The 57,671-nt window shown below is 42.2% G+C and carries 42 protein-coding genes and 1 other RNA gene (1 of these 43 running past the window's edge); 21 read left to right on the forward strand and 22 right to left on the reverse strand.

Going from position 1 to position 57,671, the window contains the following annotated elements; all coding sequences use genetic code 11:
* The first annotated feature begins 81 nt into the window (after window positions 1–81).
* Window positions 82–405, forward strand: coding sequence for a hypothetical protein (locus G508_RS0107340; protein WP_157485901.1), 324 nt, complete (start codon window positions 82–84; stop codon window positions 403–405).
* A 318-nt stretch (window positions 406–723) separates the two neighbouring features.
* Here G508_RS0107340 and G508_RS20010 read toward each other — a convergent pair whose 3' ends face one another.
* A complete protein-coding gene (locus G508_RS20010) occupies window positions 724–2,406 on the reverse strand; it encodes a helix-turn-helix domain-containing protein (RefSeq protein WP_157485902.1) in 1,683 nt (560 codons plus the stop codon).
* Between the two features lie 444 nt (window positions 2,407–2,850).
* Here G508_RS20010 and G508_RS0107360 point away from each other — a divergent pair, with 444 nt between their 5' ends.
* Complete coding sequence (locus G508_RS0107360) at window positions 2,851–3,591, forward strand: hypothetical protein (RefSeq protein WP_026704713.1); 741 nt, start codon at window positions 2,851–2,853, stop codon at window positions 3,589–3,591.
* A gap of 85 nt (window positions 3,592–3,676) precedes the next feature.
* Here the strand turns inward: G508_RS0107360 and G508_RS19780 are convergent, their stop codons facing one another.
* On the reverse strand, window positions 3,677–4,498 hold the full coding sequence (locus tag G508_RS19780) for an RteC domain-containing protein (RefSeq protein WP_084625935.1): 822 nt from the start codon (window positions 4,496–4,498) through the stop codon (window positions 3,677–3,679).
* 117 nt (window positions 4,499–4,615) lie between these two features.
* The gene (locus G508_RS0107370; protein WP_211223377.1) at window positions 4,616–4,816 is read right to left on the reverse strand and encodes a hypothetical protein; all 201 of its coding nucleotides are present in this window, start codon (window positions 4,814–4,816) and stop codon (window positions 4,616–4,618) included.
* Between the two features lie 62 nt (window positions 4,817–4,878).
* On the opposite strand from G508_RS0107370, the gene G508_RS19785 reads away from it, so the two are divergent.
* Window positions 4,879–5,772: a helix-turn-helix transcriptional regulator gene (locus G508_RS19785; protein ID WP_084625936.1), complete on the forward strand. Its 894-nt coding sequence runs from the start codon at window positions 4,879–4,881 to the stop codon at window positions 5,770–5,772.
* Between the two features lie 524 nt (window positions 5,773–6,296).
* Window positions 6,297–7,058: a PmeII family type II restriction endonuclease gene (locus G508_RS0107390; RefSeq protein WP_026704718.1), complete on the forward strand. Its 762-nt coding sequence runs from the start codon at window positions 6,297–6,299 to the stop codon at window positions 7,056–7,058.
* Here the strand turns inward: G508_RS0107390 and G508_RS0107395 are convergent, their stop codons facing one another.
* From G508_RS0107395 to G508_RS18710, 6 genes are all read right to left on the reverse strand, one after another.
* Complete coding sequence (locus G508_RS0107395; RefSeq protein WP_026704719.1) at window positions 7,059–8,474, reverse strand: DNA cytosine methyltransferase; 1,416 nt, start codon at window positions 8,472–8,474, stop codon at window positions 7,059–7,061. It lies immediately after the preceding gene.
* A 501-nt stretch (window positions 8,475–8,975) separates the two neighbouring features.
* Entirely contained in the window at window positions 8,976–9,860 is an 885-nt protein-coding gene (locus G508_RS0107405; RefSeq protein WP_026704720.1) for a ComEC/Rec2 family competence protein, read from the reverse strand.
* Window positions 9,847–11,166: a patatin-like phospholipase family protein gene (locus G508_RS0107410; protein ID WP_026704721.1), complete on the reverse strand. Its 1,320-nt coding sequence runs from the start codon at window positions 11,164–11,166 to the stop codon at window positions 9,847–9,849. The genes G508_RS0107405 and G508_RS0107410 overlap by 14 nt, the downstream gene beginning before the upstream one ends.
* Window positions 11,159–13,423 (reverse strand): ThiF family adenylyltransferase, encoded by a 2,265-nt coding sequence (locus G508_RS0107415; RefSeq protein WP_026704722.1) that lies wholly within the window; start codon window positions 13,421–13,423, stop codon window positions 11,159–11,161. The genes G508_RS0107410 and G508_RS0107415 overlap by 8 nt, the downstream gene beginning before the upstream one ends.
* Entirely contained in the window at window positions 13,423–14,592 is a 1,170-nt protein-coding gene (locus G508_RS0107420) for a ComEC/Rec2 family competence protein (protein WP_026704723.1), read from the reverse strand. The genes G508_RS0107415 and G508_RS0107420 overlap by 1 nt, the downstream gene beginning before the upstream one ends.
* 755 nt (window positions 14,593–15,347) lie before the next feature.
* Complete coding sequence (locus G508_RS18710) at window positions 15,348–15,773, reverse strand: helix-turn-helix domain-containing protein (protein WP_035694386.1); 426 nt, start codon at window positions 15,771–15,773, stop codon at window positions 15,348–15,350.
* 1,271 nt (window positions 15,774–17,044) lie between these two features.
* Between G508_RS18710 and G508_RS18715 the strand changes: the two genes are divergently transcribed.
* Genes G508_RS18715 through G508_RS0107450 form a run of 3 tightly spaced genes read left to right on the forward strand, consistent with a single transcriptional unit; the run spans window position 17,045 to window position 24,112 of the window.
* Window positions 17,045–20,089, forward strand: a complete 3,045-nt coding sequence (locus G508_RS18715; RefSeq protein ID WP_245569854.1) for a SusC/RagA family TonB-linked outer membrane protein — start codon at window positions 17,045–17,047, stop codon at window positions 20,087–20,089.
* A gap of 10 nt (window positions 20,090–20,099) precedes the next feature.
* Window positions 20,100–21,485: a RagB/SusD family nutrient uptake outer membrane protein gene (locus tag G508_RS0107445; protein WP_026704725.1), complete on the forward strand. Its 1,386-nt coding sequence runs from the start codon at window positions 20,100–20,102 to the stop codon at window positions 21,483–21,485.
* Entirely contained in the window at window positions 21,485–24,112 is a 2,628-nt protein-coding gene (locus G508_RS0107450) for a S9 family peptidase (RefSeq protein ID WP_169628021.1), read from the forward strand. Before G508_RS0107445 ends, G508_RS0107450 begins: the two co-directional genes overlap by 1 nt.
* Window positions 24,113–24,178: 66 nt before the next feature.
* Here the strand turns inward: G508_RS0107450 and G508_RS20015 are convergent, their stop codons facing one another.
* Both G508_RS20015 and G508_RS0107460 read right to left on the reverse strand, forming a co-directional pair.
* On the reverse strand, window positions 24,179–24,448 hold the full coding sequence (locus G508_RS20015; RefSeq protein ID WP_157485904.1) for a DUF6520 family protein: 270 nt from the start codon (window positions 24,446–24,448) through the stop codon (window positions 24,179–24,181).
* Window positions 24,449–24,542: 94 nt separating this feature from the next.
* Window positions 24,543–26,063 (reverse strand): MauE/DoxX family redox-associated membrane protein, encoded by a 1,521-nt coding sequence (locus G508_RS0107460; protein ID WP_026704728.1) that lies wholly within the window; start codon window positions 26,061–26,063, stop codon window positions 24,543–24,545.
* 386 nt (window positions 26,064–26,449) lie between these two features.
* Between G508_RS0107460 and G508_RS18720 the strand changes: the two genes are divergently transcribed.
* From G508_RS18720 to G508_RS20385, 3 genes are all read left to right on the forward strand, one after another.
* On the forward strand, window positions 26,450–27,004 hold the full coding sequence (locus G508_RS18720; protein ID WP_035694388.1) for a GNAT family N-acetyltransferase: 555 nt from the start codon (window positions 26,450–26,452) through the stop codon (window positions 27,002–27,004).
* Window positions 27,005–27,875: 871 nt separating this feature from the next.
* Window positions 27,876–28,634: a hypothetical protein gene (locus G508_RS0107480; protein WP_026704730.1), complete on the forward strand. Its 759-nt coding sequence runs from the start codon at window positions 27,876–27,878 to the stop codon at window positions 28,632–28,634.
* A 31-nt stretch (window positions 28,635–28,665) separates the two neighbouring features.
* Window positions 28,666–29,067 carry a DUF5675 family protein gene (locus tag G508_RS20385; RefSeq protein WP_026704731.1) on the forward strand — a complete coding sequence of 134 codons (402 nt, stop codon included), beginning with the start codon at window positions 28,666–28,668 and terminating at the stop codon, window positions 29,065–29,067.
* A 120-nt stretch (window positions 29,068–29,187) separates the two neighbouring features.
* On the opposite strand, the gene G508_RS20535 is transcribed toward G508_RS20385, so the two are convergent.
* The 7 genes from G508_RS20535 to G508_RS0107515 form a co-directional block, all read right to left on the reverse strand.
* Window positions 29,188–29,550 carry a hypothetical protein gene (locus G508_RS20535; protein ID WP_157485905.1) on the reverse strand — a complete coding sequence of 121 codons (363 nt, stop codon included), beginning with the start codon at window positions 29,548–29,550 and terminating at the stop codon, window positions 29,188–29,190.
* Between the two features lie 211 nt (window positions 29,551–29,761).
* A complete protein-coding gene (locus tag G508_RS0107495) occupies window positions 29,762–30,700 on the reverse strand; it encodes a ring-cleaving dioxygenase (protein WP_026704733.1) in 939 nt (312 codons plus the stop codon).
* A 258-nt stretch (window positions 30,701–30,958) separates the two neighbouring features.
* Window positions 30,959–31,309 carry a cupin domain-containing protein gene (locus G508_RS0107500; protein WP_035694390.1) on the reverse strand — a complete coding sequence of 117 codons (351 nt, stop codon included), beginning with the start codon at window positions 31,307–31,309 and terminating at the stop codon, window positions 30,959–30,961.
* A complete protein-coding gene (locus tag G508_RS0107505; RefSeq protein WP_026704735.1) occupies window positions 31,309–31,929 on the reverse strand; it encodes an alpha/beta hydrolase in 621 nt (206 codons plus the stop codon). The genes G508_RS0107500 and G508_RS0107505 overlap by 1 nt, the downstream gene beginning before the upstream one ends.
* A 16-nt stretch (window positions 31,930–31,945) precedes the next feature.
* Window positions 31,946–32,236 (reverse strand): GNAT family N-acetyltransferase, encoded by a 291-nt coding sequence (locus G508_RS0107510; protein ID WP_026704736.1) that lies wholly within the window; start codon window positions 32,234–32,236, stop codon window positions 31,946–31,948.
* A 494-nt stretch (window positions 32,237–32,730) separates the two neighbouring features.
* Window positions 32,731–33,128: a transfer-messenger RNA gene (gene ssrA, locus G508_RS19795) on the reverse strand.
* Between the two features lie 86 nt (window positions 33,129–33,214).
* Window positions 33,215–34,420 (reverse strand): serine hydrolase domain-containing protein, encoded by a 1,206-nt coding sequence (locus G508_RS0107515; RefSeq protein WP_026704737.1) that lies wholly within the window; start codon window positions 34,418–34,420, stop codon window positions 33,215–33,217.
* Window positions 34,421–34,714: 294 nt separating this feature from the next.
* On the opposite strand from G508_RS0107515, the gene G508_RS0107520 reads away from it, so the two are divergent.
* The 9 genes from G508_RS0107520 (at window position 34,715) to G508_RS0107560 (ending at window position 51,697) form a co-directional block, all read left to right on the forward strand.
* Window positions 34,715–35,938 carry an NAD(P)-dependent oxidoreductase gene (locus tag G508_RS0107520; protein WP_026704738.1) on the forward strand — a complete coding sequence of 408 codons (1,224 nt, stop codon included), beginning with the start codon at window positions 34,715–34,717 and terminating at the stop codon, window positions 35,936–35,938.
* A gap of 77 nt (window positions 35,939–36,015) precedes the next feature.
* The gene (locus G508_RS0107525; RefSeq protein WP_026704739.1) at window positions 36,016–38,757 is read left to right on the forward strand and encodes a helix-turn-helix and ligand-binding sensor domain-containing protein; all 2,742 of its coding nucleotides are present in this window, start codon (window positions 36,016–36,018) and stop codon (window positions 38,755–38,757) included.
* Between the two features lie 218 nt (window positions 38,758–38,975).
* On the forward strand, window positions 38,976–41,939 hold the full coding sequence (locus G508_RS0107530) for a SusC/RagA family TonB-linked outer membrane protein (protein ID WP_026704740.1): 2,964 nt from the start codon (window positions 38,976–38,978) through the stop codon (window positions 41,937–41,939).
* A 12-nt stretch (window positions 41,940–41,951) separates the two neighbouring features.
* Window positions 41,952–43,409, forward strand: coding sequence for a RagB/SusD family nutrient uptake outer membrane protein (locus G508_RS0107535; protein WP_026704741.1), 1,458 nt, complete (start codon window positions 41,952–41,954; stop codon window positions 43,407–43,409).
* Window positions 43,410–43,437: 28 nt separating this feature from the next.
* A complete protein-coding gene (locus G508_RS0107540) occupies window positions 43,438–44,349 on the forward strand; it encodes a LamG-like jellyroll fold domain-containing protein (protein ID WP_026704742.1) in 912 nt (303 codons plus the stop codon).
* Between the two features lie 91 nt (window positions 44,350–44,440).
* Window positions 44,441–45,817 (forward strand): glucoamylase family protein, encoded by a 1,377-nt coding sequence (locus tag G508_RS0107545; RefSeq protein WP_035694392.1) that lies wholly within the window; start codon window positions 44,441–44,443, stop codon window positions 45,815–45,817.
* 102 nt (window positions 45,818–45,919) lie between these two features.
* Complete coding sequence (locus tag G508_RS0107550; RefSeq protein ID WP_026704744.1) at window positions 45,920–48,163, forward strand: glycoside hydrolase family 3 N-terminal domain-containing protein; 2,244 nt, start codon at window positions 45,920–45,922, stop codon at window positions 48,161–48,163.
* Window positions 48,164–48,248: 85 nt separating this feature from the next.
* The gene (locus G508_RS0107555; protein ID WP_026704745.1) at window positions 48,249–50,006 is read left to right on the forward strand and encodes a discoidin domain-containing protein; all 1,758 of its coding nucleotides are present in this window, start codon (window positions 48,249–48,251) and stop codon (window positions 50,004–50,006) included.
* Between the two features lie 254 nt (window positions 50,007–50,260).
* The gene (locus tag G508_RS0107560; RefSeq protein ID WP_026704746.1) at window positions 50,261–51,697 is read left to right on the forward strand and encodes an MFS transporter; all 1,437 of its coding nucleotides are present in this window, start codon (window positions 50,261–50,263) and stop codon (window positions 51,695–51,697) included.
* Between the two features lie 74 nt (window positions 51,698–51,771).
* Here G508_RS0107560 and G508_RS0107565 read toward each other — a convergent pair whose 3' ends face one another.
* Window positions 51,772–52,956, reverse strand: a complete 1,185-nt coding sequence (locus G508_RS0107565) for an aspartyl protease family protein (protein ID WP_026704747.1) — start codon at window positions 52,954–52,956, stop codon at window positions 51,772–51,774.
* 148 nt (window positions 52,957–53,104) lie between these two features.
* Window positions 53,105–54,106, reverse strand: coding sequence for a UDP-3-O-(3-hydroxymyristoyl)glucosamine N-acyltransferase (gene lpxD, locus G508_RS0107570; RefSeq protein WP_026704748.1), 1,002 nt, complete (start codon window positions 54,104–54,106; stop codon window positions 53,105–53,107).
* Window positions 54,107–54,269: 163 nt separating this feature from the next.
* On the opposite strand from lpxD, the gene G508_RS0107575 reads away from it, so the two are divergent.
* Entirely contained in the window at window positions 54,270–55,172 is a 903-nt protein-coding gene (locus tag G508_RS0107575) for a phospholipase A (RefSeq protein ID WP_157485906.1), read from the forward strand.
* A gap of 4 nt (window positions 55,173–55,176) precedes the next feature.
* On the opposite strand, the gene G508_RS0107580 is transcribed toward G508_RS0107575, so the two are convergent.
* Entirely contained in the window at window positions 55,177–56,010 is an 834-nt protein-coding gene (locus tag G508_RS0107580; protein WP_026704750.1) for an endonuclease/exonuclease/phosphatase family protein, read from the reverse strand.
* Between the two features lie 234 nt (window positions 56,011–56,244).
* A protein-coding gene (gene prfB / locus G508_RS0107585; protein WP_157485907.1) for a peptide chain release factor 2 occupies window positions 56,245–57,343 on the reverse strand; the annotation gives its coding sequence in 2 pieces (ribosomal slippage) (window positions 56,245–57,279 and window positions 57,281–57,343; 1,098 coding nt in all).
* 243 nt (window positions 57,344–57,586) lie between these two features.
* On the opposite strand from prfB, the gene G508_RS0107590 reads away from it, so the two are divergent.
* Window positions 57,587–57,671, forward strand: partial view of a threonine aldolase family protein gene (locus G508_RS0107590; RefSeq protein ID WP_026704752.1) — the 5' portion only. 938 nt of this gene lie beyond the right edge of the window; 85 of the gene's 1,023 nt are visible here — the first part of the coding sequence; the start codon lies at window positions 57,587–57,589; its stop codon lies off the right edge, out of view.

Here is a 57,671-nt window from a genome sequence, read left to right on the forward strand (position 1 = left end):
CCTATGGGACCACAGGGTCCAGCCGGTGTGGCGGGTCCGCAAGGTCCTGCAGGGGCTCCGGCAACGTTGGCATACAGTTTTATGTCAAGGACATCCGATTATACCATCACGGCAATGGATGCGACAAACAACCTGATCGTGAAAAATAGCAGTAACTCGGTGGTTACGTTTACATTGCCAAGTGCCAGCGCAGCTGGAGTGGGCAAGATGATTTATATAACGTCGACCTCGACTTCTTCACCGCAATCGATCAATGTGCTGACGGACGGTAGCGATCTGCTCTTCGGGTTCTACACGACGCCTTCCGGAACAACTGATATTTCTGCAACTACATTGTCAAACATCAGTTGGGTACAGTTGATCAGCGATGGGTCAAGTTGGAATATCTTAGGAATGTATTGGTAGTAGCCCCAATTTCTGCCATGATAGGCAAGGCCCCGACAGTAATGTCGGGGCTTTGTCGTTCTATCCCGATCCGTAGAAGCTGTCCCCCACGGAGATGTGTGCAGGAAATGCGACATTTTGCGGCTCCAGTGGTAAGGGGCAGCTTGAGGGATAGGGTAGCGGAAGTAGCCGCATGGGGAGCGACGGTGTTCTTTGCCGGCCGGATCTGGCCCGCTGTCGGAATGGTGGAAGGGGCAGTGGTTGGGGAAGCTGTATCACGCCGCTTTTCGGTTGCGGAGCGCGATGGTGCCGGTACTTGTCGCTCTTGGGGGACGCGGTCTAGCTTTCCTCGTTTTCCATCCCCGCTTCCGCTTCCCTCAGCTGCTGGATAAAGGCAATCGGCGCCATCCCGATCCTCTTCTTGAAGCTCAGCGTGAAGATCTGTGTGGAGCCGAAGCCCGCCTCCTCGGCCAGGGCATTGTGCGTGTAGTTCCGGTACTTGTGGTGCTCGATCAGCAGCGCCACGATATGGTCCGCCTTCAGGTCGTTCAGGTAGGCCGTGACCTTCTTCCCCCTGTGGTGCGCAATGAGCAGCGAGACATATTTGGTGTTGGTGTTGAACAGTGCCGCAAGCTTGGCAAGGTTCACGTCCCTCTCAAGGTATTTCTGCTGCGATTCGAATCGCTCAAGCCGCTTGAGCAGTTTCTGCGAAAGCTCGGGTGACAGCTCCGCAGGTGGGCTTTTCACCTTTTGCAGGGGCATTTTTTCCTTTTCGGCAAACTCTGCCAGCACTTGGCGGAACCGCCGCTTCTCCCTTCTCTTGGTATGCAGGTGCCAGGCGGTCACCGCCATCAGGGTGGCGCCCAGCGTGCCCACCACCGCAAGATAGGTATGCCAGTCAGTGGCCAGTTTCCGCTCGATGGCCTGCTCCCTCTCCAGCAGTGCCCTCGTGTCATATTCCTTGTGCACCTTGTAGGACAGGTGCTTGAACTCCCTGGTGTTGTGCTGGTCAAACGCCAGCAGCTCGCGGATAAAGAAGAGCTGTTGCTCCGGATTTCCAAGCTCGGTATAGTGGGCAATCAGCCTTTCATAGTTCTCCCGCAGGTCGGGTCGCGTGTAGTGGTGCCGGCGGATGCCCTCATGCACCCTCAGGCCATATTCCAGTCCCTTCTGGGGCGCTTCCAGTTCCCAGTAGCATTTCGCAAGGTAGGCCCAGGTCGTGATCTGGTTCGCATGGTCCCTCGTTTTGGCCAGCTCCGTTTCGGACGCATGCAGCAGCGGCAGGGCCGTCCTGTACGCCTGCTGCATGCAATGGTTGATGCCTTCCGAGTTCTTGAAATACGGCACCATCGACGGGATTCCATACGCCGTTGCCAGTTCCATTCCCAGGACATTGTAGTACGAGGAAAGGTCATGCCGTCCCGTCTGCGTATGGCAGAGCCCGATGGCGTGGAGCGTCTTGAGGTAGGCCATGTCGTTCTCCTCCCTGAAATACGCAAGGCACTGCGTCAGCAGGGCAATCGCCTCATCATTGTACCCCAGGAAATACTTCGTCAGGGCAATCGTGTACTTTACCTTGTGGATCAGGTAGGCGTCGTTCGTGGCGGCGACGTGCTGGTTGGCGGTAAGGTACGCATGCAGCGCTTTCGTGTAGGACTTGTTGTCATAGTGGGCGGCGCCGATCGTGAGGTAGGCACTGCCTATCGTGGCATCGTCACGGCTGGCGTTCGCCTTTTCCAGCAGGCTGTCGGCATAGATCATCCGGAACCTGCCTTCCGCCAGGTGCATCATCGCCCTGTACGCATTCGCCTCCTCCTTGGGCTGCCGTTCCCTGGACGCCTTGCTGAGCCAGTACTGGGCAATATGGCGTGCCTTGACGGTATCGCGGCGGTATTCGATCACCATCCGGTTGAGTTCAGGGTAATCCATCGTGGCGAGGCTGTCCGCTTCGGGTGGGTGCCGGGCATAGGCAATTGTTAAGGGGAATAGGGCAAGGTGGGCGGTGAGGAGTAGGCGTTTCATGGTTTCGGTTGGGTTTAGGTATTCATTTTGGCAGAGGAAAGGGAGGCTGATGTAAAAAAAGTGTAGTAAAAATATTAAATTTTCTGATGTGCGGCTATAAAATTCTTAACAATTTGATAACCTGTTACGGCAGGAAAGGCTTTTTCTGCCCTCAGGCTGTTGCGTCGCGGATGCCTCGGGAATGCAGCTTGTATTTTTTCATTTGGTGAGCCCTAAGGGCTGTATTTTATGGGCTTCGGCCCTTTTTTTTATGCTGCTGGATTCTGGAATCCGGCAGTGGATTTGGAGAATACCAGCAGCGGTGGCGTTGCGGGGTTGCCCCGGTGCAGGTAGTTTTGTCCCGAATTCAACCGGCCTTGCCTCGGCACGGCCACACCACACTGTTCAGATTGCCCGGGCCAGATGGACTGATCATTTAATCAGTAACCCATAAAACTAATCCAGATGAAAAAAGATGTTTTTAAGAGAGAAGTACTTGTCGTACTATGTTCCCTGGTGCTTGTGTCCTGTGAGACAGGCGAACCGTCCGAAACACCGGAGCGTGGCGGGACGCCTGCCGGAGTTGTACCAAAGTCAGCCAATGCGGCACGGGGCGATAGTGCCAGCGCCTTCGACCATGCCGGCAGCATGCATACCGAGCTGCTGCTGGGCTATTATGCCGACACGCTGTTGCCCGCCACGGCGGACGGCTGCATCGCCCGGCTGGACGCCGTGGCGGCCGTGCATCCCTATTTTGCAGGCTTTTCGCCGGCCGACTATGGTCTCGTGCCGGAAGGCAGGATCCTCGCCATTGCAGATAATGGCCCTGCCGAGCTGGCCGTACTGATGGACGAACTGCCACTGTCCCTGCAGGCATGGGAAGACTTTTACCTCTTTGTCACGGAGGTACTCGAAAGGGAAGTGCAGGGGGAAGCGGAGGCAGAACTCCATGCCTTTATGGTCGGCTATGAAGGCAATGTGCTGTCCTCGAACACCTATACCGATACCGAAAAGGAATACCTGCTCACCGTGGCCTCCATTTTCCGCCATTCCATACAGGCAAAGCGCAAGCGGCCGAAGAAGAACACCGATATAGATTGGGACTGGCTCACGGCCAATGTGGCCGGTGCGGCCCTGGGTGCCCAGTATGGGCCACGGCAGGCAATCCTCACCGCCGCAAGGGCGGGGATCCTCGAGAACCGTTGAGGGTTTGGATGGCCCCACATGGGGGTGTGGGGCAACGGGGCGCCGCTTCGGCGCCAAAGGAAAGGCTACCCTTCGGGGTGGCCTTTTAGGTTGCATCTGCCTCCTCCATCCGACGCAGCAGGTGCTCCTGCAGGGCCATCAGGAACTTCGTCCGGTCGGTCTTGCGGTTGCAGATCTCATGGAACGTCCGGTGGAACTGCCCGACCTCCACCCCGAATGCCCTGCCAAGGAACGCCACGATTTCGCCGATGTCGGTCGCACCGTGCCGGAACACCCCTTCGGTGTGCAGGGCATAGGCCAGCTCGATAAGCCCCACCTTCGGTCCCGTCCACTGCAGCTGCGGCACCACATGGGAGGCCTGCGCCTTTCCTTCCAGCTTGCCGGCAAGGTAGTCCTGCAGCCGGGCATAGGCCGCAAACTGTGCCACCTTGTAGTCATGGGAGGTCGCAAAGAGCGGATCCAGCTGGAAATGGAAGCTTTCGCCATCCGCCGTGCACTCCTGCCGCCGCAGGAAGAACCGCCCGTCAAGGTAGGTGTCGCCCCTGCGGCAGTAGCGGTGGAACGCCGCATGCCGCTCAAAGAACCGCTCCTTCTTGCGCAGGGCCTGGCGGTAGTAGTGGCGCACGGTCTTCTCGGATCCCAGCGGCCGGTGGTCCTCCAGCCGGTACAGTTCCTGGAAATAGAGCAGGCGGCCGCTCAGCAGCGGCTTGCCGTGCCGGAAGAATTCGATCTCCTCTGCCTGGCTGGGCTCTTGCTTCAGGAAGGCGGTCCGGAGCTGGCCAAGGGCGTCAAGGCAAAGGCGGATCGCCTGCTCGCAGTGGCGGGGCAGGTCCTCCTCCGGTGAGGGGACAAGTGCCGCAAGCTGCCGCTCAAGCTGTTCCGCAAGGGCTATGCTATAGTCTTTCATACGCGTCGGGGATACGGTTGGTGAAGGCAAAGCTAGGGCATGGGGGCATGTGGGGCAAGTCCGGCTGTGCTGGATTTCGGAATTGTATACTGTTGTAAAAAAAATGTATAGTAATTTTCATCCCAAAGGAAAACGCACTTTATTTTTTTCAACAAGGCCGGATGCCTTGCCATTGTAGGGTTTTTTAGGCTTTGGATTTCCTCTTGCCACGGTGTTTGGCAGGAAGGACTGTATAGTTTTTTTCAGGGCATCCGGAGGCCAGCTGGAGTGATGGATTCTGGAATCCAGCACCCAAGTGGTGGCAAGGGTGATCCGCATTTGATAGGTTTGTGATGGCTTTCTGAAGCTTTTGCAAGCCATAACCTCTAAGATTGAAACGTATGGAACAGCCCAGTCACATTTCCAAGATAAGGATACTCTACAGCCTGCTGTTCGAGCTGCTGGCAGGCCGCAGCCCGGTCTTTCCCCAAGCGGGAGAGGCGGCAGGCCCCTATGATGGGCTGCTGGCTTCCTTCTCCGGCCTCGCCCGGCAGCTGCAGGAACTCCTCCGGGAGCAGCGACTGCTCCCGCCACTCTACCAGCCGCAGCCGGTCGCCCCCTTCGTGCTGGTGCTCGATGCCGCCGGCAGGATCACGCTGTGCACCCCCGTCGTCGGACGGCGTCTGGGCTACCCGAAAGCAGAACTGGTCGGCCGTGTGTTTGCGGAGCTGCTCGTGGACACCTCACCTCGGCAATGGTCGGATATCCTTGCCGGTGCGGGACAGGAGGAGCAGCGGCTCCTGCCCGTGGAGCTGCTGATGCGGACGGCGTCCGACCTCAGGCTGCCGCTGTCCTGCTGGATCGTGCCGGATCTGGGAGGGGAGCAATATTTTGTAGTGGCCGTTGGGCTCACCCTTCACCTGGGACCGCCGCTCAGGGGAGGATCCGATGCCCAGGCGAGCCCGCAGGAGGCCGCCGTCAACCTGGCACGGGACCTGCACGGCTATATCATCCGGCACCTCGACACCCCGCTGCCCCCCGCAAGGGAACTGGCCCGGCGGTTCGGGACCGACGAGTTCTGCCTCAGGAAGGCCTTCCGCCAATCCTACGGGATGAGCCCCTACCAGTGCTACCAGGAGGCAAGGCTCGACAAGGCATTGCAGCTCATCAGGGACACCGGGCTCTCGCTCCAGGAGGTCGCCTTCAGCTGCGGATTCGACCTCTACGGCAATTTTTACAGGGCCTTCCGGAAAAGGTACGGGTGTCCGCCCAGCAGTGTCAGCAGGGAGGGATGATGCAGTTTTTGAATCGCTTGTGGCAGGAAGTTGTCTGCCGGCCGACGATTCGGGATGGATTACGGGGGAGAAGATCACCGTGACGGGTGGGCTTTACGGGTTGTAAGGAACTATCTTGCATCAGATTTTGAATGCCCGAAAGGGAAGAAAGCCAGATCGGAAGATTTGGCTTTTTTGGTTTTGGATTGGTGGGGTTACGGCAAAAGCTGAAGCTTCGGAAGTAGGAGGGTGTGGGCTTGTCATTTTTTGGGCGGTCGGTAGCCAAATGGGCTCTCGTAAAGGTGTTAAAGATGCATTCTTATAATTTACTAAACCTTTTAATTGCAGCCTCAAAATTATGTTTTGGATGTTCTTCAAAGTCCATCGGGAATTTTAATAATTTTAATCATCTATTTGTAAATATTTTCAATCATAAAAAATGTATATTTGTTAGTTTAATTCATAAAACATTTGGTTAGTGTAGTATCCAACATATTTTTCTTTTATTATCTAACTGTACTTTATCTTAAATCACAATATTGAAAATGAATAAATTAAACCTTGCAGATGTTACTTCCTACGTAGAGCAAAATATAAAGGATTTTCATGATAAGCGATTGGCTAAAGTGAATAGTTTGCGACTTTCAGACGTTTTGAAAGCTAAAAATCCTTATCTGTTTAAAGCCAAAAATGTTAATACTGCTAATGAGATTATTGAAGGGATTTTATCTGCATTCTTATCATCAAGCGAGGAGGGGATTTTTGGAAATTGGTTAGAACGTCTTGCTGTATTCATAAATAATTCTGTATACGGTGGTCAGAAAGCAGTCGTTGATGGAATTGATTTAGATTTTATAAAAGATAGTAAGCGTTATCTCGTTGCGATCAAATCCGGACCTAATTGGGGTAATGACAGTCAATATAAGAAGATGGTTGATCATTTTAACACTGCGAAGAAAAGGGCAGCAACTTCAGGAGGTAAAGAAGAGATAATTTTTGTAAACGGATGCTGTTATGGTCGTTCGAACGCTAAGAGTGAGTTTAAGAAGCTGGGATACTATAAGATGTGTGGGCAGAGATTTTGGGAGCTGATATCCAATGAACCTAATTTGTATACAGACATAATTGAGCCTCTCGGTTATAAAGCCGCAGAGCGTAACCTTGAATTTAAGGAATCTTATGAGAAGGTACAGAATCGAATGGAAAGGGAGTTTCTCATTGATTTTGTTAACGAGGATGGATCCATTAACTGGGAAAAGCTGCTTAAGTTCAATTCCTACGTCGAACCAGTAAAACAAAAATCGTAGTTAGTCTACCTTACTTTCTGCCTTCTCAACCTGTTTCTGAAATTCTTTCAACCAATCTAGATTTGAAGTATTATTGTATCTCGAATATTTGAAATCCCTAATAGGTTCAACAGGCTCATTTCGTAGTGCATCATATATTAATTTGCCAACTGCATTTCCTAGGCTTACCGGAACAGCATTTCCAATTTGTCTATAGCGCTCTAAAATTGAGCCTTCAATGCACCAGGTGTCTGGGAATTCTTGTATTCGCTTGTATTCTTGTACCGATAACGGCCTGTCATGCAATGGATGAGCGAGATCAGTTGCTGGCATGGCAGGATGTGTAACGACAGTCGGTGCTGGTCGATCCCAAGAAATTCTCCTGAAAAAGCCTGTTTTCCCTCCTCCAAGGAAATAAGACTTCCCCAATGCTTCCTTCTGCTGTTCGATAGGTAGGTTTTTCCAATTTTGCCCTGCCTTTAAAAGACGATAAAACTTTAATCTCTTTTCAGGAAATTTGATGAAATCGCATGCTTCTTCCAAATTAGTAGTTGCCTGCTTGAAAGTTTTCCATTTTTTTAAACCGAACTCTCCGTTTTCACTGTGGGTAGGGTTTAAGAAAGGAAGTGGAGTTCCGTCAAGCGTTCCGACAATTATTACCCTCTCGCGAATTTGAGGGGAACCAAAGTTTGCAGAATTATATAGATTAAAACTTAATGAATATCCGGCTAGTTCAAGCCGTTTCATGATGTAATAAAGAGCAGAACCAGGAGTATCTTTTAGCTTCTGACTAAAAGATTCAGAAATCTCGTCGTTGGATTCTAATGAGAATTTTGTAGACAGTATTCCGCGAACATTTTCAAGCACAATGAAGCGGGGCCTTAGTTCCTCAATTATGCTCAGGTATTTTAAGAAAACATTGCCCCGTTCATCTTCAAACCCTTTTCTATTGCCAGCAGTACTAAATGCTTGGCAGGGAGGGCCACCGGCTATAAGATCTATGGTGTCATTATCAGTAAGTCCAGCAAAACTTAGAATTTGTTCAGAAGTATAATTTCTGATATCACCTATTAAACCAATCTTGGGATTGTTGGCGATAATTGTTTTTCTGCTCGATTTGTCTATTTCACATGCCAGCAATGTTTGAAATCCTGACTTTTCCAATCCTAGATCAAGCCCCATAGCTCCTGAAAAGAATGAAAGTACTTTTGGAACATTCGTTTTTATTCTCAAAGTATTTCTTCTATCTAATTCAGTATTCTGCAGCTGATGGTTACTTTTATCAAATGAATCCACATTCTCTTTTGGAATTACCCAAGTCTTGCCTATTTGCATGCCTGGAAGTTTTCCGTCGCGTAGTAATTTTCTAACATATTGTGGGGAAAAATCTATTGCCTCCGCGGCATCTTCAACTGAATAAAAATTTTCTTGGCTCATTTTCTAATGCGAAACTAAATTTATATACCAAAAGTATAAAAAAATTGGGTATTAGATTGAATAAGGAAGTAAATCTTTTAGCTACAATCGTATGACGTTGAATTATAGCACATCAAATATTTTATAATGGTATAATTCTATAGAACTGTTCCCTTTTTTCATATCAGTAAAATAAGAAACTCCTTGATATCTTTGCTTTTGTTCATTACTTATTCGCTCATAATTTTTCCTTTTCAGAATTTGCAGAAATCTTCTAGCATTTATTTTATTTCTGGAAACTTATAGTTGCAAATATTGTGGATGCACAAAATCAAATGCTCTATATTGATATAAAAAAGTGTCGAAATTCATTTCTGCCGATTTGATCAAACGTTCAGGCATTACAAACAATAGAAAATAGGCGTTTTGGGGTTGGAGCAATTATGTTTATGTTGTGAGTTTCAGGAGAGGCTTTGAAGAATGGACTATAAATCCGCACCATCGGGGTTGTTATAACAATATTTAAATGTATAACGTTCCAAGATAAGTTCCAATTGAATCATCCTTTATCTTTTCATCCTGTAAAAAGTTTACTGTATAACTAGTACTTGACACAAAGAAATGTACTTTACCTTCGCGTAAATCCATGGTTATATCTCTCGCAGAATTTTGAGTAATCGTGTTATAACCACTATAGTAATTAAGATCGTCACTCGAAGCTTCACCGATGATAATAACTTTCGGTTTAATTTGCTCCAAGAATTTTTTTGGTACTTTTCCTGAGTCCCTACCATGATGAGGTGCAATAAGTATATCAGAGGCAGGCATAACAATATCATCTATTATTAAATCCATGAATGGTTTTTCTAGATCACCCATCCAAATTACGGAAGCACTATGTTTTAATTCATAACGAAATATAGGTGAAATATTATTGGGGCTAATTCCATTTTCGGCATCTACTAAAGCCTTTATAAAATGCCTATTAGTAGTAACGGGCCATAAAATATTAATTCCCGATGATCCCCGTACTTCATCACTTTCATTCATCCATTTTCTAGATACACCCCGACTAATTATAAATGATTTAGATGAGTCCCTTAATTCACGGTATTTTTTAAAATCTTCATTATCCAAATTTTTCAAAGCATTATTCTTTACAACATAAAAATTTTGAATACCCATCTTCTCATCAAGTTCCTTAAGACCTCTTATATGATCATAGTCGGGAGATGTTGATATAAATCTTGTAATGTTCTTTCCTTTTGATTCTTTTATAAGCTCATTAATAATTACAATCTTGTCATCTGCCCTCAAATTGCAGTCAATAATCGTAAAATTATCAGAATCATGTTTAATGTAAAACATATCACCATGTCCTACAGATATTGATTTAACTATGCTCATTGGATTTATTTAAAGTTGTACAATATAATTTTATTTGTAAATCAGTCAGTATTTCACCATGTTTTGAAAGCAACGCAATTTTCTCTTTTGTCAAAGCAGTTAAGTTTGTTCCTATACGACTAATTTTTTCGATTTGTTGTTCATTGAGAGCATTTTCGACTATGCTATCAAAATTTATTTTTTTACGAATAAATTCATTTATTTCTGCAAATGGCTTTTCAAGAACTTCTTCTGTAAGTCCGTGGTGAACTAAAACATGCTCGGGCACTTGATCTTTTTTAGCTGCAGCAACAAACTCTACGACACATCTTGAATATTCCCAATCTAACGAGAAGTAAGCGATTTCTTTTGACTTTCCGTAGACATCCCTAATAAATTGTAAATTTTTAATTTTGCGCATCATCACATCAATACCACGATAGAGTATAAAAGGCGTATTGTTTGCAAAGAACTTGTTACTAAATGGTTGAGAACCATCACTCACAATAATGACATCACAAGCATATGAAGAGTTCCTTTGAGTTAACTTATGTAAGCCCTGATTATCATATAATCCTCCATCTATTAATCTTGGTTTAATCCTTTTAAAGTCGTTAGCATTTTTGAAATAGCTGATTGGAATTTTAACTGGGTCAAATGGTACGGGTACACTAGAACTACTTGCGACTGCTACAGCAATTGAAAAATCATTACCATTGAATTTAATTGAATCACCACCATCCTTTGGAAATTCATAACTTGAATCAGACATCTTGTTTTTGGAAAAAGTCCAAAGCGTCCCTGTGGATAAATTGGTTGAATTAATTGCTAAAATAGGGTGATCTGGAAGGTCGGCCAATTTCTTGTTGCCAAAGAATATTTTACGATAAGCCTTTATTTTTAATGCAGTAAATGAAACAATCCGAAATTGTATTAATACTGGTGAAAGAACAATGGCACAGATGATTGAGACAACTAGCCATGTTGGAAAGTTAATACTAAAAGGATCATTAAGTAAAAAATAGGCTATTGCTGCAAATATAAATATGGGCAGTAAAAACCGATAGCTAAATATAATGCGTCGAATACAGCTTTTTTGTAGATTAGCAGTAAATGATTTTTCAAATTCTTCAAAATTATCTTTATTCAGAACATAGTAAGCACCTGCAATAGAACCACCAGAAATACATGATATAACATCAATTTTTTCAAGAATATTCAATTTGTTCAATTTACGGAAAACGCCTAAATGAAATGCTGCAGCCCTATAGCCTCCACCTGACAATGCCAATCCTAACTTAGCTTTTTTTTCTTCTTTATTATTCATGTACAAAAGGTATTACTTTGTCTGGCGTTACTATTACCGCGCAAGTAGGGATAGGTGTTTTTTTATTAATAACCTGAAGTTGTGCAATAGTTTTCATATCCTGACCGCTTAAACTTTCAAGATTCATAGGATGTGTATGCCATTCGCCAATGTAACCTATGATTTCCCCTGTGTTATATTTAACATCGTTTACATATTCAGGTAGTCCAGTAATTCCCCTCGTAAAGGCAACAGGAGTACCGGAGCTGCCTTTGGGCTCTGTAACTATTTCAAAAACATATATTACTTTGGTTTTGTAATTGGCAACGCCTATTAGAATACCACCAGTTTCTCTTTTACCAAATTTTTTGCATTGGTTTAAAAGTTGTTCTGTAATGCCGGGAAATAGCCTAAGTGTCCATTTACTGCCTGCTTGACAAGTCAAAATCTCGAATGCATCTATCGCATAATATCTGTTTGAAATTTGAGGAATTCCTGCTGACCTTCTAAAAATATTTAGATATAATAATCCAGAGTCACCTGCCAGTTTTTCTTTGTCAGCTGACAATATTTGAGAAAAGGCGGCTGCATGAAAACTTATCAAGTCGTCGGGCATTACAGTTGTGATTGAATTACATCCTAATCCTATATTCAAAACGGTTGGCTCTTTTTCTGCATCATTTCTACGCCAGATATGTAAGTCACTATCTGTATTAGCCAAATAACAAGCTGTATATACTAGATCGTCAATTCTTGGATTTCGTTGTTTGCCCTCTTTATATAATAGGCCTATCTGCCCATCATCGACCAGTTCACAACGATTATATTCTAAATCAGGAGAAATGTTCCTTAAAGCAAAATGTTGCATTACCTGTTGACTGGCAGTTGTATCTACAATTGTATCGTACTTTTTAAGCTCATCATCCTGTATGTCTGAAATATTTTGTTCGTATGCAATTAAACCGGAAGTAATGTCCAGCTCGTAAAATTCTTTAACTTCTTCTATTATTGCTGTGGCTTTGTTTTGACCAATTGAGTTTGAAAATAATATGTGACGAGCTAAATTATGTTGTTCGAAATTATCGTCATCAATTGCACCGATATTTGTTTTTCCAATTCTTGCATCGTGCATAAGTATTTTGGAACCCAGTGAGCCAACACCTACAAATAATGATTTTTGTTGCCTTTCCTCATTACTAAGAATATTTGCAAGAGCAGAAGTATGAGGTTCAGTATGTGATGTAATATAAACCTCTGTTTCGTCTGACAAAGCTGTAAGACCTCCTTCAGGAAGCATAAGTGTGTAAGTGAAAAACTCGTAATTACCAGTATAACCTATTAATTTTTTTGGACGTAGTACAGCATGTATAATTGGAATTATACGAGAAAAAATTACATCTGCTTGCTGAACGCTAGCTATCATAGAAACAATATCAATATTTCTTAAATTCAAAAAAAATTTTAACTCTCCAAAATTGGTCGGTAAGTTAGTATTATACTCGCTTTCAACAGACCCATCAGAATTCCAAACAAGAAGTGAAAACAGTGACATAACTTTAGCAGAATCGTTTGCGCTGAAAATAAATCGTAAAGCTTTTTGAACTGTTTTTTTTATATCGTTTAAACCTAAAAGAGGTATTCCAGCTATTGATTTATAGGTATAACTTCTTTTTTCATTTAGTTTATAAAGACAACTCAAGATTAGAGCCATTGGAAACTTTGGCACTAGTCTTTCATCATTTTTTACAATTTGCTCAAACATATCATATTTATATATGTGTTTGCCTCCAGACTTTTTTTCTAATCGTACAGGATCAAATTCATTGTTATCTTCCAAAAGTGTACCTGTACCCGCTTTAAAAAACCATTGCGAACCAACCAATAAAAAATCGGCAATTGTAATTGTAGCAAACCATTGGTTTAGACTATCCCTAACCAGACATAAAACAGCTGGTTCGGTGTCTGGAGTATAGTATAAATGTGGTAATCGCCTTTTGGGAAAATCTTTTCTATCAGAAAGTACCGCAGGTGATTCTTCGGGATATCTTGATAAGGAGATCCGAATGAGAACAGGCTCTTCTTGTTGGATTAGATTATCTTTAGAACCACGACTTGGTAATGAAACAGAATATGAAGCCTTGACAACAATGTATCCTGGACGCCAAGAGAATACTTTAAGATTGTCGCACCGAAAATATCTCTTGATTTCTAAGATTGCATCATTTACCTCTGAAGATAGACTACCTTCATAGGCACTTAAATCATCACTATGCAGCATTATCCCTGAGAAATTATTGTTCCAGCTGCACCGCTACCACCCGCAGATGTTGCTGCACCGCTTATGCTTTTATTTGATGCTCTTGCCGGGCCGTTTGATGTAATATCGAAAATGATCGGTTTCGGCTCTTCTTCACTGGGTTCAATATCAGTGTTTAAGAACTTTTCCTTTGAATCAACATATTTTAAGTATTCTTTCTTAGCGTCATAATGTGGCGGATTGTCATCATCATTAACAATTTTTTTGCAGGAAGCTATAATAAAACTGCCGTCTTTCCCATACTCCAATGCTTCTAAAGATGAGTCAACAATGTCGTCTTTATCTGTATCGTTGAAATATGTCCAGGAGCAATGATGAGGAGCCATAAATAAATCCCAATCGAGCGCCCTCTCGCTTTCATCTTTTCCAAATCGTTTTGTTCGCTCAAGTATCTGTTTCCATGTTGTATGATCAGAATCACCACCAAAAATTGCCTGACACGAAAAATCTCTACTCCAGCTGTATTCTTTAAATCGTACCTGAAACACAATACTTGCGGAATTTTTATCTTTTTCAGGTGACTCTAAATGAATCTTGAAGGGAGCATGGATAAAAATAGAGAAGGTATTCTGGTCACGATCATTAAATCTTGAAACTACGTCGCCTGGCTTAGAACGTAAGTGATCTAAGTCCTCATATTCGCCATTAATATCATATCCTATAATTCGAATACGGTTTCCCGGTAAATCTTTATCTGCACTCTCGTCACGGTGGAGTTTCAAACGTCTTTCGGCTTCCTGTTGATGCGCGTCTTCATTTGGGTTTGTAAATTGTTCTGCAATCATTGGGGAAAACCACATTGCATCAATAATAATAAGACCGGCTTCCTTATCTTCTTTTTTATATTTTTTTGGGTCGCCTTGATAAAAATTGTCTTTAAAACCTAAGCAATGATCTTTATCACCGTGAGTGAGTATAAATACATCCAAATAAGGATTATTATCACGAGTTTGAATAGAATCCAAAAGGTCTTTTTTTGCATCATAACGTGATTTATTTGCTTCATCCTGAGATACCACTGTTATGTTACAATCTATTAAAATTGTAGTTTTATCTGCTAAAGTTATTAGCGACATATCGCCATTTTTTACAGGATAGTACTTGATTTGAGGATTGTTAGCTACTGGCATTTAGTGTCTACCCCCATAGTTATTAAACCATTAAAGGCAATTGATATTGTAATTGTAAAGTTTTGCATAATTTGTTTTATTTTAGGGTTAGATTTAATTTTTTTATATCTTTTAGGTATTGCTCTTAAATTTTTTATAAATTATTTGTAACATTTATATTAAAAATTAAATCATAAAATATGCCAAGCTATTATGATGTTTATATTGTCGTAGAAAAATATGATATAAACTGCGAATTTGACAAAAAAAATGACAGACTGTCAGTTGGTTAAAAATATGAAATGAGTTTCCTGAATCATAATATAACAATCTAAAACTGTTATATCAAAGAAATGATGCTCATTCATCTTTCTAAATTTCTTCTATCGCTTGTTATCATCTTTAGTAGATGTATTGAAATAATCATAGTGAATTAAATCATATCTTAGTTTTTCACATTACTTATAAGTTTAAATTTTCTCAAAGTTAGGTTTTGAGAAACGTTCTATTTTACGGTTTTACGTAATTCAAAAAAAAAATATTTAATAATAACTAAATTAACTATTAAAAGCGAGGTTCATCTACGTATAAATGAGCGTTTTTTAGTTTTTCATTTAAATAAAAAAAGATGCCTCAGCATCTTTCATTTATTTGTATTTTTCCTACTATCAATAAAATGTCTATTCTTGAAAAATTCATATACTTTAATAAACCATAAAACAACTATTCCTATAATTTCATACTACACCATCAAATCTAATTTATCCACTCCATAACTACTTTTTTATTATTGTTCGATACTTAATAATATTTTTTTTATAATCTTCAATTTCTTTTTCTGATAAAGGATTTATAGAAATAATTTTGAATCTCTCTACCGGTTCGCCATTTATTTTAGACTGATTTTCAAGAGTTTTTTTGTCAAAAAAATCAATCACTATTCTAACTAGATCGTATTCTGTCACTCCATCTGGATAAATTTCTGAGTACGACTTCACGCTGCAAGCATTCGCAATTCTTGACATTAGTCTGATATTTAGTTTCGTTGGTTGTTTATGATTTTCAATATTACCAATAAACCCTTCAGAAACTCCAATTTTATGTGCAAGAGCTGTTTGAGATAATCCCGCTTTTAAACGTACTAAACGTAATTTTTCTATTAGTAAAAAGTCTAAATGCGATATAATAATTTCAATAATCATCTTTTTTCTTTTTTTGTCAATTACTGAATTATTAAAATATTCTACACATACTTATAGGTATGTGAAATTAATTTGTTATGTTTGTGGTATTCATTTATGAATATCTTATTTTTGCGATTCTTCATATAAAATATTTGAAGCATTCGCTTTGAATCTCGCGTTAGAAAACTGGTAATTTTTGCAACGAGATGATAAGTAGGAGGCTCACGTCCTTTGGCGTGGGCTCACTTATTGTTGCTCGGTATACCAGTGCCTCTAACGCAATAAGCTGAGTTCCACGCTTTTTTTATTCCTTCAGTTAAGGGCGTTCAGTTTTTTTCAAGGCAACTTCTTTTTTTTATTCCGCTTCGCAAACGTTTTCGGCTGTCGGTCGTAGGGTATATACGGTAAATTCGGCTGTAAGGTCTAGGTGATGTAGTGGTTTACGGTTCGGTAGGGCAGTGCCACAGTAGCAACAGTATGAGAGGAGGGCTGCCTGTTCGGCCACCACTTCGCCGCGGCGAACACCCCTCCAAGCGAAGGGAATCCTCAGATGGCGGTAAAAAAAATAGGAGAAGGAAATGAAAATAATAGATAATGGCCAATAGCAATAAAGGATAAGAAATAGGAATAAATAATGACCAATAGCAATAAAAAATAATAATGAAGAATAAGAAATAGCGATGGCGAAGAGACATCCTGCCCTGAATGAAGTTGAGGTTTTAAGATAGTTGAAGTGGGTTAGTTAATCAGGAAGAAGGGGCAGGTTTTTTTAAGGTAGGACATGGGCAAATAAAGCGCAAAGGAACGGCAAGTTTACAGTAGCTCTAAGGTAGGTCTAAGGTAGGTTTTCAGGTAGGCCATACCGTAGATACTGTATGGATACAGCGTGGCTAAAGCGTGGTCACAGCGTTACATAAGTATCGGCATGATACCGCTACTCGCTTCCAGGGACATCACAGCCAGATGAGTACCCAAAGGCACCTCAAGTACAAGTGCAAATAAAAAATAAACAATAGTAATGATAAATAACGAACGCCAATCAGTAAGTAAAACGTCCAGCAATAACCCAAAACCCAAAACCCAAAACCCAAAACCCAAAACCCTTAACCCATAACCCAGAACCCATAAAAAAAGAGCCTATGTAGTAAACAGTACAAAACCTTAGAGTCGCAATCCCGAGACTTCGGGAGAGAGGCAAGACAAAAAAATGGCCCTCTAACTCTTCTTGGCGGTTGAATAGAGGACCGGAGCTAACAAAACACGAATGTTTCATTTAACGGATCAAAATTATGAAAAACAATCTACTGTTCCTATCCTGTATGGGAATAAGTCTGTGTGGCTTCCCTGCAGCAGCAGGAGAACGTACACACGGCAGGGCAGGGCTGGAGTGCCCCAAAGGGCTCACCGCGCTTCTGGACACCTTTCCCCTGCAAACAATAACCATCACCGGAACCGTCCGCGATGCGGCAGGGCCCCTGCCCGGCGTCACCGTAAGGGTAAAGGGCAACAGGACCGTAACCCTCACCGATAGCGAGGGAAGATACGCCATCATGGCAGAAACGGGCGATGTACTGCTGTTCAGCTACGTCGGCTACAGGGAATACGAAGTGACCGTAACAACGGCCAATATAATCGATGCCATATTGCAGGAGGATGCAACCTCCCTGCAGGAAGTCACCGTCAATGCGGGCTACTACAGGGTAACGGACAGGGAACGTACGGGAAGCATCGCAAAGATTACGAGCAAGGAAATCGGGACACAGCCGGTCACCAACGTCCTAGCTACCATGCAGGGACGCATGGCAGGGGTAAACATCACCCAGACAACGGGCGTGCCGGGTGGCAGCTTTGACATCCAGATCCGCGGACTCAACAGCGTCAGGACGGGAGGCAACAGCCCCCTCTATATCGTCGATGGCGTACCGTATGCCGCCGATGCGATCGGGACGGGCATCAACTCGGCCGTCCTGCCCTATGCACCCAGCCCCCTGAACAGCCTCAACCCCGAACAGGTGGAAAGCATAGAGGTACTCAAGGATGCCGACGCCACCGCCATATACGGATCACGGGGGGCAAATGGGGTGGTTCTGATTACCACCAAGAAGGGGAAGGCAGGTGCTACGAGGTATAATGTGGACGTCTCGACAGGGATGGGAAGCATCACCCGCAGGATCGACCTGCTCGATACCGCACAGTACCTCGCCATGAGGGAAGAGGCCTTCCGAAACGATGGCATCGGGGAGTTTCCCGCACAGGCCTATGATGTGAACGGCACCTGGGACCGCAACCGCAACACCGACTGGCAGCGGGAACTGCTCGGGCAGACCGCCCATATTACGAACGCACAGCTGTCGATGTCGGGCGGGACCGCACAGACACAGTTTCTCGTGGGGGGCAGTTTCAACCGGCAGGGTACCGTCTATGACGGCGACTTTGCCTACAGGAAAAGTAACCTCCACCTGCAGTTGGGGCATGCCTCGGCCGACCAGCGGTTCAAGGCAAGCTTCTCGGCAGGTTATACGTTGCAGGACAACAACCAGCCACGGGTGGACCTGATGGTCGAGGCCCTGAGGCTGGCGCCAAATGCTCCCGACCTGTATGATGCCGACGGGGAACTGAACTGGGAAGGCAGCACTTGGGAAAATCCCCTGCGCCACTATGAGGGGCAGTACGGGGCGACGACAAGGGACCTTATGGCCAATTCCACGCTTAGTTACCTGCTGCTGCCCGGTCTCGAACTGCGTTCTGGCTTCGGATACACCACGCTTCGCAACGCGGAACGCACCGCCGCACCTTCGACAATGTTCGACCCCGCCTTTGGCGTGACCAGTGCGGCGTCTTCCCTGATCGTGAGTGCTGCCGACCGCAGCTCGTGGATCGCGGAACCGCAACTGCATTGGAAGGGACGGCTCGGCAAGGCAAGGCTGGAACTGCTGGTAGGAGCCACCTTCCAGTCCCAAGGCGGGAGCCAGCTGGCCCAATATGCCGAAGGCTTTTCCAGCAACAGCCTGATCCGGAATATAGGGGCGGCATCCAACCTGTTTACGGTGACGAGTGACAACACCGAATACCGCTACCAGGCCTTCTTCGGCCGTGCCAACCTGATTTGGGACGACAGGTACATCCTGAACCTCACGGGAAGGCGTGACGGCTCAAGCCGCTTCGGCCCCGGCAAGCAGTTTGCCAACTTTGGTGCCGCAGGCGTGGCGTGGCTTTTCTCAAGGGAAGCACTGCTGAAGGACAGTAACGTGCTGAGCCACGGCAAGCTGAGGGGCAGCTATGGCGTGACGGGCAGTGACCAGATCGGCGACTACCAGTACCTCGATACCTACGCCCCAAGCGGGGTGCTATATGGGGGCGTCATGGGATTGCGTCCGACCCGCCTGTTCAATCCCGACTTCGGATGGGAAACCAATCGCAAGATGGAGGCCGCACTCGAACTGGGATTCCTCAGGGACCGCATCATGCTGACAGCCGGATGGTACCGCAACACCTCGGGCAACCAGCTCGCGGGGATACCGCTGCCGGGCACCACGGGATTCAACATCATTCAGGCCAATCTGGAAGCCACGGTGCAGAACAGGGGCCTCGAGCTGACCCTGCAGGCGGTGAACATGCAGGGCAGGGATTTCAAGTGGACCAGCAGCCTCAATTTTACGCAGGAACGCAACAAGCTGGTGGAGTTTCCGGGACTCGAGACTTCAACCTACCGCAATACCTACGCCATAGGCCAGCCGCTGAACATCCGAAAGATGTACCATTTTACGGGCGTCGATCCGGAAACGGGACTCTACACCTTCGAGGATGTAAACGGCGATGGCCGACTCACCGCGGCGGAAGACAAGAAACAGGTGGTGGATTTCACGCCTGCTTATTATGGCGGCCTCCACAACGACCTCCGGTACGGCAACTGGCAACTCGGCTTCCTGTTCCAGTTCGTACGGCAGCAGAATTTCAATTCGGCCGTCAACTTTGGGGCGCCGGGAACATCCAACCAGCCCGTCACGGCACTCGACCGCTGGCAGGAGCCGGGCGACGTGAGCGACCACCAGCGGTTTACTTCGGGCAGCAACGGTGCGGCCATGTCGGCCTACAACCGTTACCGTGACAGTGATGCCGCTGTAAGCGATGCCTCCTACGTCCGGCTAAGGAACCTTTCCATTTCCTATACCTTGCCCGCAACCGCCCTTAAAGGGGTGCAGTGCAGGATGTTTGTGGAAGGGCAGAACCTGCTGACGTTTACGAAATTCGAAGGGGCAGACCCCGAATTCAAGGCAGCGGGCTACCTGCCACCGCTGAAAGTCATCAGCGCGGGCATGCAATTTAACTTTTAATACTTATACCATGAAAAATATGATCCGACGATGGAGCGGCACCCTTGGCGGGCTGTTCCTCTTGCTTTCCGTATCCTGTACGGAGTTTATCGAAGTGCCGCTGCCCGATGGGCAATTGACGGCCGAAGGAATTTTCGAGGAACCGGCCACGGCACATGCCGCAATGGCTTCGGTCTATGCGCAGTTGCGCGATGGCGGACTCCTGACGGGGAACCCGCAGGGGCTCTCCTGCCTGTTGGGGACCTATACCGACGAACTGGACTACTACGGCAGCACCCAGGGCGCTCCATGGGCCTTCTACAGCAATGCATTGCTGCCCACCAGCAGTGAGGTCGCCGTGTTGTGGAACAGCAGTTACCAGCAAATCTATGCGGCCAACGCCGTGCTGGAAGGGGTCGAAGCTTCGGCATCCTTGCCCGTAGCCGACCGCCGGCAGCTGACAGGTGAGGCCCTGTTTGTTCGGGCCTTCCTGCATGCCTATCTGGCACAGCTGTATAATGGTGTGCCCTATGTCACGACCACGGATTATAGGGAAAATGCGGTGGCACGGAGGCTGGGTGCAACGGAGGTATTGGAGGAGGCCAAGGCCGACCTGCTACTGGCAGCGGAACTGCTGCCCGAGGCGTACGTCACGTCGGATCGTGTGCGTCCGAACCGCTATGCCGCACGTGCCGTGCTGGCACGCATCTGCCTTTACCTCGGACAATGGGACGGGGCGGGCAACCATGCATCGGCCGTTCTGAACCGTACGGAACTGTACCCGTTTCAGGAAGACCTCGACGGGGAGTTCCTGGCGGACAGCCCTTCCACCATCTGGCAGTTCAGCCCCGCATCGGGAGAGGCCAACACCCGGGAAGGCGCAACGTTTATATTCGGCAGTGGCCCGCCCCCGCTGGTGGCCCTGAAGCCTGAGCTGGTGGCCGCCTTTGGGGACGGCGACCTGCGGAAGGAGAAGTGGATCAGGGCCGTAACGGACGGTACCGACACCTGGTACCATGCCTTTAAATACAGGCAGCACCAGAATGGTGGTGCACGGGAGCACTCCGTACTGCTCAGGCAGGCGGAAATGTACCTGATCCGGGCAGAGGCAAGGGCCCGTGGAGGCGACCTGATCGGGGCAAGGGAAGACCTGGACAGGATACGGAACCGGGCAGGGCTGGGGCCGACAACGGCGCTGACGGCGGAGGAAATGGTAGCCGCGATCTTTGCGGAACGCCAACTGGAACTGTTTACGGAACTGGGACACCGCTATTTTGACCTCCGCCGATCGGGTACGATCGACACGGTACTGCAGCAGTTGAAGCCGGGATGGGAGTCCGAGGATGCCCTGTTTCCGATACCGGAAACGGAACTCGGCCTGAACCCCAACCTGGTACCCCAAAATCCGGGCTACTGATGGGGAGGCTATTTTCATTTGGGAAGGTGTTCCTGCTTTGGCTGCTCATGGCCTGCCCCCTGATGGGGCAGGTCGACACCTTGGAGGCGGTAACGGAGGAAGACCACGGCTTGTGGTCCACCCTCGTGCTGGAAGCCGTATCGGACGATGGCCAATGGACGAGCTATTCGGTGCGCTACCCTTCCAAGGAGGATACGCTTTTTGTACAGTCCACCGCTACAGGGAAACGCTATGCGATGGCAGGTGGCCGTTCGGGCAGCTTTGCGGGGGGTGCCTATTTTGGATACCTTGATCCGTCGGGCTTTGGATTGCTTCGTATGGAAACGGGGAAGGTGTGGAAGGAAGAAGGGGTAAGCCGCTTTGCCTTTGCAGGAACGGACGCCTTGGCACTCTATGCGCGCCACGGTAACGGAATGGGCGAGTTGCTGTTGCGCGATCTGCAGGGCAGGACGGTACGGAACCTGAGTAGCGTGGAGGAGTATGCCGTAAGTGCTGATGGTAAGTCCGTGGCCTATGTGCTGGCCGAGGACGGTGCTGCTGCGGTATATGCAATTGCATTCAGTGGAGCGGCGCTGCCGCGGCGGCTCGCCGTGGCAGCCGGTGCTGCATTTCACACGCTGGTATGGCAGGAAAACGGCCAGGCTATAGCGTTCGCTTCCCGCAAGTTGGACGCTCCGGTGGCCAGTGCGGATGCCCTTTGGTACTATGACTTCGGGCAGAAGCGGCTGCTTTCGTATGAACTTAAAGGTGCTGCCTCCTGGCCGCAGGAATTGGTGGCCGCTCCCGTGGATGGGGCCAATATGGTGATGTCCCCCGATGGGCAGCGGGTCTATGTGTCCGCAAGGGTAAGGCAACAGCCGGAGGTGTTCGGCCCTGCCACGGTGCAGGTCTGGAACACGGCAGACTACCGCCTGCCAACCTACCGTGAAAAGTACGGCGAGCCGGGTAGGGGATATCTGGCAGAGTGGACACCCCGTACCAATGGAATGGTGGTAGTGGGTGACACCATACAGGCAGTCGGTCACCTGAACCGTGAAAGGCGTTTCGTACTGCTCTTCGACAGCTCGCCCTACAGGACCGAGCGGAAGAATGTGCCCGACCGGGACTGCTATCGGCAGGACGTCGCAACGGGCAGGAGGACGTTGGTGGCCGGAGGGCTCACCATGGACAGCCATCACTTGGCAGTACAGGCCAATGGCGAAAGGATCTGCTATTTCAGGGAGGGGCACTGGTATGCGTATGATACCCGCACCGGGGTAACCCGCTGCATCAGCAAGGGGGCTGGCGTATCGTTTGCGGCGGAAGAACACGACAAGCCCGAGGCACCAAGGGCGTATGGCAGTGCGGGATGGACGCCTGATGGCAGGACGTTCCTGCTGTACGACAGGTTTGACCTGTGGGCATACCGGCACGGCGATGGCAAGCTCCAACGGCTGACCCATGGAAGGGAAGCCGGGCTTCGGTTTCGGAGGGCTAAAGTGGGAGGCCAGCGGCACGGTACTTCATGGATGCTGGAGCACGGTGATAGCGTGGATCTGGAAGGGGGAATAGTACTCGACGCCACTGCGGCAGACCATAGCCAATCCGGCTTGTATGTGCTGAGGCAGGGAAAGCGGGAGCGCCAGCTGCTCCTGCACCCGAAGCGGATGGTCAGGGTGTTGAAAGCCGGAAGGAAGCCGCTGTATGTCTACCAGGAAGAGGATTTTGCACAGCCGCCCCGCCTGCATGTCTTGGAGGGGGATGCGGCAAAGGGACGGTTGCTGTACGGCAGCAGTCCGCACCACGATCGGTACCAATGGGGCCGCTCGGAACTGGTGGCCTATAAAAATTCGAAAGGGCAGCCCTTGAAGGGCGTACTGTTCTATCCCGCAGGCTATGACAGGACGAAAAGCTATCCGATGGTGGTGAGCGTCTACGAGCGGCAGAACGGCACCTTGCACACCTTTGTACCGCCATCAATTTACGACCATACGGGATTCAACCGGACGCTCTACACACTAGAGGGCTATTTTGTGTTCCTTCCCGATATAGTCTATGAAGTGGGGAATCCGGGCTTTTCAGCTGTTGATTGTGTGGTGGCGGGTACGGACGCCGCCGTGGCCGCCGCCAATATTGATCCCGATCGGATCGGCCTGTACGGCACCTCGTTTGGCGGGTACCAGGTCAATTTTATCATCACCCAGTCCGACAGGTTCAGGGCGGCAGTGGCAGGGGCCGCTGTCAATGACTTGGCGAGTGCCTACCTGTCCATGGGCTGGAATTACGGCATTACCGATAGCTGGCGGTTTGAGAGCCAGCAGATGCGGATGGGAAAGCCGCTGTTTCAGGACTTTGAGGGCTACGCTGACAATTCGCCGATCCGTCACGCGGCGGCGGTACGGACCCCCTTGCTGTCGTTTGCAGGCGGCAAGGATTACCAGGTAAACCCGTTCCAGTCGATGGAATTCTTTGTGGCCTTGCGGAGGTTGCAGAAGCCCCATGTGATGCTGCTCTATCCCGAGGAGGAGCACGTGATCCATGGCAGGGAGAACCGCAAGGACCTGACAACGAAGATGCTGCAATGGTTTGGCCATTACCTGAAAGGGACCGCCCCTGCTTCATGGATGCGGCACGATACGACGCCCTGACAGTTAAAAATGACAATGCAGTCCAAAAAGGTTGGACTGCATTGCGTTTACCATGGGGCAGTTCTTTTACTGCTCGATATGGTAGAGGGGTACGGTACAGGTAGTCGCACCCAATGAAGGTTTCCCCCATAGGGTGATGTCACCCGACTTGCACACATCGCCAAATTCCGTCTGGCACATGAACCCCTGGTCCACACAGGTGCCGGAAATTTGCTGGTAGGCCTGGCGGTTATCCAGCACCTTGTTCCCTGCCATGGACATGGTGGTGAAGGCACCACCGATTCCCAGTACTGCGACTGCCAAAGGCATCATCAGTTTTTTGAAACGTGTTTTCATAATAGAAGTATGTATTGGTTATGATCTACTTTTTTCTACAGGTGTTCGATCTTCTTCCTGACACATTGCGCATGTATATCCTCAGTGTTCACTTTTATTTTTGGTGTTCGCTTTTCCTTTTTCCCATCAGGTGCTCCATGAGACGGTAGGCTACGATTTTGTCATCGATCAGGGCATACACGGTACCATCCGATACGATAAGGCTCCTGAGCCGCTTTCCGTTGATGTGGTAGAGGTAGAAGCTGGCTTCATACCGCTGCCTTCCCATATCATATACATCGATGATGCTGGCGATGCTCCATAGTTCCTTAGGTTCAAGGCGGCCCATCAGTGCCGAATTGACATAGAGGTAGGGGCCGTCAACGGCACTCCGCCTGTTGACCACCAGCGGGGGCCTTTCATGGGTAGTGATGCCGTGCCGATCGACATGTGTCAGGGCAAGCTGGGCTTGGCTGATGGTATCGATAGTATTGCCGCGGAACCTTAGCTGCAAGCTGCTGTCGGCCACCGTGTATTGGTTGCGGTAGCGGTAGACATAGGCCATGCTGTTGAGGCTTGCCGAATAGTGGAGATCGCCGTCGGTATCGAATATCCCATCGATTTGCTTTTCAAGCAGCAGCCTGTTGTACCGGACACCTGTAGTATCGGTGGTAGCGAAGGCACCCAAAACGTGTTCGCCCTGGGGAGGTTCGAGATACCTTAGGAAAAGGGTGCCGTCTGGGCCGGGTTGCAGCTGTGAGAAATACCGGCCCAAACGGAGCAGGAGCTTCCCTTTCCAATCATCCGTACTTCCTTTATAGATATAGGGTGCCGTACCTTCATACACATAGAAATCGGTACCGCTTACTTTGATTTGGGGCCGCCGGAAAGGCAGGTCGGTCCTGTCAAGCGTAATGCGGAATTGCCCCACTCTTGTAAGCGTTGTGTCGAGTACCGTCATGGTGAGCGGTGCCGTTACATTGCCCAGATAGATTTTGCTCCCCTGTGCCCCTGCGAAATAGTAGGAGTTGACGCCGAGTTCGGCCTGATGGATCTCTTCCGCCCCATGTCCGGGAAACCGCCTGATAAACGTATTGCGGTGGTGCACGATGTCTTCCGACCAATTGAAAAGTAGGAGGACGGTGGCACCGCCTGCCGTTAGTGCTGCCAGTACCGTCAGCAGGCGCATCTTGAAGCGCCACTGCGGCTTGGTCGTTTCCGAGGGCATGATAAGCAATGCCGCTGCCCCCTGGAGCACGAAGGCCAGGTTGAAGGTCAGGTGCTGGTGCCAGGTCATCTTTTCGAGGACCCCGCCACACGAGCACGGTACGAAGGGGCTATGGTGGAGGATGATATGGATATAGGCAGAGAACATCGCCATAAGGGTCAGGCTTCCCAATAGGGCTGCGAACCTCCATCTTGTGGAAAGTAATATACCGGCCAGTAGCAGTTCTAGGAGGGGTACCCCTAAGGCAAGTTCGGCTGCAAAGGCACTCAGCAGGGGCGACTGCCCCAGCTGCACCCTGAAGTTTTCATGATCGATCAGTTTGCTGGTTGCCGCATAGGTAAACAGTAGGACGTACAGCAGGACAACCACATCTATAAAATAAGGTCTGATTTGGGATAATCGGTTCATAACGTGATAGTTTGATACCGTAAAGTTGCAAAGTTATGCGGCAAATCACTGTGCGATTCCTGAAAAGCTGTACGCCAAAACGGCTAATGCCTATGGATGCTGATAGGGGGAAGGGAGTAATGGAGGACATCTGCTGCATCCCCACTGCGGCACAGGGCAGGGAACCGTAGGTGGACAGCGGGTGGCTTCCTTTGCAGGACGGGCAGGATCACGCTCCCGGAGAGGGTCGCGGCGGTCGCAAAAAAAAGGGAGAATGGGAAAAACCGGGAAACGGTATTGCTTTTTTGTGTAATATTGCAGGAGGTAGGCAGAGGACTTCTGGTGCATAGGAAGCCTTTTGCACGAGGGAAGCCATGCCGTACAGGAAATGAGATACGATTTTTACAATGAAGATTAGGACGGAAAGAAGTGAGGACTGCGGTGAGATATTTGACGTTGTCGGGAGTGCTTACGGGGAAGGAGGGCATGCCAGTCACAAGCAACAGTTGTTGGTTGAGGGATTGAGGGATTCGGAGTCGTTTGTTCGGGAATTATCCTTGGTGGCTGAAATGGACGGGGAGATTGTGGGCTATATTGTACTGGCAAGGATCAGGATCATAACCAAGGAATTGCAAAAAGGAGCGCTGGCATTGGCTACGATAGCCGTAGTGAAGAGATACAGGGGAAAGGGGATTGGGGCGAAGCTGATCCAGAAAGCGCATAGGAGGGCCAAGGCACTGGGCTTTGATGCCGTTATCGCAGTGGGTGGCGGGGAATATTTTCAGAAATTTGGATACCAGGGCATAAAAAAATACGGAATAGAAGTACCTTTTGACGGACCTGATGAAAGGGGGATGGTGAAAGAGCTGACGGAAAACGCCTTGGAAGGCATCAAGGGAACGGTAGAATACCCAAGGGAGTTTTACAGAAAGGGCACCGCCACTGGGAAGGTCAAACAATAATGGGGTACACAAGATAGGGATCGCCCAATTTTTTATAGGGGTATAATAAAGGAAACAGGGACGCAATGCGTCACGAAGGGAATCTCCCGCTGTGGATGCCCGATTTCGAGGGTAATCGGAAGCGGCATCAGGGTGCATACTCGCCCCAGCTTGGAACAGGCTGGGGCTTTTTTGGATCCTGCTGTACTGGTATTTCTTTGTGCGGGTCGTGACGTCCGCCATCGGGAGCGGGCCGATTTTGGGATAATACGTCGCTACGACAATTGGCGTGAACAAGGAACGCGGCTAGCGTTGACGTCCGATGATTTCAGGAATAGCTGCTGCTACGCCGTCAGTCCAGTACGGCCCAGACTTCCTCCAACGGTATTCCCGTATAGGAGCAGAATTCCGCAACCGTCACGAACTGCTGTGGCTCCTTGCCATAATGGCCACGGATCTTCATAAGGTACCGGCAGGCAAATTTGTAGCTCTTGCCGGTAATCAGCTGCACGTCCTTCGGATACAGGCAGAGTCTCTTGTTGCATTTCATACTTCATGGTGTAGGGCGGTAGATGCCCTGCACCGCAAATTTCAGGCATCCCGCTGTTCCCATTTCAGAAGCCCATCAGAAGGGGAACCTTTTTTAGGAGATGTCAAACCCAACACCCCAAACCCAACACCCCAAACCCATCACCCAAAACCCAACACCCAAAACTAGGGACAGATGCGTACAAATGGGTACAAATGCACCCTGTACGGACACAAGTCATTGTTTTTCAGTATTTTAAGTCGGAGGTTTGCACTGTAAATCGATCAGCGGTGCACCAGTTTGGGATTTACGGCAGGTAGGCGTACAGGGTGTACGTCACCCAAAACTTAAATTTGAAAGACAATGGCTAAACAGAAAGGCATTATCAAATTGAAGGGTACTATCGGGGATATTACCTTCTACAAGTCAAAGGACGGCTTCATTGCCCGTGAGAAGACTACTATAGACGCAAAGAGGATCGCAACGGATCCCGCTTTCCAGCGCACAAGGGAAAATGGTGCCGAGTTTGGGAGGGCCGGCAAGGCCAGCAAGGTACTGCGCAATGCATTCAGGCCCGTTTTCAAGAACAGTGCCGACAGCAGGATGACATCGCGGCTGACACAGGCGATGATGAAGGTCGTGCAGGCAGACCTGGTCAGCGTAAGGGGAAAGCGGAACGTGATTGATGGCGAGGCGGCACTCTTGCAGGGCTTCGAATTCAATGGCGGGGCAAAGCTGGAAACGACACTGTTTGCGCCCTATTTGCCAACGATCGACAGGACTGCGGGTGAGATCAGCCTGAGGGTGCCGTCCTTTGTTCCGGCAGATATGCTGGCAGCTCCCGCGGGGACGACGCATTTCAGGATCTATTCGGCAGGTGCCGAGATCGATTTCGAGCAGGAGGCATTCAGGATGGAGTCATCCGAAAGCACCATCATGTCGTGGGATACCACCCAGACGATGGAGGTCGTGCAGGTCAACCAGGTAACGGCCGACAGCACATGGCCGCTGTTCCTGGTGGTGGTGGTCGAATTCTACCAGATGGTGAATGCACAGCTCTATCCGCTGAAGAATGGGTCCTATAACCCACTTTCATTGGTAAAGGTCGATGGTGGTGCCTAGTCAGGCCTGCCCAGATAACGATAGTGGGGAAATGGTCCTGTTCTTGACACGGCAGTATTTCCACGGGGGAACAAATGGGAAGCTCCGCTGTGCGGGCAGGGTCATCTGCTCGACAATCGAGTTGCCGTGGCGGCAGAATCGCAGTGGGATTTCCTGCATTCCCGAAGGGAAATATGGCATAGCGAGGCGTTACAGTAGGAGGTTCGGCTGGCACTTGGAAGTCGTGGGGGTACCGGACAGGAGCCTGATCCTGATCCACCCGGCAAATAATGCACAGCTGGAACTGCGGGGCTGTATCGCTCCGGTGACGGTTATTTCCGGTGCAGGATTGGGCCTGCAATCCCGGAAGGCATGTGCGGCCCTGGCCGCCCTTGTCTTTGCTGCACTGGAAAGGGAAGAGGAAGTAATGATAGTTGTGGAATCCTTAAACTGAGAAATTATGGAGATAATCAAGAGGGCAAAGGCCCCGACACCCGGATTTTTTAAGAGGCTGCGTACGCTCGGGCTCGCACTGGCGGCAGCGGGAGGCGCGATAGTGACGGCTCCCGTCACTTTACCTGCCGCATTGGTGGCCGTCGCGGGCTACGTTATCGTTGTCGGTGGCATCATCTCGGCAGTCAGCCAGATTACCGTCGATGACAGTAAATCGCAGGGAAATGTTTGAGTCCGACACCACCCTTAGGATCGGCACGGCTTCGGGAACGCTCCTGAGCATCATGCCCAATATCTTCTCAGAAGATATCGCCAGGACCGTCGTGCTGGCCGCCGTGGGAGCCATGGCAAGCTTTATGGTGACACTTTTCCTGAAATGGATTTTCAGGTCAAGGGACAGGTAGGGAACTGCTGCCTGTTGGCGGAATGCAATCGGAATGGCCTGCCCCTGAGGGGCAGGCCTTTTCGATTTGGAAACGGCCATGCCGCTGTCCGTTAGGTACCTACTTTTGGATGACGGGACCAGATTAAGAATAGTGCTCGATTTTAATAAGAGGCCTGCAGCTGTGGAATGCTATGGGGTGGTTGCTAGGGAATTGGATACCATCAGGCAGGAATTATAAGCAAGATTGCTTCAGGAAATAAAAAAAGGACAACTCGATGTGAATTGTCCTTTTTTTTATTTGAATATAAAATTAATTGATCTTTACCAGATGGGCTTCAATCTTATCCCTGCTTGCCTCATATTGTGCAGGTAATTTCAAGTTCTTGCCTAGCTCTTCCAATGGCTCGTCAACAGTAAATCCGGGGTTTTCAGTTGCCAATTCAAAAAGTACTCCTCCTGGTTCCCTGAAATAGAGGGAGTGGAAGTATTGCCTGTCGATTTGGGGTGTTATTGACAGACCGTATTGCTCAATCTTGTCACGGAAATACATCAGTGAGGCATCGTCTTTTACTCGGAAAGCCACATGATGCACTGATCCGTTGGCTACATGGCCTCTATGTTCCTGTGGTAATTCAACCAAATCAACAATAGCGGCATTATCAACAGTATCGGTAGCATAACGGTATCGGTTTACGTCCTGCTCTATCAATTTATAACCAAATAGTTCAGTCAGGATAGCTGCTGTAGGCTTGATATTGTTCAATGTCAAAGTAATGTTGTGGAATCCTTTTGTGGCAACATCTGCCTTTACTTCATCGGTTTCCCACACTTTTCTGTTGTCGTCTGTTTTGGACTCGATCAATTCTAATTTCAAACCATCCGGATCTAAAAAGGTAAGGTATTTTTCTCCAAACTTCTCGGCTGGCTTGTTGTAGATAACGTTGTATTTTTCAAAACGTTCCTGCCAAAAACCGAGACTTCCTTTAGGGACAGAATAGCCAATTTCGGTTGCCATTCCAGATCCTTTTCTGCCTTGCTGTATGCCTTCTCCCCAAGGGAAAAAAGTCAAGATAGTTCCCGCACTCCCTACTTCGTCTCCAAAATAAAAATGATAGGTTCCTGGATCGTCAAAGTTTACTGTTTTCTTGATAAAACGTAATCCCAATACTTTGGAATAGAAATCGAAGTTGCGTTTGGCGTCACCAGCAATCGCTGTAATATGGTGCAAGCCTAATATTTTATTTTCCATGATATTTTTAATTTTTTATGTTGTTATTAATTTCTTATACAAATTTACGTCAGTGTTAAATCGTGTACATTGAACTGGGACAAGAAAGAATGACATTGAAGTTTGCCACCCATTGGACGATTTTGCAGGATGAGATTTCCTTGTCTGATATGGATTTTCGGCTGCTGGCATGTTTTTTACTTTTATATCAGTCAGCTTATTGCTAGCCATCTGCTACATCTTCTTGGCAGCTTTTTTGTTGCATGATGAATCAGTTCCCTATAATTTTATAAAGATCGATTTTCGAACTTTTGACTCCAGGTTTTTAGTCCTGTGTCCTTTTCCAGTTGTGTCTTCCACCAATAATATCGAGCCTGTCTTGAAGCTTCTTTTTTCTTCCAAGGAAGTTTCAATTTCTATTCCACCTTCAAGCAAGACAATATATTGACGGTCGGGAGCATTGTGAAAATCATAATCATACGAAGGAGCAACTTCCCTGAAAACGATGGATTTTGCAGGTTCGTCATCCGACAAGAAACCGATGTCGCCTTTGTCTTTCAAGGGCACTTCAAAATTTTCAAAGTGACTATCGCCATTTGCATCGCTGTAAATCCGGGTGATCTGAATCATTATTTTGGATTAAAAACAAGTTGGTTGGCAAGATCAATTTCGTCCTGACTGATGGTGTGGCCCATATTGTCATAGATTTTCTTAGTAATCGAAGCTCCCATTTTGTTTAGGATAGTTTCGGTTTCGTTTACTCTTTCTACAGGAACATGCATATCGGGATCACTTGTTCCGATAAATATTGGTGTATTTTCAAAAGCACCGGTATAATTTTCTTCTGATAGATGATCACCAATAAGTCCGCCCGTAAACGCTACCACACCGCCATATCTCGATGCATTTCTGCTAACAAATTCAAGCGTAAGACAAGCTCCTTGCGAAAAACCCAAAAAGTAGATGTTCTCTTTTTCAATTCCGCTTTCTTGAATTGCTGCCACCACTTCTGCAATCCTATCCAACGATCTTGAAAGCGAAGGTTCGTTTTGCGGAATAGGAGCCAGGAAAGAATAGGGATACCAAGTGTGGTGGTCTGCCTGAGGTGCAATCAAAGCAAAGTCTTTTACTTCAAGATGTCTCGAAAGCGAAAGGATATCGTGTGCACTTGCTCCTCGGCCGTGGATCATGATCAATGCTTTTTTAGCTTCCTTTAAAGGAATTCCAGCGGTTATATTTTCTAAATTCATTGTAGTGGTTTTTAAATTATTTTTTCCAGATATCGGCATATTCATCCGGATGCTTTTTAAATTGGGCATGTACATAAGGGCAAAGAGGCAAAACCATCATTTTGTTTTCACGAACATAAGCCGTCATTTCTTCCAAGAGTTTTTTTGCAAAACCTTTTCCTTCGGCTTCGGGTTCTACTCCTGTATGATAAACGGTAAGCAAATTATCCTTGATGCTGACAGTCATTTCGCCGAGCTTTTTTCCTTCGACATAAAGATTAAAAGCCCCGTGTTTCTTTTGGTCTAATTCTAATTGTATAGTTTCCATAGTTGTAAATTTGTTTAGTTATGTTGTATTGATAGGACAAAGTTAGTTTCGTTTTCAAACGTATGCATTGAACTGGGACAAGAACTGATGAGGTATAAAAAAAGGACAATAAAAACGCTATTGAATTGTCCATTAAATCATTGATGCTTTTGCAGGAAGGAAATTTTACCAGAAAGAATGCTTTTATAAGTCAAGCATAGTTGTAAAAATACTTTAGAAGCTGAGCTCAAATTTAATAAACAAAAAATAATAGAAAAGAAAAAACTTTTAGAAGATACGTGAGAAAAGATGTTCTCATTAGATGAAAAATGGATTAATAATAAAATTTCTAAAGATACTTACGAAAGATGTGTTCGATAGCAATTTATACTATCAAGATAGTATCTATCGAAAACCTACCATGATGAATGTTTTTCTTATAATCATTTGAAAATGAAAGAAAAAGGATATCGGTTAAATAAAAAAAGGATGATTTTTCAATCATCCTTCCTAGCCTGTGGAGTCGGGGAGAGTCGAACTCCCGTCCAAACAAGCAACTAAAAAACTTTCTACACGCTTATTTCCTGATTAGATTTTCGTCATTTGGCTTGGCCAGAAACAGCCACCAAACACTTATCTTCTTAGTTGTCAAAACAGTCACGAAGCTTAACTGTTTCTAGGTTTATTTTTACGGTTCCCCTTTTAAGAACGCCACAAACCAAGGCTTTCAAGGAGAATCTAGCTTTCCTACCTTGTAGGAACTAGGCAAATCGTACTATAATTCGGATTAAGCAGCTAAAGCGTAATTATTTTCGCCGTGTAAAAGTGTTGAGACCTTTTATTTACGAGAATTGTCCCAGTTCTCGACGTGCTTACTTTTCAATTCGACTTGCTGTCAAAACCAGTCGACCCCCAATTAATTTTAGATTTTTAAATTCAGATTAACAAACACTGAAAACTCAAAAACCAAGCCACAAATTTAGCTCTTTTATTTTGAAATTAACCTCCAAGATCACTTTTTTCTATCTTCAGTGGATAATCTCCAAATAGTGTTGCCAGATAAAAAGATTTGTAGGTCATGGTCGTATATTTATTTGCCAAACCTATTATCACTACATTTTCTTTCTTTAATTTGACATACGAAGACGTATTGCCATGCCACCATCCATTATGATAGAATAACTTTTCATCATCATTCCATTCCAACATTCGGATTCCTAAACCATAATTCCGGGTACCTTTTCTCTCATAGCTGTATCCTTTGTAGATTTCTTCGGATAATTCTGGAGTCAGATAATCTGTTGAGGAAGTGGCCAAATCAAACTTTAGTAAATCTCTGGGGGTGGAATAAATATTTTTATCACCATACACCTGATCAAGATGGTTAAGTTCATATCTTTTATAGTTGCCTTTATAGGATTGACTTACCTTCTCAATATCATTTTCAAAATCAATTACAAAAGTATGATCCATTTCGAGAGGTTCAAAAATAATTTTCTTCATCGCTTCGGAGTAATTCATTCCTGTAATTTTTTCGATAATCAACGCCAGCATTGCATAATTGGTGTTACAATAGGCAAATTTCTTATCTGTTTTGAAATCCAAACCAGCGTCATATTTGATAAATAAATCCAAGATATCTTGATTCTTTAATAAATTGCTGTGGTTCCATTTTGTTCGATCATCAAAATAATAAGCATAGTTGGTGAGTCCGCTTCTATGGTTCAAAAGTGTTCTTACCGTAATTTCTTCGTATGGGAATTGGTGCAAAATGGTATTGACTTTTTGATCAAGAGTCAGTTTTCCAGCATAAACCAGCTCCAAAACTGCTGCAGCAGTGAGTACTTTGCTAACCGAAGCAAGATGAATGGGAGTATCGTGGTTTATAGCTTCTTTCTTTTCATAATTGGCAAATCCAGCATATTTTTCATAGATAATTTTGCCGTTCTTGGCGACTAAAAAACTGCCACTGACTTTATTTCGTTCCCAATATTTTTTATAGAAGTTTTCAATCGTAGTTTTTTTCTCGGTAATAAAAGAGGTACTAGGATTTTTTAATTTTTGGGTATTTGGCTTAATGTGAGGAAAAGTGTCGATTTTTTGAACATTTTCAATTTCAGCAAGATCATTTCGATTTTTTTTGCATGAAGAAAAGAGGCCGACAAATGCAATGAAGGCTATATATAGTTTGTATTTTGAATTCATTTTGGGGATAGTTGTAATTACAAATATATAGAAACAAATAAATCTTGATGACTTCTTTTAATGAAAGCTTAACACCCGCTAAGCAATATTTTTTTAACTTATTCTGTTTCAGTTACTATATGTTTTGTTTTTTTTAAAATTTTTTCACCATTTTTTTTTGACTTAGAAAAATTAAGTGTTACATTTGGAACAATTATTTAACTAGTAGTTAAAATCTATTTTAAATCATCTGTTTTTGTGCAAAATTGATTGTTGTAAAATATTGATTTATAGCTACTAAAACCCCTACAAACCATGAAATTCGGAATAATAAAAGAAAGAAAAAGTCCTCCAGACAGAAGGGTGGTTTTTTCACCAGAAGAATTGGTGCGTCTAAAAAAGGAACATCCTGAGGCAGAAATCAAAGTTGAAAGTTCAGATATTAGAATTTTTTCAGATGAACAATATGCTAATTTAGGAATTGATGTCGTAAATGATGTTACGGATTGTGATGTGTTATTTGGTGTAAAAGAAGTTCCAATTGATGCATTGATACCTAATAAAAAATATTTTTTCTTTTCTCATACCATTAAGAAACAAATTCACAATAGGGCTTTGCTGAAAGCGATTTTGGCTAAGAAAATTGATTTGTATGATCATGAAACAATTGTGGATGAAAATTTCAAACGACTGATAGGTTTTGGAAGATATGCAGGAATCGTAGGAGCTTATAATGGAATTAGAGCCTTCGGAATCAAATTTGAATTATTCAATCTACCTAAAGCCGAAACGCTTTCAGGAAAAGAAGCAATGGTAGAAAGGCTCAAGAGGCTGGTTTTACCTCCTATAAAAATTGTTCTGACAGGAAATGGAAAGGTTGGAAATGGTGCAAAGGAAATATTGAAAGCCATTAAAATGAAAGAGGTAACTGTCGAAAATTTTCTGACCAAGATTTATTCTGAACCTGTTTTTGTTCAAATAGATGTTTTGGATTATAATAAAAGAATAGACGGAAAACCTTCTGATAAAAATGATTTTTATACCAATCCTAAAGAATATACTTCAGATTTTGAGCGTTTTACAAAAGTAGCCGATATTTTCATGGCAGGTCATTATTATGGCAATGATGCTCCAGTGATCCTTTCCCGCGATATGCTTTGTGCAAATGATTGCAAGATTAGGGTCGTGGCCGATATTTCTTGTGATGTTGATGGTCCGATAGCTTGTACTATAAAGGCATCAACAATTGCAAATCCAATATTTGGTTATTTGCCAAGTGAGGACAAGGAAGTAGATGTTTTTCATCCGGCTGCCATTGTGGTAATGTCGATCGACAATTTGCCTTGCGAATTACCAAAAGATGCAAGCGAAGGGTTTGGCGAAATGTTTATGGAACATGTAATTCCTGCTTTTTTTAATGGTGATAAGGACGGAATTCTCGCAAGAGCTAAAATTACAGAAAACGGCAAACTTACCGAAAGATTCAAATACCTACAGGATTATGCAGGTGATTATAAATTAGAAAGTGTCTCGAATTAATCGGGACATTTTTGTTTATAAAGGTTTCTTGAATAAAAGAAAAATGTCTTTATATTTGAGGACCAAACAAGGTTATATTGAGAACATTCGCTTTTAAAATATTTGTCTTTCTCTTCACTTTTCAACTCCATGCTCAGGAATTAATTCCTTTTGTGGAGAACTTTACTAAATCGGAATATAATGGAGATAATCAAAATTGGAACATTGCACAAGGTGAAGACAATGCAATGTATTTTGCCAACAATCATTATTTTTTGAGGTATAATGGAGTGAAGTGGGAAAAATATACCTTGCCCAATAAAACCATTATCAGATCCATATTTATAGAAAAGGATCGAGTTTATTGTGGTTCCTATAAAGAGTTTGGTTATTGGAAAAGGATTAACGGAAAGATGCAGTATTTTTCCATTTCGACAGATAAGAATTTATTTTCTGGGAACTCAGATAACGAGGAAATTTGGAAAATCTTCAAATATCAAGGAAAAATTTATTTTCAGTCCTTCAATGAGATTTTTATATACGACGGAAAAAACATTGAAAAAATAAAATTTCCTTTTCAAATTTCATATTGTTATTTAGTTGATAATCAAATTTATGTAGCATCGGTTAGAAAAGGTATTTTTTTGATGCAAGGAAAAGAATTCATCAAAAAGAAAAATTGGTCCATAATCGATGGACATATCGTTCATCATATCGAAAAATACAATGGTAAAGTATATATTTTCACTAAAAACAACGGTGTTTTTGTAGAAGAAAACGATCAACTAGTTGCTTGGAAAAACCCCTTGAATGAAAAACTTAAAAATGAGGTTATTGTAACCGCAAAATTTATACATCCAAATACCCTAGCTATTGGAACCGGTCTCAAGGGACTTTATCTTTTAGATCAGAAAACGAATGCGCTACAAAACATAAATCGCAATAATGCCATAAAAAACAACGCTATTCTTTCGATAGCCGTTGATAAGGAAAACGATTTATGGCTTGGTCTTGATAACGGAATCGCTCATGTAGAGATCAATTCTTCGGTAAATATATTCTCTGATAATTCAGGAATTTTAGGCTCAGTATATTCCCTTTCAACTACAGATGATGGTTATCTTTTTGTGACCAATCATGGTATTTTTGTTTATAAAGACAATGAATTACAGGCTGTTCCAAATTCACAAGGACAGGTTTGGGATATTTATAAGCTTAATAAAGAATTTATAATTGGTCATAATGATGGAACATTTATTTATAAGGACAATCAATTACAAAAGGTTAATCCAGTAAATGGGGGTTGGAAATTTCTGAAAAGTGAATATGATAATGTATATTTTCAAGCTAATTATTCGGGAATTGTTTGCTATCAAAATGATGATTTTACAAAATGGAAAGTATTCGAAAGCCTTACAAAACCCATCAGAAATATTGCCCAAAACCGACCAAGAGAACTTTGGGCAGCTGATAATTACAGAAGCTTATATCGACTAACGTATGATAAGAACTTTGTTACACAAAAGGTGGAGAATATAACCGATTCAAACGGACTTAAGAGTGATTTTGAAGTGAAAATTTTCAACTATAAGAACGAGATCCTTTTCCTTATCAATAAAAACTGGTATACCTATAATCCTATTTCAGGAAAACTAGAAAAAAATTCTGTTTTTAATAATTCTTTTAAGAATATTTCAGATATTATTCCTATAGATGATAATAATTTTATTGTTTTGGATGGTGGGTTGCTGTATGTAATCTCGCAAAAAGATTCAAAATTTACTTGGCAACTCATACCCGAAAAATATTATGAAGGGCGGTTGATAATCGAAAACATAAAGGTCTATAAGAAAGGAAATCTAATACTTATAAATTTGGATGATGGTTTTTTTTCCTATGATTTGAGTGCCAAAAAGAAAGTTAGCAATAAGATAGAAGTAGAAGGATTCTACAATGAAGAGTTAATAACGATTGACACAAGAGTGAATTACAATCATCCTGTAGAATTGAATGTGATAACGGAATATTATGGTTTTAATACGCTCGATTTATTCTACAGTCTAAATGATTCCAAAGAGCTGGTAAGAATAATGAATGGGAATATAGTATTGAATAATTTAAATAGTGGTACTCAAACTATTGATATTTATTATTTTAATGGTAAGACCTACGATAAAAAAGTTCAGTATTCCTTTAAGGTCAAAAATCCTTGGTATTTTTCAGGCTTGATGATCATAGTTTATGTCTTCGTGATTTTTGGTAGTTTCTACCTTTACTACAAGTGGAACAAATTGCGATACAATCAAAAGCTCAAATTACAGGAAGAAGAGTTGCGTCATCAGAAAAAAATCCTTGAAATAGAACTAAAAGCCGAAAATGAACTTAATGTTCAAGAATATCAAAAGCATATTCTAGAGCTTGAAATTCAGACAAAATCTAGTGAGGTGGCTGGAAAATCGTTATCTATTGCAAAGCAAAGCGAAATGATTGACGATATTGAAAAAATATTGGAACAGGAAACCGATTTAAATAAACTTAAAAGCGAAATCAAAAAGGCGATTAAAATAAATGCTATCAACAAGCATGAGTGGGAGATATTTGAAACCAACTTAAATCAGATTCATAATGAGTTTATATTAAATTTGACACATAAATATCCTAACTTGACTCCTAAGGATATCAAACTGTGTGTCTATCTCAAAATGAATTTATCTTCAAAGGAAATTGCCCCATTAATGAACATTACTTTTAGAGGCGTTGAACTTCATCGTTATAGGTTAAGAAAGAAACTTGGCCTTTCTCAAGACGAAAACCTCAATAAATTCATGCTCGATATTTAATTTAAGTAACAAATTACATCACTATTACGTTTTCGAACTACATCAATACTACATCACTACTACATCAAAATTATAGATGTTAAGCCCAAACCACCTTTTATTAAAGGTATTTTGGGCTTTTTCTTATTGTGATGTATTCACGAGGTGTTAACGAAATGTTACGATAACGTTGTAATTTTATAATTTGGCTCAACTAACTAAACGAAAAATAGTAACAGATGAAAAGAATAATTTTTAGCTTCTTATTACTTTTAATCTCGTGTATCACAACAGCACAGGAAATTAAAGGAAAAGTAACCGACGGTACAGGCTTGCCACTGCCAGGAGTAAACATTACTGTATCAGGTTCCACTACAGGTACTTCAACTGATTTTGACGGAAACTTTACCCTTAACACGACAGAAGGCCAAGACTTAGTATTTTCCATGGTTGGTTTTGAAACAGTTCAAACTACTGCTACAAATGGAATGACAATTCAAATGAAGGAAGAAACTAATTCACTATCAGAAGTAGTTGTAATTGGATATGGAACAAAAAAAGCAGGAAGTATTACAGGTTCTGTTGCTCAAGTCAAAGCAGCTGATATAATGAAAACGCCAGCTCAATCTGCAATTCAAGCCATTCAGGGTAGGGCAGCGGGTGTTAATATCGTAACCAATGATGAACCTGGTGCAAATCCTTCCATAAGGATTAGAGGTTTAGGAACTTTGATTGGTGGTCGAGATCCATTGTATATTATTGATGGGGTTGAAGCTTCGAGTTTAAATGGCTTACCGCCAAATGAAATTGAAACTATGGACATTCTAAAAGATGCTTCTTCACTAGCAATTTATGGACAAAAAGGTTCAAATGGTGTGGTGGTAATTACTACCAAAAAAGGGAAAGGTAAAATGAAGATCACTTTTGATAGTTATTTTGGCCAAAAATTTATTCAAAGGGAAGTAGATATGGCAGATCCATTCCGTTACAACTACTATAATAATTCGGCTTTGGGATCTTCTTCTTATTTTAATGCCAATCAGCCTTATTCAACCAATTGGTTAGATGAAATTACAAGAACTGGAGAAGTTTCAAGCAATCATATTGCCGTTTCAGGAAGTTCTGATAATGCAAATTATTATTTTGGCGTAACCAATTATAAAGAGAAAGGAATTCTGGAAGGAACAAATTTCGATAGGACCAATCTTAGTTCTAGAACCGAATTCAAGTTGCTAAACGACCGATTGAAAATTTCCCAAAATATGAATATTTCAATCGTAAATAATACACCTAAACCTTTAAGTGCTTTCACAAATGCTTATAAGCAAGCTCCAATTGTTCCTGTAAAATTTGAGAATGGAAGATGGGGAGTTCCTTTAAGAAACCCAGAGACAGGACAAGTAGATATTAATGGTAGTGATCGATTTAACAATGTCGGTAATCCTGCAGCACAATTGTATTTTACGAATGAGAAAAATAAAAATTTAGTATTATTTGGTTCTATTGCAGCCGAATTGAAAATTTTGGACGAACTTAAATTCAACTCTAGTTTTGGTGCAACCTATGATCAATCAAAAGGGTACACGTTTACTCCAAGTAGAGAAATTTGGTTGTCTCAAAATGCAACTAGTGGAATAGAAGATTACTCTGCACAAGCACCAGTAAATACGTTGCAACAAAGAAGGGGAGATTCCTACAGATGGAACTGGGATAACTTTTTTACTTTCAATAAAACTTTAGACAAGCATACGTTTTCAGCAACTTTAGGTATGTCCAGAACCACGTCTGGAATTTCAGAGAATTTATCAGCCACTCGCTGGAATGTTCCAGAACAATCTAATTATTGGTCACTAGATTTATCAACTTATAATGAGGAAGTTGCCCCAGGTTCCGTAGTAAGTAATCGACGTGCAACTCCAGTTGTTTCAATTGCCTATTTTACTAGATTGGATTATGATTTTAATGATAAATATCTTTTTACGGCTTCTATAAGACGTGAAGGAATTAGTGCCTTTCAAGACGGAAAAAAATGGGCAATGTTTCCTGCTGTTTCTGCTGGATGGGTAGTTTCTAATGAGGATTTTATGCAAGATGTAAAATTTCTTGAATACCTGAAATTTAGAGGTGGTTATGGAGAAGTTGGCAATGGAAACTCTGTAAACGCCTTGAATATTGTACTATTTGGAGGTGGAAATAATTATGCTTTCGGTCCAGATGAAACAATTAATGCAGGTAACAATCAGGCCTATCAGGTTGACCCAAATTTAACATGGGAAACAATGAGTGAAATCGATTTGGGATTTGATTTTAAAACCTTAAGCGGAAGACTATCAGGCTCTTTTGATATTTACGATCGAAAATCTTCTGACGTTATTTTGCCAGTAAAACTTCCTTCAGTTTTATCTCCAGGATTGGTTACCGTTAATACAGGTGATGTTAGCAATCAAGGTGCTGAGCTTTCTTTGAGATGGGCTGATCAAATCAATGATAATTTAAACTACTGGGTTTCCGGTAACTTTTCATATAATAAGAACGAATTGACAAAAGTAGATAACGCTTATTTTTCAGATTATATAGGAGGAAGTATTGGAAACGGGCAATTCACCAAACAAGTTATTGTAGGTGAAGCTTTGGGAAGTTTTTATGTGTATGATGTAACTGGATTTAACAGTGATGGAGGATTCACTTACAGCCAGGATCGAGTAGTAGCTGGATCTTATTTGCCTACTCACACTTATGGTTTTAGCTTTGGTGGGAATTATAAAAATTTGGACTTCTCGGTAGATACGTATGGTGTTGGTGGTAATAAATTATATAATGGAAAAAAAGCCCAACGGTTTGGTGGAGAGAATGTAGAAGATGCTGTTTTGGACGGTTTCTGGACACCTTCAACACCAAATGGTCCTAATCCAAAACCTTTCAACGAAGTGCCAATTTCTTCTACGTATTATATCGAAGATGGTTCTTTCTTCAGAATCAACAATATTACAGTAGGCTATACCTTTCCTGAGTTTTTTGAAAAAATAGACAAAGTAAGATTTTATGTAACAGCAACAAATCCTTTTGTGTTTACAAAGTTCACAGGATATTCTCCTGAACTGTCAGGAGGAGATAATGCAAATCCATTAGGGAATGCAGGTATTGAATTGGATGCCTATCCAACCAATAAAACATTCTTATTAGGTTTAAATGTTAGTTTCTAAAAAAATAAAGTTATGATCAATTCTATAAAAATAAAAATTACAGCATTATTACTTCTCTCCTTGGCTTTTTGGTCATGTGAAGATGACCTGAATGTAGATGCAAACAGTGAGCAAAATGAATTGGATTTCCTTAACAATCCTGATAATGCAGTCCGATTGGTAAATGGCGTTTATAGCAAACAGCTAGATTACAATATGTATTCATTTTCATGGATCGGAATCACAAGTATTACATCTGATGATGCTGATAAAGGTTCGACACCAACAGATACTGGAAACGACAAAGCCAAAATGGACAATCTGACCTTCGGTGCTACAGATATTTCTTTTAATGATGTTTGGGAAGGAAGGTATGATGGTATCTACAGAGCCAATAATGCCTTGTTTTATTTGGATCAGCTGCAAATTGATGCAACATTAAAAAACAGGTTGATTGGTGAAGTAAAATTTCTAAGAGCTTTGTTCTATTTTGATTTGGTAAGATGTTTTGGCGGTGTACCCATTGTTATCGAAAAAATCGACATCAACAATACAGAGTTAATCAATGAAGTTGTATTTAAAAGAAAAACAAAAGAAGAAACCTATGCTCAAATCGAAGCTGATTTATTGGAGGCAATCGAGAAGCTTCCGTTAAAAGGACAATATGCACCCGATAATTTAGGAAGAGCCACTCAAGGAGCTGCACAAGCACTTTTAGCGAAAGCCTATTTATATCAAGAAAAATGGCAGCAAGCATTTGATATGTCTGGAAATGTAATTACGTCAGGTCAATATTCACTTTTGGCTGATTATGCTGAAGTTTGGAGAGAAACAGGAGAAAACAAATCAGAATCGATCTACGAAGTTCAAGCTACTTTGACAAACGGTTTAAGAGATTACACCAATGTTCAAGGTCCAAGAGGAACACCTGATATGGGGTGGGGTTTCAACACACCTTCTTTGAATCTAGTAAATTCTTATTTGGCTGGTGATGTTCGAAAAGATGGAACCATATTATTTGTTCCCTCAACACTTTGGGACGGATTTGAAGCGCCAACATCATGGACCAATCCAAGATACAATTATAAAGCCTATCAAAGTCAAATCGCCGAATCCTGGAACGATGACAAAGGAAACACGGCCAAAAATTTCAGGATTTTAAAATACAGTGATATTTTATTGATTAGAGCCGAAGCTGCTTTCAATCTTGGAAATACAGGCGAAGCCGAAGCAAGAATCAACGAACTAAGAGTAAGAACAGGTTTGGGACCGATAGAAAACCTAACCATGCAATCACTTTTGAACGAAAGGAGATGGGAAATGGCAATGGAACACGACCGTTGGTTTGATTTGGTGAGAACAGGACAGGCTGCAGCGGCAATGACAGCCGATGGAAAAACTTTTATTGTAGGAACACATGAATTGTTTCCTATTCCGCAAAACCAGATTATTGCTAGCGGAGGCAGATTAATGCAGAATAATGGATACTAACTTTAACTCTAATTTTAAATATTTTTTTATGAAAACAAACAAGTTTTTGTGCTATTCGATAGCACTAGGTTTAGGTGTAACAATGATTACATCTTGTGGTAGTGATGATGGTGGTTCAACTCCACTTCCTCCAATTGGTGGATATAATTCTGCTGATGAAGTAGCAGCTGCAGATTTAGTTGCTTATTGGGCTCTTGATGGCGATGGTATTGAAGAAATTTCTGGAACTTCACCAAATGGAACAGTTGCAACTTCTTTCGCAGCTGGAGCAAAAGGACAAGCTGCAACATTTGCTTCTGGTTATATGAAATATCCTTCAATTCCAGCTTTGGCTGCTATGAGCGGTAATATAACAGTAAGTAGTTGGGTTAAAATAACAAATCAAAAAGCTAATCCTGATGCAGACAGTGCAATTTCTCCAATCTTTACTTTGACAAATCCAAACGAACAAGTAGGTAATTTGGCAATCTTTGGAAACACTCATGGTTTAGTAAGCAGTGACTCAATCCAGATGAAAGCCGAATTCAAAGTAAAGGATGGTGAAGAAACATTTGGAGGAGATTGCTTAAACATGATCAAGCAAGAAGATTGGATGGATGCAACTCACACTTGGAATGCTAATAAAATTGGCGGACAATGGGCTCATGTAGTTTATGTTTATGAAGCAACAGATCAAGGAACTTCTAACAGATTATATGTTAATGGTATTAAAATTTCAAATTCAGCTTGGGAGAAAAGAAGTGATATGTCTAAGCCATTTGTTCAGTTTACACCTACTTATCCAATTATTGGAGCATTAAGAACTGTTGCCGAAGGAACTAACACTGATACTTGGAATGCAGCTTTGAAAGGTAGTGTTGATGAGATTCGTGTTTACAAAAAAGCATTGTCTCAATCTGATATCGGAGCTTTATACGAGCTAGAAAAAGCAGGAAGATAATTTCCTAAACTCCAAAAAATACCTGGCAGGAATAGCCTGTCGGGTATTTTTTTATAGCCTCCACAATTATTAAATCTAAAACCCCACTCAAGTGAAATTCTTTAAACTCCTCATATTACTACCTTTCGTATTTTCATGTGCTTGTTCTGATTCAACAAAAGAGGAAAATCCTCCTATTGAAGAACCAACAGAACCTATCGTGCAATTACCAGCGGAAGAATTACTTACTCTTGCTCAAAAAGACGCTTTCAAATATTTTTGGAACTATGCTGAAACGAATTCAAAATTGGCAAGGGAACGCTACCACGTTGATGATGTTTCGAATGATCAAAATTTAGTAACAACTGGTGGTTCAGGATTTGGGTTAATGACCATCTTGGTTGGAGTAGAAAGAGGTTTTGTGAGCAGAGGTGAAGCCGAAACACGATTAAACACAGCCTTAAATTTCTTGGAAACTGCAGATCGTTTTCACGGAGCTTGGCCACATTGGATGAATGGAACAAACGGCGATGTCGTGCCTTTCGGAACAATGGACAACGGGGGCGATTTAGTAGAAACTTCATTCTTATGTCAGGCATTAATTTGCATCAGAGAATATTATAAAAACGGTTCAGCATCCGAACAGGCATTGGCTCAAAAAGCAGATGAACTTTGGAAAGGTGTAGACTGGAATTGGTACACAAAAGGAGAAAATGCACTTTATTGGCATTGGTCTCCAGAGTATGAATGGCAGATGAATTTCAAACTCGAAGGTTATAATGAATGTTTGATTACCTATGTCATGGCGGCTGCATCGCCAACACATGCTATTAATGCAGCAGCCTATCACGAAGGTTGGGCTAGAAGTGGCAATATTGTTCATGGCGGAAGCCGATATGGAATTCCAGTTATATTCAATTATAACGGTTCAACAGGAAATGTAGGGCCAATGTTTTGGTCACATTATTCCTATCTAGGTCTGGATCCAACAGGATTGACCGATCAATATGCTGATTATTGGAGCTTGGTGCAAAACCATGCCAAAATCATGCACCAACATTCCGTTGTAAATCCAAATCAATGGAACGGTTACAGCGACAAATGCTGGGGATTAACGGCAAGTTATTCTAGAAATGGAGATGGTTCTACAGGTTATACCGATCATAAACCAACAAACGACAGAGGGGTTATTACTCCAACTGCAGCACTTTCATCTTTTCCTTACACGCCAGAAGAATCCATGAAAGCACTTCGCTATTTTTATGAAGATCAAAAAGCAACGCTAATTGGAGTTGCAGGTCCTTATGATGCTTTTTCGCCACATCACAACTGGGTAACCAGAAGATATTTGGCGATAGACCAAGGTACAATTGTGCCAATGATTGAAAATTATAGAACAGGATTTCTTTGGAAACTGTTTATGAATGCACCCGAAGTAAAAACCGGTTTACAAAATCTAGGTTTTCAATCTTCTAAATATAATTTTTAAAAAAACCTTACGACTTTAGTTGTAATCCAAAATTGAAATTTCGAAATAGTTTTTACTATTCAACAATATATTCCCATTCTACTACTGAATAAAGTTTACAATATGAAAAGTTACCAATCGATACTATTTGCACTGGTATTTGTTTTACCAGTTTGTGCTCAAAAAAAAGCGCCTAGAACAGCAATCAAGCCTAAAGCAGAATTTGTTTCTGAACTTATGGCTAAAATGACGGTTGATGAAAAAATCTACCAGACCGTGCAATTTACCTCTGATGGAACGGTAACAGGCCCAAAAACAGGTGATAACTTCATTACCAGAATCCAACAAGGAAAGGTAGGTTCTATACTAAATGCCACTGGAGCAAAAGCAACACGCGAAATTCAACGTATCAATTTGGAAAGCTCAAGGCTAAAAATTCCAATATTGTTTGGACACGATGTTATTCACGGTTATAAAACTATTTTTCCAATCAATCTAGGGATGGCTTCTTCATTTGATCCGAAAGCAGTAGAATTGGCAGCCAGAATTGCCGCTACCGAAGCTTCTTCGGGAGGAGTGCATTGGACATTTGCACCAATGGTTGATATCGCTCGTGATCCTAGATGGAGCCGAGTTTCTGAAGGTTCTGGTGAAGATACTTATCTTGGCTCACAATTGGCAGTTGCAAATGTAAAAGGTTTCCAAGGAGATGATTTATCAAAAATCAACACCATATTGGCTTGTACAAAACATTTTGCCGCTTATGGAGCAGCCGAAGCCGGTCGTGATTACAACACTGTTGACATGTCCGAAAGGGTTTTGAGAGACATTTATCTTCCTCCATTCAAAGCTACTGTTGATGCTGGTGTAAAAACCTTCATGGTATCATTTAATGAAATTTCTGGAGTGCCTTCAACAGCAAGTAAATTCTTGATGCGAGATGTTTTGAAAGGTGAATGGAAATTCGACGGTATGGTCGTTTCAGATTACACAGGTATCAATGAAATGATTGCCCATGGTTTTGCAAAAGACGAACAAGATGCTGCCCAACTAGCTATGAATGCTGGTTTGGACATGGATATGGTAGGTGCTACTTATATGAATACACTTAAAAAATCTTATGACGAAGGTAAAGTTTCTATTGAAGTGATCAATGACGCTTGCAAGCGAATATTGGAATTAAAATATGATTTAGGTCTATTTGAAGATCCTTACCGTTATTCGGATGAAAAAAGGGAAAAAGAAACGATTTATAAGCCAGAGTTTTTGCAAGCCGCTGTTGATGTTGCCAATAAATCGATGGTGTTGTTGAAAAACAATAATACTGTTTTACCACTAAAAAAAGAGCAAAAAATTGCCTTTGTTGGACCATTTGTGAACGACGAATACAATATTATTGGTTCTTGGGCAGCTTTGGGAGAACGCGATGGTTTTGCAACAAGTATTAAGGAAGGAATCACTAAATTCTTGGGAAATACAGCAAATGTTACGTTTGATGAAGGTGTAGAAATTCAAAGTACAAAAAGAGATTTGATGCAAAAAGCAATCGATAATGCTAAAAAAGCAGATGTGATTGTGGCGGTTATGGGTGAAAGAGAAAATATGACAGGCGAAGCAGCTTCTCAAACCAACATCGATTTGCCGGGTATTCAAAAAGAATTTTTAGCAGAGCTTAAAAAACTCGGAAAACCAATTGTTTTGGTGCTTTTCAACGGAAGACCTTTGACACTGACTTGGGAAAACGAAAACATGGATGCTATTTTGGAAGCTTGGTTTCCAGGAAGTAGAGGTGGAGATGCAGTAGCTCAAACCCTTTTCGGACAAAATAATCCAAGCGGAAAATTACCAATCACTTTTCCTAGAAATGTGGGTCAAGTACCAATTTATTACAACCATAAAAATACAGGACGTCCTTATTTGGGCCTTTCAGATCCTGAACAAAAATATAAATCTCGTTATACTGATGTTGACAATAGTCCATTGTTTGCTTTCGGATACGGATTGAGCTATACTACTTTTTCATATTCTAACCTTAGAGTTTCATCTGCAAAAATCAAGTTTAATCAAAAATTGAAAGTTACAGTAGATGTAGCCAATACAGGAAATTACGATGGTGCGGAAGTCGTTCAATTGTATATAAAAGATGTTGTAGGTTCTGTAACACGACCTGTTCGTGAACTAAAAGGTTTTGAAAGAGTGGAGCTAAAAAAAGGCGAGAAAAAGACGGTTACTTTTGAAATTTCATCAGAAGATTTAAAATTTTATAACATTGACATGAATAATGTTGCCGAAGCAGGTGATTTTGAGGTTTTCATCGGTGGAAGTTCCAATGCAGAGTTAAAGGAGAAATTTGAGTTAGTTGATTAATTGATTTTCATGTTTATGTGTAAAAGCCCTTCAACTTAAATGTTGAAGGGTTTTTTCTAAAACGGATTTCATAATAATAAAGAAAATGAAAAAAATAATAGTACTGTTCGTCGTATTGCTAATTACAAATGTTGGTTTTGCACAGCAAAAAACGTATTGCAATCCTATCAATATTGATTATGGCTATTGCCTGATTCCTAATTTTGTAACCCAAGGAAAACATCGTGCAACTGCCGATCCGGTCATTACTTTTTTCAAGGGCGAATATTATTTATTTTCAACCAACCAATGGGGATATTGGCACAGCAAGGATATGTTGGATTGGAAATTCATACCTAGAAAATTTCTACGACCAGAACATAAGGTGTATGATGAGTTATGTGCTCCATCGCTTTCTTTTGTGAACGACACGCTATTGGTTGTAGGGTCAACACACGGAAAAGAGTTTCCAATCTGGATGAGTACCAATCCATCGGTTGATGATTGGAAAGAACTTGTTCACAAGTCGGAAGCTGGAGCTTGGGATCCGCAAATTTTTTGGGACAAGGAAAAAGATGAAGTGTATGAGTACTATGGTTCGAGCAATTTGTATCCACTTTATGGTGTGAAACTCAACCGAAAAACCTTTCAACCAGAAGGCGAAGTGATTCCGCTAATTGCATTGAACGATGATGAGCATGGTTGGGAACGATTTGGAGAAAACAACGATAATACTTTTTTGCAACCTTTTATGGAAGGCGCTTTTGTAACCAAGTATAACAACAAATATTACCTACAATATGGTGGTCCTGGAACAGAATTCAGCGGTTATGGCGATGGGGTTTACATTAGTAATAATCCGTTAGGACCTTTTGAATACCAATCGCACAATCCGTTTTCATATAAGCCAGGAGGTTTTGCTAGAGGTGCGGGACATGGAGCAACTTATGAAGATGCAAATAATGCTTTTTGGCATGTTTCCACCATTTCTATCTGTACCAAAAATAATTTTGAACGTCGTATCGGAATTTGGCCTGCCGGTTTTGACAAGGACGGAATATTATATTCCAATACCGCTTATGGTGATTATCCAACCTTTCTGCCATCTGAAAAGAAAAATCATCTGAATGACAATTTCTCAGGCTGGATGTTGCTCAACTATAACAAACCTGTTCAAGTATCTTCAAGTTTGGGAGGGTATCAATCCAATTATGCTGTTGACGAAGATATAAAAACCTATTGGGCGGCAAAATCAGGAGGAAAAGGCGAGTGGCTCATTTCTGATTTGGGAGAAAAAAGCACAATCAATGCCATTCAAATTAATTATGCCGATCAGGATGTTGAATTGATGGGAAAGCCTGAAACTACAACAGGACACCAATATATTTTATATTACTCGGATAATAATAAGGACTGGAAAATTTTGGTCGATAAAAGCAAGAATTCAAAAGATGTTCCTCATGATTATATTGAACTTCCAAAACCAGTTCAGGCTCGTTATATCAAAATTGAAAATCTCGGAATGCCAACGGGTAAATTCGCACTTTCTGGATTTCGTGTTTTTGGAAAAGCAAGTGGAAACAAACCTTCCCTAGTTCAGAGTTTTGTTCCCTTACGAAGTGAACCAAAAAAGAAAGGCGAAAGGCGAAATGTTTGGTTCAAATGGCAACAGGAACCTTCTGCAGATGGTTATGTGATTTACTTCGGAAAATCACCTGATAAAATGTATGGTTCTATTATGGTATATGGCAAAAACGAATATTATTTCAACGGTTTAGATCGTTCGGATGTTTATTATTTCCAAATCGAAGCTTTCAACAACAATGGAATCGGACCAAAATCCGAAATCAAGAAATCCGAATAAAGCTGTTTGAGTTTAATTCGCTTGTCGCAATCGATATTTATTAGGCTAAAATGAATTATTTTACGCAAAGAAATCGTTTTCGTTAATAACTTATTTGCTTTTCAGTTGTACGATAATTTTATATAAATGATATTTATGAAATATTTGAAGTCTAATTTTGAAGTATTCTAAATTTTTCGGCAAATATTTTATTAAATGTGTTTTTTACATTTAAAATATGTTCTTAAAGTAACCTTTTTTAACCAAAAACAAATATGAGTTCTGAATCTACACAAACAAAATGGGGACAATTTATTCCTCTGGTAATTGTCTTCTTCTTTTGGGGATTTGTTGCCGCAAGTAATGACATTTTAATTCCTGTTTTTCAAAAAGCTTTTGATTTATCAAACTTGGAAAGCCAGTTGGTTTCATTGGCTTTTTATATCGCTTATACCGTTGGATCATTGATTTATTTGCTGATATCCTATCTAACCAAAGGCGATTTGATCAATAGAATAGGTTATAAAAATTCATTGGCTCTAGGTTTAGGAATTTCTGCTTTAGGAACTTTATTGTTTTATCCTGCAGCAAACACTGGTTCTTTTCCCTTGATGCTTTCAGGTTTATTTATTGTGGCTCTTGGTTTTTCTTTGCAACAAACCGTAGCTAATCCATTAGCAATTGCACTTGGACCTATCAAGACGGGTTCACAGCGACTTACATTGGCTGGAGGTATCAATAATTTTGGAACAACAATTGGTCCACTAATCGTGAGTTATGCTATTTTCGGTTCGGCAGTGTCTGGAAATACGGAAATGAGTATCGAGAGTGTGAAAGTACCTTATTTGATTCTTGGAGCAGCATTTTTGGCAGTAGCCATTTTCTTGAAGTTTTCTTCTTTGCCAGATAAGCCTCAAGCTATTGTTGAAACGGAGGAAGATAAGATTTCTACAAAAAAATCGGCTATACAATATCCACAATTGGTTTTAGGGATGATTGCCATTTTTTTGTATGTGGGTGTAGAGGTTTCTACCGCAAGTAATTTGCCTGCCTATATGGAAAAAAGTTTAGGTTTCTTGACAAAAGATATCGCTCCCTACATCTCTTTATATTGGGCAAGTTTGATGATTGGTCGTTGGACTGGAGCTATCGAAGCATTTACTGATGATATGAATTTACAAAAGATATTACGTTTTCTTGCACCCTATTTGGCGTTTGGCGTTTTCCTTGCTGTAAATGCAATTGCAAATCATGATTTGACACCTTTTTATGTGTATGCTTTAATCATTTTAGTATTGATTTTTGCCGATATGGCCAGTAAAGGAAATCCTGCAAGAATGCTTTTGATATTCTCAGGTTTAGGAATTGTCGCTTTGCTAATTGGTATGGGAACTACCGGAATGGTTAGTGTATATGCTTTTACAAGTGTGGGGCTTTTTTGTAGTACACTTTGGCCATGTATTTTTACTTTGGCGGTAAGCGGTTTAGGAAAACACACCAGTCAAGGAAGTAGCTTTTTGATTATGATGATTATGGGTGGAGGATTTATCAGCCTTCTGCAAGGTTATGTTGCCGATGTTACTTCAAGTCAAAAAAGTTATATTGTAGGTGTTTTATGTTTTGCTTATCTGGCTTTTTATGCTTGGAAAGTGGGTGGAATACTTAAAAAACAAGGGATTTCTTTTGATAAAAAAATCTCTGGTGGACATTAATAGTGAAGTAGTTTAATAAGGTGAAAAGTCTGTACGTTTAGAATGTACAGACTTTTTTTTATTTAGCATTTTAATTATTCCAATAAAACTTTGGTAGCAATTTTGACAGTTTGCTTTTCATTATTTCGAATAAAAGTAATGGAAGCCTCTTTCTTTTTATTCAGAATATTGTTGAATACATAATTACAAGCTTGTTCTTCGCTTAATTGAGTGAGATCATTTCCATCAATGTCTAAAATTATATCACCCAATTGAAGACCTACTTTTTCAGCATCCGAATTTTGATGAAGAAGGGCAACTGTTGGTTTGTTATTGATGTAACGAATCGACAGACCAAGAGTTTCAAAACTTTTTTGTGCCTCCGTTTCTTGTGGTAAAAGATAAATGTTCTTTGTTTTCCAATTGATGGTAGTTTTGTAATTTCTCAAAAAGCTGTTTCCCATGACAAACGAAGCCATTTCATCAAAATTTACCAACTGATTTTTTAATTTCAAATTGCCAACTTTCATAAACGGTATTTTTGCAATTGTGATCGTATCTGATTTTCCAACGCCATAAATTCCGCTTGACGAACTGCCATAACTTTTGGCTTGTTGATATTCTTTTATGGTCTCTTTAAATTGCGAAAGTCGTAGGTTGATGCCACCATTTGCTCCAGTGTCAAAAGTAAGGTAGGATGATTGGGTGCTGTCAATCTGTACCTTTACCAACGGCGTTTTTTGAAGCGAATTATCAATAAAGCTCAATTTGGATGCACCTTTCGGTTCTTTAAAATTTGCAAAATCATCTGTGATAGTAATATTTTTATTAGTATAATCAAATTCCCAAATTGCATTCGACATTTGGTTGGAACCAATCAAGCCGTCAAGACCTATGCATTTGACTTCGAAAGATTGTTTCATGTCAATCACCACAGCTCCAATGTCATTAAAAGCTAGATTTCCGATTTTGATTTCATCTACCACAATAAATTCCTGTTTGCCATTATTGCCTTGCGAATCTCCGACAGTTGATTTTTTTACTTTTTCGGGTTTTAAAATAGCTGCAATTTCGGGTGAAACTACTGTTGGAGCTCCTGTATCTACCATAAAATTATAGTCAACTCCTTTTATAGTCACTTTAATAATTGGTAATCCTTTGTCAAAATTAAAAGGAATGGTTTCACTAAAACTTTGTTGCTGTATTGTTCCTGTTGGAAGCAAATTTCTTCCACAACCGAAAAGTAAAAAGAGCGATAGTAATAAAATTATTTTTTTCATAAAATGGGGTTTTTTAGAAGTATTTTGTATAAAAGCTAATTTAAGTTTTTTTTTACAAAGAAATAAAGGGCTTTTTATTTGTGAAGACTACACACAAAAAAAATGACCTTCTTGAAAAAGAAAGTCACTCAGAAATATGATCAAGAAATTATTTACCACATGATTCTCTAACCAATCGTTTCAAGATGGCCCACTGTTTCAAGGCATCTCGGGCTTCGATTGCGGGATAACCCAACATGGTTTTTCCTGCAGGAATATCGCAAGTTACACCAGAACCAGCTCCAACAATGGCTCCGTCGCCAATTGTTGTATGATCTTTTATAGAAGCGCTTCCGCCAATAATTACTCCGTTGCCCAAAGTTACAGAACCTGCAAGACCACTGTTTCCAGCCATTATACAAAACTTACCCAATCTACTGTTGTGGCCAATTTGAACTAAATTATCAATCTTACAGCCATCTCCTAAAACGGTTGAACTGAATTTTCCTCTATCTACACATGAATTAGCACCAATTTCAACACCATTTCCAATGATTACGTTCCCGATTTGAGGAATTTTTACCAAACCTCTTTCGGCACAAGGTCTGAAACCAAAACCGTCTGCTCCAATAGTTGCATTTGGATGTACAATGCAATCGTTTCCTATATGACATCTTTCACGAACCACAGTTCCTGACCAGATAGTGGTTCTATTTCCAATCGTACATTCATCTAAAACAGTAACATTCGGGTAAATTGTAGTATTTTCTCCGATGACAACATTCGGGCCAATATAGCATCCTGCACCAATTCTGGAACCATTTCCAATTTTTGCTGTAGCATCGATAACAGCATTTGGGTGAATATCTGTATGGAAAGCTGGTGGAGGTGGAGCAAATAATTCCAACACTTGTGACATGGCTAAATCAGCATTCTTCACTTTTATAAAAGCCCTGTTTTCACCTGGTTCAATCGAAATATCTTGGTTTACAACAGCTGCACAAGCTTGAGAGGTTTCCCAGAGTTTCTCGTATTTTTTGTTTCCTATAAATGAAATCTCATCATTCTTCGCCATTTCCAGTTGTTCGGGCGAATTGATTTTTTGATTCGTGTTCCCAATAAGTTCGCCTTTAAGAAGGTCGTTTATTTCTTGAATTGTGAATGATTTCATAATTATGGAAAATGGATTAATTATTTTTTACCAAATAAACCATATTAGTATTGGATTTCCAAATTTATTATTCTTCATTCCAATAAATTAATACTTATTTGCAAAATCTTATAAAGAAAATCTTACTTGAAAATAATATTTTTGTAGTAAACTCCAATTTTATATGAATCTGATAAAAAGAAGCTTCTTGCTGTTGTTTTTTCCCATGTTAGCAAATGCACAAATTCAGGCATTAATTAACAACAAGACAGAACTTAGAACGATGACCGAAAGATGGGAGTTGGACACCACCTCAGTTCGTGGTACTTTTTTAGTGACACCTTATAAACCCATTTTTGTATTGCCCTTGAGATGGTCTTCACTTCCCAATGAGCAACCTTATTCTGGAAACGCAAATCCAGATTATGTGGCTGAACCAGGGACCAATTACAATAACATTGAAGCAAAATTTCAGTTGAGTTTTAAGACAAAAGTATTGCAGAGTGTTTTATGGGGAAAAGGCGACTTATGGGTAGCTTACACACAAAAATCCCATTGGCAGTTGTATAATAATTCACTTTCTCGCCCTTTTAGGGAAATCAATTATGAACCCGAAATAATTTTAAATTTTCCAGTAAATTTTAATTTTTTAGGAGTTCAAGCCCGAATGTTTGGAGTAGCTTTCAATCATGAATCAAACGGAAAAAGTCTCCCATTTTCAAGAAGTTGGAACCGAATTATCTTTCATGCGGGTTTCGAAAGTGGCGATTGGAGCTTCTATGTTCGACCTTGGCTAAGACTAAGGGCTTCAAAAGACGACAATCCTGATATTTCAAAATATATTGGAAGAGGCGATTTGAATATAATTTACACTAAAAACGGAAATGTATTTTCGTTTATAGGAAGCCATAATTTGCATTTTGATGCCACACTTCGGGGTAGCGGAACTTTTTCTTGGTCGTATCCCATTAAGGGAAATTTAAAAGGATATCTGCAAATATCACATGGTTTTGGCGAAACGCTAATTGATTACAACAATGTTCAAACGACAATTGGAGTAGGGGTTTCCTTGATAGAATGGTTGTAATTCTCTACTTTTTGAATATAATTTCAGTATACACCGGCAAGTGGTCCGAGGGATATTTGCACTCTTTTGAATCGCTCAAAATGGCGTGTTTCAAGACCTGAATATTATTTTTGCTTGTAAAAATAAAATCGATTAGTAAGTTTACAGGCTTGTGAAATTCAAAATTATTAAACGTTCCTGATGGACCAAAAGAAGTAGTTTTGCTTATAATTTGAGTATCATTCAATTGATTTGAAAGGTATTTATAGGCTTCGCTATCTTTTTCACTATTAAAATCTCCCGTTACTATAAATGGAAATTTTTCTTTGTTGATAGCATTTATTTTTTCAACAATAAGCTTCGCACTGTTGGTTCTTGCTACAACACCAACATGGTCAAAATGAGTATTGAAGATATAAAATTTTTGCTTTGTTTTGATATCTTCAAAAAGACCATACGTACAAATCCTTTCAAACATGGCATCCCAGCCTTTTGAAACTTTATTTGGAGTTTCAGATAACCAAAAAGTAGCTTCTTTGATAAGTCTTAATTTTTTATGATTATAAAAAACAGCACTGAATTCCCCTTGATTTGGAGAATTATCTCTTCCAATTCCAATATAGTTGTAATCAACTAAAATACTGTCTAAATACTGCAACTGATGCAACTTTCCTTCCTGTATACCAAAAACATCTGGTGCATAAAATTGTAGCTGTTGGGCTAGAAAATCCTTTCGCAAATCCCATTTGTTCTCACCATCATTTGGATTATCAAAACGAATATTATAGGAAATCACTTTTACATCCTGAGCATTTGCTTGGATAATAAAGAAGAGCAAAACAAGTTTTATAATTTTCATAAGATGATTTTATTGGTTTCAAAAATAGTTAAAGCTATGTATTTTAATGCAATTAGCTTTCAGTTTCTAAAAAAGATTTCGACACAAATTCTCACAAATTCAATTCGTGTAAATTCGTGAAATTCGTGTCTGTCTTTTAAAGCAGGAAAGCAGACTTTTAGTCTGCTTATAAATCTATGGGTATTAGCTAAAAAGCAAAAACCTACAAATCAATGAATTGTAGGTTTTAAATATTTATTCTTCCTCTTGTTGCCCCATCATCATCAGATAGGCTTTCAAGAATTCATCAATGTCGCCGTCCATAACACCTTCAACATTGCTGGTTTCATATCCGGTTCGAACATCTTTCACCAATTTATACGGATGCATCACATAATTTCGGATTTGCGAACCCCATTCGATTTTCATCTTACTGGCTTCGATATCGGCACGTTGAGCCATCTGCTTTTTGAGTTCGATTTCATACAATTGCGAACGTAACATCTGCATGGCGCGTTGACGGTTATCTTGTTGAGAACGTGTTTCTGAACATTGCACTTGGATCCCTGTTGGCTTGTGAAACAATTGCACCTTGGTTTCCACCTTGTTCACATTTTGTCCACCAGCACCACTCGAACGCGAGGTAATGATTTCAATATCAGCTGGATTGATGTCAATTTCAATCGTATCATCCACTAAAGGATAAATGTAGACAGAAGCAAACGAAGTATGACGTTTACCATTGCTATCAAATGGAGAAATTCGCACTAAACGATGCACTCCATTGTCACCTTTCAAATAACCAAAGGAATAATCGCCTTCAAATTCGAGTGTCACGGTTTTGATTCCGGCAACATCGCCTTCTTGAAAGTTCAATTCCTTGATTTTGTAGCCTTTTTTTTCGCCCCACATCATATACATTCGCATCAGCATCGAAGCCCAGTCGCAACTTTCGGTTCCGCCAGCTCCAGCCGTGATTTGCAAAACCGCACTCAAGGAATCGCCTTCGTCCGAAAGCATGTTCTTGAATTCGATGTTCTCGATATGCAAATTGGTGGCATTATATTGTTCATCCAATTCTTCTGCTGTCAATTCGCCTTCACGATAAAATTCGTAGGCAATTTGCAACTCATCAGTCATCGAGACCGCTTTGTTGTAATCTTCGACCCATTTCTTTTTGGAACGAAGCACTTTAACGAAAGCTTCGGCCTCTTTTGGATTGTTCCAAAAATCGGGAGCGAGGGTTTTCTCTTCCTCGTTCGTAATTTCGATTAGCTTTTTATCGACGTCAAAGATACCTCCTCAACGCACCAAGGCGCTCCACAATACCTTTAATTTGTTCGGTAGTTGTCATAAATTAATGTAATTTTGCGATAGATTTTGTTTAGAAACGGTTTGTCCTAGCCCAGATAGTAGCGGAAATCCTTTTGCAGAAAATGGCTATTTTTTGTTAAAGAAAAAAAGCGACCAAAGAAGCTCTTTTTTCTTTTTACAAAAAAAGACATTTTCAAAAAAGATTGAAGCGAAGAGCTGGATAAAGCTCCTAAAACAATTATATCAAATTTGAACTACAAAAATAAGATATCCTTTTGATATTATGGAAATAAATTTAGTTAGTGACACCGTTACAAAACCGACACAGGAAATGCTTCGCTATATGTTTCAGGCTCAGGTGGGTGACG

Source organism: Flavobacterium soli DSM 19725 (assembly GCF_000422705.1).
GTDB lineage: Bacteria > Bacteroidota > Bacteroidia > Flavobacteriales > Flavobacteriaceae > Flavobacterium > Flavobacterium soli.

What these genes read in the sequence shown, in the direction of transcription:
- G508_RS0107390 (WP_026704718.1), top strand. Translation starts at nt 6,297, where the DNA reads ATGAATAAATTAAACCTTGCAGATGTTACTTCCTACGTAGAGCAAAAT.
- G508_RS0107370 (WP_211223377.1), bottom strand. Translation starts at nt 4,816, where the DNA reads ATGCGGATCACCCTTGCCACCACTTGGGTGCTGGATTCCAGAATCCAT.
- G508_RS0107560 (WP_026704746.1), top strand. Translation starts at nt 50,261, where the DNA reads ATGAGTTCTGAATCTACACAAACAAAATGGGGACAATTTATTCCTCTG.
- G508_RS20010 (WP_157485902.1), bottom strand. Translation starts at nt 2,406, where the DNA reads ATGAAACGCCTACTCCTCACCGCCCACCTTGCCCTATTCCCCTTAACA.
- G508_RS0107575 (WP_157485906.1), top strand. Translation starts at nt 54,270, where the DNA reads ATGAATCTGATAAAAAGAAGCTTCTTGCTGTTGTTTTTTCCCATGTTA.
- G508_RS0107495 (WP_026704733.1), bottom strand. Translation starts at nt 30,700, where the DNA reads ATGGAAAATAAAATATTAGGCTTGCACCATATTACAGCGATTGCTGGT.
- G508_RS0107480 (WP_026704730.1), top strand. Translation starts at nt 27,876, where the DNA reads ATGGCTAAACAGAAAGGCATTATCAAATTGAAGGGTACTATCGGGGAT.
- G508_RS20535 (WP_157485905.1), bottom strand. Translation starts at nt 29,550, where the DNA reads ATGGCCGTTTCCAAATCGAAAAGGCCTGCCCCTCAGGGGCAGGCCATT.
- G508_RS0107515 (WP_026704737.1), bottom strand. Translation starts at nt 34,420, where the DNA reads ATGAATTCAAAATACAAACTATATATAGCCTTCATTGCATTTGTCGGC.
- G508_RS18715 (WP_245569854.1), top strand. Translation starts at nt 17,045, where the DNA reads ATGAAAAACAATCTACTGTTCCTATCCTGTATGGGAATAAGTCTGTGT.
- G508_RS19785 (WP_084625936.1), top strand. Translation starts at nt 4,879, where the DNA reads ATGGAACAGCCCAGTCACATTTCCAAGATAAGGATACTCTACAGCCTG.
- G508_RS0107445 (WP_026704725.1), top strand. Translation starts at nt 20,100, where the DNA reads ATGAAAAATATGATCCGACGATGGAGCGGCACCCTTGGCGGGCTGTTC.
- G508_RS0107500 (WP_035694390.1), bottom strand. Translation starts at nt 31,309, where the DNA reads ATGATTCAGATCACCCGGATTTACAGCGATGCAAATGGCGATAGTCAC.
- G508_RS19780 (WP_084625935.1), bottom strand. Translation starts at nt 4,498, where the DNA reads ATGAAAGACTATAGCATAGCCCTTGCGGAACAGCTTGAGCGGCAGCTT.
- G508_RS18720 (WP_035694388.1), top strand. Translation starts at nt 26,450, where the DNA reads ATGAAGATTAGGACGGAAAGAAGTGAGGACTGCGGTGAGATATTTGAC.
- G508_RS0107555 (WP_026704745.1), top strand. Translation starts at nt 48,249, where the DNA reads ATGAAAAAAATAATAGTACTGTTCGTCGTATTGCTAATTACAAATGTT.
- G508_RS0107340 (WP_157485901.1), top strand. Translation starts at nt 82, where the DNA reads ATGTCAAGGACATCCGATTATACCATCACGGCAATGGATGCGACAAAC.
- G508_RS0107360 (WP_026704713.1), top strand. Translation starts at nt 2,851, where the DNA reads ATGAAAAAAGATGTTTTTAAGAGAGAAGTACTTGTCGTACTATGTTCC.
- G508_RS0107395 (WP_026704719.1), bottom strand. Translation starts at nt 8,474, where the DNA reads ATGAGCCAAGAAAATTTTTATTCAGTTGAAGATGCCGCGGAGGCAATA.
- G508_RS0107450 (WP_169628021.1), top strand. Translation starts at nt 21,485, where the DNA reads ATGGGGAGGCTATTTTCATTTGGGAAGGTGTTCCTGCTTTGGCTGCTC.
- G508_RS0107550 (WP_026704744.1), top strand. Translation starts at nt 45,920, where the DNA reads ATGAAAAGTTACCAATCGATACTATTTGCACTGGTATTTGTTTTACCA.
- G508_RS0107540 (WP_026704742.1), top strand. Translation starts at nt 43,438, where the DNA reads ATGAAAACAAACAAGTTTTTGTGCTATTCGATAGCACTAGGTTTAGGT.
- G508_RS0107535 (WP_026704741.1), top strand. Translation starts at nt 41,952, where the DNA reads ATGATCAATTCTATAAAAATAAAAATTACAGCATTATTACTTCTCTCC.
- G508_RS0107530 (WP_026704740.1), top strand. Translation starts at nt 38,976, where the DNA reads ATGAAAAGAATAATTTTTAGCTTCTTATTACTTTTAATCTCGTGTATC.
- G508_RS0107410 (WP_026704721.1), bottom strand. Translation starts at nt 11,166, where the DNA reads ATGAATAATAAAGAAGAAAAAAAAGCTAAGTTAGGATTGGCATTGTCA.
- G508_RS20015 (WP_157485904.1), bottom strand. Translation starts at nt 24,448, where the DNA reads ATGAAAACACGTTTCAAAAAACTGATGATGCCTTTGGCAGTCGCAGTA.
- G508_RS0107505 (WP_026704735.1), bottom strand. Translation starts at nt 31,929, where the DNA reads ATGAATTTAGAAAATATAACCGCTGGAATTCCTTTAAAGGAAGCTAAA.
- G508_RS20385 (WP_026704731.1), top strand. Translation starts at nt 28,666, where the DNA reads ATGGTCCTGTTCTTGACACGGCAGTATTTCCACGGGGGAACAAATGGG.
- lpxD (WP_026704748.1), bottom strand. Translation starts at nt 54,106, where the DNA reads ATGAAATCATTCACAATTCAAGAAATAAACGACCTTCTTAAAGGCGAA.
- G508_RS0107510 (WP_026704736.1), bottom strand. Translation starts at nt 32,236, where the DNA reads ATGGAAACTATACAATTAGAATTAGACCAAAAGAAACACGGGGCTTTT.
- G508_RS0107520 (WP_026704738.1), top strand. Translation starts at nt 34,715, where the DNA reads ATGAAATTCGGAATAATAAAAGAAAGAAAAAGTCCTCCAGACAGAAGG.
- G508_RS0107420 (WP_026704723.1), bottom strand. Translation starts at nt 14,592, where the DNA reads ATGCCAGTAGCTAACAATCCTCAAATCAAGTACTATCCTGTAAAAAAT.
- G508_RS0107460 (WP_026704728.1), bottom strand. Translation starts at nt 26,063, where the DNA reads ATGAACCGATTATCCCAAATCAGACCTTATTTTATAGATGTGGTTGTC.
- G508_RS18710 (WP_035694386.1), bottom strand. Translation starts at nt 15,773, where the DNA reads ATGATTATTGAAATTATTATATCGCATTTAGACTTTTTACTAATAGAA.
- G508_RS0107565 (WP_026704747.1), bottom strand. Translation starts at nt 52,956, where the DNA reads ATGAAAAAAATAATTTTATTACTATCGCTCTTTTTACTTTTCGGTTGT.
- G508_RS0107580 (WP_026704750.1), bottom strand. Translation starts at nt 56,010, where the DNA reads ATGAAAATTATAAAACTTGTTTTGCTCTTCTTTATTATCCAAGCAAAT.
- G508_RS0107405 (WP_026704720.1), bottom strand. Translation starts at nt 9,860, where the DNA reads ATGAGCATAGTTAAATCAATATCTGTAGGACATGGTGATATGTTTTAC.
- G508_RS0107415 (WP_026704722.1), bottom strand. Translation starts at nt 13,423, where the DNA reads ATGCTGCATAGTGATGATTTAAGTGCCTATGAAGGTAGTCTATCTTCA.